At 40.8% G+C, this 57,671-nt stretch carries 54 protein-coding genes (2 of these 54 cut by a window edge); 30 read left to right on the top strand and 24 right to left on the bottom strand.

Going from position 1 to position 57,671, the window contains the following annotated elements; genetic code table 11:
• From lepA to ACVRZ8_RS00505, 4 genes are all read left to right on the top strand, one after another.
• Window positions 1-45, top strand: partial view of a translation elongation factor 4 gene (gene lepA / locus ACVRZ8_RS00520; protein ID WP_447447547.1) — the end only. 1,788 nt of this gene lie to the left of the window's left edge; 45 of the gene's 1,833 nt are visible here — the last part of the coding sequence; the start codon falls outside the window, past its left edge; it ends in the stop codon at window positions 43-45.
• 105 nt (window positions 46-150) lie between these two features.
• Window positions 151-744 (top strand): avidin/streptavidin family protein, encoded by a 594-nt coding sequence (locus ACVRZ8_RS00515; RefSeq protein WP_447447320.1) that lies wholly within the window; start codon window positions 151-153, stop codon window positions 742-744.
• 138 nt (window positions 745-882) lie between these two features.
• Complete coding sequence (locus ACVRZ8_RS00510; RefSeq protein WP_447447319.1) at window positions 883-1,224, top strand: hypothetical protein; 342 nt, start codon at window positions 883-885, stop codon at window positions 1,222-1,224.
• 138 nt (window positions 1,225-1,362) lie between these two features.
• Window positions 1,363-4,158: a cation-translocating P-type ATPase gene (locus tag ACVRZ8_RS00505; protein ID WP_447447317.1), complete on the top strand. Its 2,796-nt coding sequence runs from the start codon at window positions 1,363-1,365 to the stop codon at window positions 4,156-4,158.
• An 89-nt stretch (window positions 4,159-4,247) separates the two neighbouring features.
• Here the strand turns inward: ACVRZ8_RS00505 and ACVRZ8_RS00500 are convergent, their stop codons facing one another.
• A complete protein-coding gene (locus ACVRZ8_RS00500; protein ID WP_447447316.1) occupies window positions 4,248-4,613 on the bottom strand; it encodes a thioesterase family protein in 366 nt (121 codons plus the stop codon).
• A 138-nt stretch (window positions 4,614-4,751) separates the two neighbouring features.
• Between ACVRZ8_RS00500 and alsS the strand changes: the two genes are divergently transcribed.
• Both alsS and budA read left to right on the top strand, forming a co-directional pair.
• Window positions 4,752-6,431, top strand: coding sequence for an acetolactate synthase AlsS (gene alsS, locus ACVRZ8_RS00495; RefSeq protein WP_447447314.1), 1,680 nt, complete (start codon window positions 4,752-4,754; stop codon window positions 6,429-6,431).
• 14 nt (window positions 6,432-6,445) lie between these two features.
• A complete protein-coding gene (budA, locus tag ACVRZ8_RS00490) occupies window positions 6,446-7,165 on the top strand; it encodes an acetolactate decarboxylase (RefSeq protein ID WP_447447312.1) in 720 nt (239 codons plus the stop codon).
• Window positions 7,166-7,270: 105 nt separating this feature from the next.
• Here budA and ACVRZ8_RS00485 read toward each other — a convergent pair whose 3' ends face one another.
• Entirely contained in the window at window positions 7,271-8,926 is a 1,656-nt protein-coding gene (locus ACVRZ8_RS00485; RefSeq protein ID WP_447447311.1) for an Rqc2 family fibronectin-binding protein, read from the bottom strand.
• A 164-nt stretch (window positions 8,927-9,090) separates the two neighbouring features.
• On the opposite strand from ACVRZ8_RS00485, the gene ACVRZ8_RS00480 reads away from it, so the two are divergent.
• The 21 genes from ACVRZ8_RS00480 (at window position 9,091) to ACVRZ8_RS00380 (ending at window position 32,202) form a co-directional block, all read left to right on the top strand.
• Window positions 9,091-9,891 (top strand): dihydroorotate dehydrogenase electron transfer subunit, encoded by an 801-nt coding sequence (locus ACVRZ8_RS00480; RefSeq protein WP_447447309.1) that lies wholly within the window; start codon window positions 9,091-9,093, stop codon window positions 9,889-9,891.
• Window positions 9,892-9,902: 11 nt separating this feature from the next.
• A complete protein-coding gene (locus tag ACVRZ8_RS00475) occupies window positions 9,903-10,844 on the top strand; it encodes a dihydroorotate dehydrogenase (protein ID WP_447447307.1) in 942 nt (313 codons plus the stop codon).
• A complete protein-coding gene (locus ACVRZ8_RS00470) occupies window positions 10,834-11,289 on the top strand; it encodes a YbaK/EbsC family protein (protein ID WP_447447306.1) in 456 nt (151 codons plus the stop codon). The genes ACVRZ8_RS00475 and ACVRZ8_RS00470 overlap by 11 nt, the downstream gene beginning before the upstream one ends.
• 235 nt (window positions 11,290-11,524) lie before the next feature.
• The gene (pyrF, locus tag ACVRZ8_RS00465; RefSeq protein WP_447447546.1) at window positions 11,525-12,217 is read left to right on the top strand and encodes an orotidine-5'-phosphate decarboxylase; all 693 of its coding nucleotides are present in this window, start codon (window positions 11,525-11,527) and stop codon (window positions 12,215-12,217) included.
• A gap of 75 nt (window positions 12,218-12,292) precedes the next feature.
• The gene (pyrE, locus tag ACVRZ8_RS00460; protein WP_447447304.1) at window positions 12,293-12,922 is read left to right on the top strand and encodes an orotate phosphoribosyltransferase; all 630 of its coding nucleotides are present in this window, start codon (window positions 12,293-12,295) and stop codon (window positions 12,920-12,922) included.
• A 95-nt stretch (window positions 12,923-13,017) separates the two neighbouring features.
• Window positions 13,018-14,487, top strand: coding sequence for an amidase (locus ACVRZ8_RS00455; RefSeq protein ID WP_447447302.1), 1,470 nt, complete (start codon window positions 13,018-13,020; stop codon window positions 14,485-14,487).
• A gap of 87 nt (window positions 14,488-14,574) precedes the next feature.
• Window positions 14,575-15,414 carry a transporter substrate-binding domain-containing protein gene (locus ACVRZ8_RS00450; protein WP_447447301.1) on the top strand — a complete coding sequence of 280 codons (840 nt, stop codon included), beginning with the start codon at window positions 14,575-14,577 and terminating at the stop codon, window positions 15,412-15,414.
• Between the two features lie 17 nt (window positions 15,415-15,431).
• A complete protein-coding gene (locus ACVRZ8_RS00445; protein ID WP_447447299.1) occupies window positions 15,432-16,085 on the top strand; it encodes an amino acid ABC transporter permease in 654 nt (217 codons plus the stop codon).
• Between the two features lie 116 nt (window positions 16,086-16,201).
• Window positions 16,202-16,702: a YbhB/YbcL family Raf kinase inhibitor-like protein gene (locus ACVRZ8_RS00440; RefSeq protein ID WP_447447298.1), complete on the top strand. Its 501-nt coding sequence runs from the start codon at window positions 16,202-16,204 to the stop codon at window positions 16,700-16,702.
• A 103-nt stretch (window positions 16,703-16,805) separates the two neighbouring features.
• The gene (locus ACVRZ8_RS00435; RefSeq protein WP_447447545.1) at window positions 16,806-17,045 is read left to right on the top strand and encodes an MmcQ/YjbR family DNA-binding protein; all 240 of its coding nucleotides are present in this window, start codon (window positions 16,806-16,808) and stop codon (window positions 17,043-17,045) included.
• A 22-nt stretch (window positions 17,046-17,067) separates the two neighbouring features.
• Window positions 17,068-17,721, top strand: coding sequence for a uracil-DNA glycosylase (locus tag ACVRZ8_RS00430; protein WP_447447297.1), 654 nt, complete (start codon window positions 17,068-17,070; stop codon window positions 17,719-17,721).
• Between the two features lie 8 nt (window positions 17,722-17,729).
• On the top strand, window positions 17,730-18,998 hold the full coding sequence (locus ACVRZ8_RS00425; RefSeq protein WP_447447295.1) for a dihydroorotase: 1,269 nt from the start codon (window positions 17,730-17,732) through the stop codon (window positions 18,996-18,998).
• 177 nt (window positions 18,999-19,175) lie between these two features.
• Window positions 19,176-20,147, top strand: a complete 972-nt coding sequence (locus ACVRZ8_RS00420; protein ID WP_447447294.1) for a thiamine pyrophosphate-dependent dehydrogenase E1 component subunit alpha — start codon at window positions 19,176-19,178, stop codon at window positions 20,145-20,147.
• 78 nt (window positions 20,148-20,225) lie between these two features.
• Complete coding sequence (locus tag ACVRZ8_RS00415) at window positions 20,226-21,230, top strand: alpha-ketoacid dehydrogenase subunit beta (RefSeq protein ID WP_447447292.1); 1,005 nt, start codon at window positions 20,226-20,228, stop codon at window positions 21,228-21,230.
• 14 nt (window positions 21,231-21,244) lie between these two features.
• Window positions 21,245-22,627 carry a dihydrolipoamide acetyltransferase gene (locus tag ACVRZ8_RS00410; protein ID WP_447447290.1) on the top strand — a complete coding sequence of 461 codons (1,383 nt, stop codon included), beginning with the start codon at window positions 21,245-21,247 and terminating at the stop codon, window positions 22,625-22,627.
• Between the two features lie 54 nt (window positions 22,628-22,681).
• Window positions 22,682-24,412 carry a dihydrolipoyl dehydrogenase gene (gene lpdA, locus ACVRZ8_RS00405; RefSeq protein ID WP_447447288.1) on the top strand — a complete coding sequence of 577 codons (1,731 nt, stop codon included), beginning with the start codon at window positions 22,682-22,684 and terminating at the stop codon, window positions 24,410-24,412.
• A 138-nt stretch (window positions 24,413-24,550) separates the two neighbouring features.
• Window positions 24,551-27,106 (top strand): ATP-dependent Clp protease ATP-binding subunit, encoded by a 2,556-nt coding sequence (locus ACVRZ8_RS00400; RefSeq protein ID WP_447447287.1) that lies wholly within the window; start codon window positions 24,551-24,553, stop codon window positions 27,104-27,106.
• Window positions 27,107-27,464: 358 nt separating this feature from the next.
• Window positions 27,465-28,808: a dihydrolipoyl dehydrogenase gene (lpdA, locus tag ACVRZ8_RS00395; RefSeq protein ID WP_447447285.1), complete on the top strand. Its 1,344-nt coding sequence runs from the start codon at window positions 27,465-27,467 to the stop codon at window positions 28,806-28,808.
• Between the two features lie 15 nt (window positions 28,809-28,823).
• Window positions 28,824-29,897, top strand: coding sequence for a thiamine pyrophosphate-dependent dehydrogenase E1 component subunit alpha (locus ACVRZ8_RS00390; RefSeq protein ID WP_447447284.1), 1,074 nt, complete (start codon window positions 28,824-28,826; stop codon window positions 29,895-29,897).
• A gap of 15 nt (window positions 29,898-29,912) precedes the next feature.
• Complete coding sequence (locus ACVRZ8_RS00385; protein ID WP_447447282.1) at window positions 29,913-30,944, top strand: alpha-ketoacid dehydrogenase subunit beta; 1,032 nt, start codon at window positions 29,913-29,915, stop codon at window positions 30,942-30,944.
• Window positions 30,945-30,957: 13 nt separating this feature from the next.
• Window positions 30,958-32,202 carry a dihydrolipoamide acetyltransferase family protein gene (locus ACVRZ8_RS00380; RefSeq protein WP_447447281.1) on the top strand — a complete coding sequence of 415 codons (1,245 nt, stop codon included), beginning with the start codon at window positions 30,958-30,960 and terminating at the stop codon, window positions 32,200-32,202.
• Window positions 32,203-32,284: 82 nt separating this feature from the next.
• On the opposite strand, the gene ACVRZ8_RS00375 is transcribed toward ACVRZ8_RS00380, so the two are convergent.
• A complete protein-coding gene (locus ACVRZ8_RS00375; protein ID WP_447447279.1) occupies window positions 32,285-32,851 on the bottom strand; it encodes an NAD(P)H-dependent oxidoreductase in 567 nt (188 codons plus the stop codon).
• Entirely contained in the window at window positions 32,848-33,444 is a 597-nt protein-coding gene (locus ACVRZ8_RS00370) for a TetR/AcrR family transcriptional regulator (RefSeq protein ID WP_447447277.1), read from the bottom strand. The genes ACVRZ8_RS00375 and ACVRZ8_RS00370 overlap by 4 nt, the downstream gene beginning before the upstream one ends.
• 297 nt (window positions 33,445-33,741) lie before the next feature.
• Here ACVRZ8_RS00370 and lplA point away from each other — a divergent pair, with 297 nt between their 5' ends.
• Complete coding sequence (gene lplA / locus ACVRZ8_RS00365; RefSeq protein ID WP_447447275.1) at window positions 33,742-34,737, top strand: lipoate--protein ligase; 996 nt, start codon at window positions 33,742-33,744, stop codon at window positions 34,735-34,737.
• A gap of 161 nt (window positions 34,738-34,898) precedes the next feature.
• Window positions 34,899-35,969: a tyrosine recombinase XerS gene (gene xerS / locus ACVRZ8_RS00360; RefSeq protein ID WP_447447274.1), complete on the top strand. Its 1,071-nt coding sequence runs from the start codon at window positions 34,899-34,901 to the stop codon at window positions 35,967-35,969.
• Window positions 35,970-36,039: 70 nt separating this feature from the next.
• Here the strand turns inward: xerS and ACVRZ8_RS00355 are convergent, their stop codons facing one another.
• Genes ACVRZ8_RS00355 through ACVRZ8_RS00340 form a run of 4 tightly spaced genes read right to left on the bottom strand, consistent with a single transcriptional unit; the run spans window position 36,040 to window position 42,122 of the window.
• Window positions 36,040-36,789: a ChbG/HpnK family deacetylase gene (locus tag ACVRZ8_RS00355; RefSeq protein WP_447447273.1), complete on the bottom strand. Its 750-nt coding sequence runs from the start codon at window positions 36,787-36,789 to the stop codon at window positions 36,040-36,042.
• A 3-nt stretch (window positions 36,790-36,792) separates the two neighbouring features.
• Entirely contained in the window at window positions 36,793-39,435 is a 2,643-nt protein-coding gene (locus tag ACVRZ8_RS00350) for a glycosyl hydrolase (protein ID WP_447447271.1), read from the bottom strand.
• A gap of 22 nt (window positions 39,436-39,457) precedes the next feature.
• Window positions 39,458-40,825: a PTS transporter subunit EIIC gene (locus ACVRZ8_RS00345; protein ID WP_447447269.1), complete on the bottom strand. Its 1,368-nt coding sequence runs from the start codon at window positions 40,823-40,825 to the stop codon at window positions 39,458-39,460.
• 10 nt (window positions 40,826-40,835) lie between these two features.
• Window positions 40,836-42,122 (bottom strand): glycoside hydrolase family 140 protein, encoded by a 1,287-nt coding sequence (locus tag ACVRZ8_RS00340; RefSeq protein WP_447447267.1) that lies wholly within the window; start codon window positions 42,120-42,122, stop codon window positions 40,836-40,838.
• A gap of 140 nt (window positions 42,123-42,262) precedes the next feature.
• Here ACVRZ8_RS00340 and ACVRZ8_RS00335 point away from each other — a divergent pair, with 140 nt between their 5' ends.
• Window positions 42,263-43,255 (top strand): AraC family transcriptional regulator, encoded by a 993-nt coding sequence (locus tag ACVRZ8_RS00335; protein WP_447447266.1) that lies wholly within the window; start codon window positions 42,263-42,265, stop codon window positions 43,253-43,255.
• Window positions 43,256-43,509: 254 nt separating this feature from the next.
• Here the strand turns inward: ACVRZ8_RS00335 and ACVRZ8_RS00330 are convergent, their stop codons facing one another.
• The 16 genes from ACVRZ8_RS00330 to ACVRZ8_RS00255 form a co-directional block, all read right to left on the bottom strand.
• Window positions 43,510-44,415, bottom strand: a complete 906-nt coding sequence (locus ACVRZ8_RS00330) for an alpha/beta hydrolase (RefSeq protein WP_447447264.1) — start codon at window positions 44,413-44,415, stop codon at window positions 43,510-43,512.
• Between the two features lie 172 nt (window positions 44,416-44,587).
• Window positions 44,588-47,131 (bottom strand): M1 family metallopeptidase, encoded by a 2,544-nt coding sequence (locus tag ACVRZ8_RS00325; RefSeq protein ID WP_447447262.1) that lies wholly within the window; start codon window positions 47,129-47,131, stop codon window positions 44,588-44,590.
• A gap of 94 nt (window positions 47,132-47,225) precedes the next feature.
• Complete coding sequence (gene phoU / locus ACVRZ8_RS00320; protein WP_447447260.1) at window positions 47,226-47,879, bottom strand: phosphate signaling complex protein PhoU; 654 nt, start codon at window positions 47,877-47,879, stop codon at window positions 47,226-47,228.
• Between the two features lie 14 nt (window positions 47,880-47,893).
• Window positions 47,894-48,652, bottom strand: coding sequence for a phosphate ABC transporter ATP-binding protein PstB (gene pstB / locus ACVRZ8_RS00315; protein WP_447447258.1), 759 nt, complete (start codon window positions 48,650-48,652; stop codon window positions 47,894-47,896).
• A 15-nt stretch (window positions 48,653-48,667) separates the two neighbouring features.
• Window positions 48,668-49,471 (bottom strand): phosphate ABC transporter ATP-binding protein PstB, encoded by an 804-nt coding sequence (gene pstB / locus ACVRZ8_RS00310; RefSeq protein ID WP_447447256.1) that lies wholly within the window; start codon window positions 49,469-49,471, stop codon window positions 48,668-48,670.
• Window positions 49,472-49,481: 10 nt separating this feature from the next.
• Entirely contained in the window at window positions 49,482-50,369 is an 888-nt protein-coding gene (gene pstA, locus ACVRZ8_RS00305; RefSeq protein ID WP_447447255.1) for a phosphate ABC transporter permease PstA, read from the bottom strand.
• A complete protein-coding gene (gene pstC / locus ACVRZ8_RS00300) occupies window positions 50,359-51,273 on the bottom strand; it encodes a phosphate ABC transporter permease subunit PstC (RefSeq protein ID WP_447447254.1) in 915 nt (304 codons plus the stop codon). The genes pstA and pstC overlap by 11 nt, the downstream gene beginning before the upstream one ends.
• An 8-nt stretch (window positions 51,274-51,281) precedes the next feature.
• Window positions 51,282-52,148 (bottom strand): phosphate ABC transporter substrate-binding protein PstS family protein, encoded by an 867-nt coding sequence (locus tag ACVRZ8_RS00295; RefSeq protein WP_447447252.1) that lies wholly within the window; start codon window positions 52,146-52,148, stop codon window positions 51,282-51,284.
• A gap of 148 nt (window positions 52,149-52,296) precedes the next feature.
• Window positions 52,297-53,610 (bottom strand): RsmF rRNA methyltransferase first C-terminal domain-containing protein, encoded by a 1,314-nt coding sequence (locus tag ACVRZ8_RS00290; RefSeq protein ID WP_447447250.1) that lies wholly within the window; start codon window positions 53,608-53,610, stop codon window positions 52,297-52,299.
• Window positions 53,611-53,638: 28 nt separating this feature from the next.
• Entirely contained in the window at window positions 53,639-54,406 is a 768-nt protein-coding gene (locus ACVRZ8_RS00285) for an inositol monophosphatase family protein (RefSeq protein WP_447447249.1), read from the bottom strand.
• Complete coding sequence (locus ACVRZ8_RS00280) at window positions 54,396-54,677, bottom strand: UPF0223 family protein (RefSeq protein ID WP_447447248.1); 282 nt, start codon at window positions 54,675-54,677, stop codon at window positions 54,396-54,398. The genes ACVRZ8_RS00285 and ACVRZ8_RS00280 overlap by 11 nt, the downstream gene beginning before the upstream one ends.
• Window positions 54,670-55,083: a Spx/MgsR family RNA polymerase-binding regulatory protein gene (locus tag ACVRZ8_RS00275; protein ID WP_447447246.1), complete on the bottom strand. Its 414-nt coding sequence runs from the start codon at window positions 55,081-55,083 to the stop codon at window positions 54,670-54,672. The genes ACVRZ8_RS00280 and ACVRZ8_RS00275 overlap by 8 nt, the downstream gene beginning before the upstream one ends.
• An 83-nt stretch (window positions 55,084-55,166) precedes the next feature.
• Window positions 55,167-56,087, bottom strand: a complete 921-nt coding sequence (locus tag ACVRZ8_RS00270; protein WP_447447245.1) for a bifunctional riboflavin kinase/FAD synthetase — start codon at window positions 56,085-56,087, stop codon at window positions 55,167-55,169.
• Between the two features lies 1 nt (window position 56,088).
• On the bottom strand, window positions 56,089-56,970 hold the full coding sequence (gene truB, locus ACVRZ8_RS00265; protein ID WP_447447243.1) for a tRNA pseudouridine(55) synthase TruB: 882 nt from the start codon (window positions 56,968-56,970) through the stop codon (window positions 56,089-56,091).
• Between the two features lie 50 nt (window positions 56,971-57,020).
• Window positions 57,021-57,248 carry a GlsB/YeaQ/YmgE family stress response membrane protein gene (locus ACVRZ8_RS00260; protein ID WP_447447241.1) on the bottom strand — a complete coding sequence of 76 codons (228 nt, stop codon included), beginning with the start codon at window positions 57,246-57,248 and terminating at the stop codon, window positions 57,021-57,023.
• An 85-nt stretch (window positions 57,249-57,333) separates the two neighbouring features.
• Window positions 57,334-57,671: the 3' end of a DUF438 domain-containing protein gene (locus tag ACVRZ8_RS00255; protein WP_447447240.1), read on the bottom strand. The gene runs 1,024 nt beyond the window's last position; 338 of the gene's 1,362 nt are visible here — the last part of the coding sequence; its start codon lies beyond the right edge, outside the window — the gene reads right to left on this strand; the stop codon is at window positions 57,334-57,336.

Raw genomic sequence — 57,671 nt, 5'->3', positions numbered from 1 at the left:
GAAGCCTTTCTCAGCGTGCTTAGCATGGATGATGATGAGAAATAGCGCACACACTTTAGATTAGCTAGTTGGAAAATGCTTAATCACTGATATAACAGTAATAAATTTTAGGTTGTATTTTTAAATTTTATTTGGAAAGGTGGGGTTCATATGACACACATGAAGAAAAACAGGAAGTTTTTGATACTTATGATTGGGGTTGTTTCGCTATTTTCTCTTTTTTTGACCGGATGCCAATCTTCTAAGAATAAGACGCAGACTTCTTCAACTTCCAGCAAGCTATCTTCTGCTAAATCACAAACCTCTTCTAGCCAATCAAGCTCTTCAAGTACTCAAGCAAGTACAGAAAGCTCATCTGATCAAGCAAGCAGTACGGGAAACTATGAAGAATTGATGGCTGGAAACTATAGTTCGCTGGCAGGTACTTGGCAAAATGAACTAGGAGATACTCTTGTTTTTGATGCCAATGGTGCAATCAGCGGAACTACTGGCAGTTATACAGTGACTGGTATTTCCCCCGAACCTCAAGAAAACATTAGCAATGCTGTAGGTCTAGTGACAACTAACCAGCCCGACTATACGATTGGTTTCTTCTATGCTAGAAGTGGTGAAGTATTTAGTCAAACCATTTTTGCAGAAGGCTCCAGCGATGTTTCAGATGCTAATCGTGAACGGATTTTGTTGACGAATTACCCTATTAGTGGCAGTAATTATCTTTCGGCTCTATTTTACAAGGTGGCATAACGAAAAAGCGGCCGTGCTGCTGGCTTGATTGAATCAAGTTTGAGTCTAGTTGTCTCTCTTAGAAATTCCTCTTAAGTTTTTTTGAGAAATTTAGGGTATAATAAAGGGAAAGAAGCTATTTAGAAAGTGGGGTAGCTTATGGATATCAGAGATTTTATTCCCAGCCAGCGGCAGATTATCTTAGAGCGCTTTCAACAGATACCTGGTTTATCTGCTCGTTCTATTCGCATTGAGAAAAAGGTAGCTAATCCTGTTGGGATTATTTATAATTGTGCTATTTTGAACAATGAAAATTATTTTTCTGACAGAATGCTTGTAGGCTTTCGTATTTTGTATGAAAATGATATTCAACGGATTTCACTGGACGCGACAGATGTCCCGCCTAGACAGTCGCTAAATGATTATTTGAGTTTAATTTCTTGTTTTGAAGGCTTACAAAATTACCTTAATCATGAATTTACTCGAGTCAAAAACAAATAAAATACTCATCTTTTGATGGGTATTTTTTTGATATCACTTTCTGAAAATAGGAGTATAATGTAGATATAAAAAGAAAGTGGCTGACTGCACAAATAAACCTGTCAACCTCCTATAATTAGAATCGAGGAAAATAATCTTATGAGTACTGAAAAAAAGATTTCGGTAGGCCTTGAAAAACTAATAGCAGATGATGTCTATCAAGCTGTCGGTACTTCTAGTTCGGGTTTGAAACATCGTGAAGTTAGACAAGCCCAGCAACAATATGGCGCCAATGTTTTGCGTGAGAGTAAGAAAGAATCTATAGTCATTACCTTTTTGAGGAATTTTACCAGCCTGATGGCTATTCTTTTATGGGTTGGCGGGGCAGTAGCTATTGTCTCTCACAGTTTAGAATTAGGTGTGGCTATCTGGTTAGTTAATATTGTTAATGGACTTTTTAGCTTTATTCAGGAACACCGAGCGTCTCAGGCAACAGAAGCACTTAAGAAAATGCTGCCTTCTTACGCTCGAGTTGTCCGCGACGGCCGAGAAGAGAAAATTCTAGCAGAAGAGTTGGTACCAGGAGATCTCGTTTTAATTGAAGAAGGAGATCGTATCTCAGCAGATGGCCGCTTAGTGTTTGTAACGGATTTGCAAGTGAATCAGTCAGCACTTACCGGTGAGTCAAATCCCATCTATAAAACCGCTGAACCTGACAATGTTCCCGACAAATCAGCGCTTGAATTTGATAATATGGTTTTTGCTGGAACAACAGTATCGTCTGGATCGGGCAAAATGATTGTCTCAGCAATAGGTATGGCAACTCAATTTGGTCAGATTGCCGATTTGACACAAAATCTAGCAGAAGAAAAGAGCCCTTTACAAAAGGAATTGGATCTCTTGACGAAGCAAATTTCTATGATTGCTGTTTCTGTCGGTCTGTTTTTTATGATTGCTTCGGTACTGTTTGTTCATCAACCTCTGGCAGAAGCATTCATTTTTGCTCTCGGTATGATTGTAGCTTTCATCCCAGAAGGGCTTTTGCCTACGGTTACCCTATCTTTGGCAATGGCTGTGCAGCGTATGGCAAAAGATCATGCTCTCGTAAAAAAACTGTCCTCAGTCGAGACCTTAGGAGCAACCTCTGTCATTTGTTCAGATAAAACAGGAACCTTGACACAAAATGAAATGACGGTAAATCATCTTTGGACAGTTGGCGGGCAGTATGATGTTACCGGTCTAGGTTACGCCAGTCAGGGACAAGTAAAAAAAAGACACGGTTCTGCGGTAGCTATTAATCAAAATCAAACAGTCAACCGTCTTGTTCGTTTTGCACATCTTTGCAGTAATGCTCAAGTTCTTCCGCCAGATAAGGAGCATTCAAATTACACTGTTTTAGGCGATCCAACAGAAGCCTGTTTGAATGTTTTAGCTGAAAAAGCGGGAGTCAATCTGGATGCCAACCGTTTCTGGGCTAAACGAGTCAAGGAACTTCCTTTTGACTCTGTCCGTAAACGAATGACAACTGTCCATTCACTAAGTCAAGAGTTGGATGGAAATGAGCATATTTCCATTACAAAAGGAGCTCCGAAAGAAATTATGGAACTCAGCTCGCATTATTATGGTGAGGCTGGTTTGGCTGAAATGACAGAAACAGAACGTCAAGCGATTTTAGCGGCCAATGATCATTTCGCAGAAGAAGGGCTTCGTGTGCTTGCTGTTGCCTATCGTTCATTGGACAATGAGCAAATTGATAAAGATAATTGGGATATTGAAGATTTAGAAGAAAATCTAATCTTTCTTGGCTTGATTGCTATGAGTGATCCTCCTCGTGAAGGTGTTCACGAAGCTATTGAAAAATGCCATCAAGCAAGTATTCGCATCATTATGGTAACCGGAGATTATGGTTTGACAGCGCTCAGCATCGCTAAAAAAATCGGTATTGTAACTGGTGATGATGCTCGTGTCATTACAGGACTGGAACTCAGTGAAATGAGCGAGGAAATGCTAAAAGAAGCTTTGACAGGAGAAGTCGTTTTTGCCCGTGTAGCACCTGAGCAAAAGTATCGTGTTGTTAATGCGCTTCAAGAAATGGGAGAAGTTGTAGCAGTTACAGGCGATGGCGTCAATGATGCTCCTGCTCTGAAGAAGGCTAATATCGGGGTAGCTATGGGAATTACAGGAACTGATGTTGCCAAAGAGTCAGCCGATATGATTTTGACTGATGATAATTTTGCTTCCATTGTTCATGCTGTTGAAGAAGGCCGTGCTGTTTACCATAATATCCAAAAATTCTTAACCTATATTTTTAATTCTAATACACCAGAAGCGGTGCCTTCAGCATTCTTCTTGTTTTCAAGAGGTTTTATTCCTCTGCCTTTGACTGTCATGCAGATTTTAGCCATTGATTTGGGAACAGATATGCTGCCAGCCCTTGGACTTGGTATTGAACCGCCTGAGCAAGGAGTGATGAATCATCCGCCGCGTAAGTTAACCGATCGATTACTCAATAAGCAATTACTACTTAAAGCTTTTCTATGGTATGGTCTAATTGAATCTGTTTTAGCTATGGGAGCATTTTTTGTCACTTATTTGATTAATCAAGGCCATCTGACAAGTCTAGCTGGAAGTGGTTCTCTTTACCGCGAAGCCACAACAATGACCTTGGGGGCTATCATTTTTGGACAGATTGGTATGGTTATGAATAGTCGTAAGGGCAAGAATAATTCAATTTCAAGCATTAAACCATTTAGCAACCGAATGGTTAATCTTGGTATTTTCATTGAGATTCTTCTGCTTATTGCTTTGAGTTATCTTCCATTTTTGCATGGTCTTTTTAACACAGCACCATTAGGTATTTGGCATTGGCTTTATTTAATTGCTTGTCCATTTATTATTATTGGTTTAGAAGAATTGAGATACCAACTCTTTAAAAATAAAAAAGCTCTCGCCTAATAAAAATGGCAAGGTTTAAACTTTATTTGAACTTTTGTTATTGTAAAAAATAAAGGCTGGACAATAAAACTTGTCTAGCCTTTCGCAATTTACTTCATTAGTTTTGAAAGAAATCTCTGACTATCCACTCGAACACGTGTATGGTTAGCCTTGGCGATAAGGGAATCATCAGAATAAGCTTCCAATCTAAAATCGTATCGATGTCCCTCTTCAAGCAGAGCAGTGATGACGATAGTAACATCTTGTCCAATAGAAGAAGCAACTAAATGCTGCACGGCAATCTCCGATCCGACAGTTGTTTGATTTTTATCCAGTTTCTTTTGAATAAATTCGTAGGCAGCATTTTCCATAAAAGCAACTAAGGCAGGAGTAGCCAAAACGTCTAAAGAGCCGGAACCCAATGATCTAGCAGAATGGTCAGAGTTCGTTGTGTAAGTTTTATTAAAGACACTCATAAAAATACCTCCTTTTTCACTATTATACACCTTTTAAGATAGTAGAAATTAATTAATTTTTTCACAAGATAAAATTTCACAATCTCTTGTCCAAACTATGCTATAATTGATTTATCATTTGTGAATAGAGGTCAAATCATGACAGATAATTTTAATAATCAATATGGAGCAGACTTGGTGGTTGACAGTCTCATTAACCACAATGTCAAATATGTTTTTGGAATTCCAGGTGCAAAAATTGACCGTGTTTTTGATACACTTGAAGATAAAGGACCGCAGCTTATTGTTGCACGGCATGAGCAAAATGCAGCTTTTATGGCGCAAGGAATCGGACGTATCACAGGCGAACCTGGAGTTGTCTTAGTAACAAGCGGGCCAGGGGTCTCCAATTTGGCAACAGGCTTGGTTACAGCAACTGATGAAGGTGATCCCGTTCTTGCTATTGGTGGGCAAGTTAAGCGTGCAGATTTACTCAAACGTGCCCATCAATCCATGAACAATGTAGCTATGTTAACTCCTATTACCAAGTATGCTGCTGAGATTCATGATGCCAATACCATCTCAGAAACTTTAGCAAATGCCTATCGTTATGCTAAATCTGGAAAACCAGGCGCTAGCTTTATTTCCATTCCTCAGGATGTGGTAGACAGCACTGTGTCTCTAAAAGCTATCAAACCTTTGACCGATCCTCAGCTTGGTTCAGCCTCAGTAGATGATATCAACTACTTAGCGCAGGCGATTAAAAATGCAGTTCTCCCTGTTCTTTTGCTGGGAAATGGAGCTTCAACGAGTCAAGTGACGGGTGCTTTGCGTCATCTTTTGGAATCTGTTAAATTACCAGTCGTTGAGACCTTTCAAGGTGCTGGAATTGTTTCTCGCGATTTAGAAGAGGATACTTTCTTTGGCCGTGTTGGACTTTTTCGCAACCAGCCAGGCGATATGCTTTTAAAAAAATCGGATTTAATTATTGCCATTGGTTATGATCCAATTGAGTATGAAGCCCGTAACTGGAATGCTGAAATCTCAGCTCGTATCATCGTTATTGATGTTGAACCAGCAGAAATAGACTCTTACTTCCAGCCGGAACGTGAGCTCATTGGGAATATGGAGGAAACACTGGAATTATTACTTCCGGCTGTTAAAGGATATGAATTATCAGCAGATTCACGTGAGTACCTCAAAGGCCTTAGAAATGCTGTTGCTGAAGATGTTAAATTTGACCTAGACGATCAAAACGGCCTTGTTCATCCCCTTGATGTGATTGAGGTTCTGCAAGAGCAGGCTTCTGATGACATGACTGTTACAGTTGATGTTGGCAGTCACTATATTTGGATGGCTCGCTATTTCAAATCTTATGAACCGCGTCATTTGCTTTTTTCAAATGGTATGCAGACATTAGGAGTTGCGCTGCCATGGGCTATTTCAGCGGCTCTGGTACGTCCCAATACTAAGGTTATCTCCATTTCAGGCGATGGTGGTTTTCTCTTCTCAGCACAGGAATTGGAAACGGCTGTTCGTCTTAAGCTGCCGATTGTCCATATTATTTGGAATGACGGACGTTATAACATGGTAGAATTTCAGGAAGAAATGAAATATGGCCGTTCGTCAGGAGTAGATTTTGGACCTGTGGATTTTGTAAAATATGCAGAAAGTTTTGGAGCTAAAGGTTACCGAGCAGACAGTAAAGAACGCTTCCAAGAGATTTTACAAAAAGCTCTGCAGGAAAGTGGAGATGGCCCCGTTCTTATTGATGTACCAATTGATTACAAAGATAATGTTAAACTGGGTGAAACCATCCTACCGGATGAATTTTATTAGGAAAGAGGAAGATCATGTCAGAAGCAATCAAGCTTTTTCAATACAATACTTTAGGGGCTCTGATGGCGGGGCTCTATGGGGGTTCTTTGACCATTGGTGAGCTTCTTGAACACGGCGATCTGGGTATTGGTACCTTAGACTCCATTGACGGAGAACTCATTGTTTTAGATGGCAAAGCTTATCAAGCTAAGGGGTCTGGTGGTCAGCCAGAAGTTGTAGAAGTGTCTCCAGATGTTAAAGTGCCTTATGCGGCTGTTGTTCCTCATCAAGCTGAAGTTATTTTTCGTCAGCGTTTTGAAATGACAGACAAGGAATTAGAAGAACGTATTGAATCTTATTATGATGGAGTCAATCTTTTTCGCTCCATCAAGATTAAAGGGCATTTTAAAAACATGCACGTTCGTATGATTCCACGTTCAACCTCAGATACTAAATTCGCCGAAGTTGCTACCCGTCAGCCGGAATACACTATGGAAGAAGTATCAGGAACTATTGTCGGGATTTGGACACCTGAGATGTTTCACGGTGTCAGTGTAGCGGGCTATCATTTGCATTTTATCAGTGATGATCATACCTTCGGCGGACATGTCATGGATTTCATCATTGAAAACGGCCTTGTAGAAGTTGGCCCAGTTGATCAATTGGACCAGCGCTTTCCTGTTCAAGACCGCCAGTACCTATTTGCGAAACTTAATGTTGATGAAATGAAAGAAGATATCACCAAATCTGAATAGATAAAAATAGAGTGGGACTACAAAATCGATTTTGTAGTCCCACTCTATTTTTCTGCCATTTGTCAAGTTTATCAACCAACGGTTTTGAGAATTATTTTTGCCGATTCAATGAATTTTCATCGTTAAAATTTTATTTTCATCTGGGGTAACACGCAGAGTTTTTTGCCCTGTATAGGTGACAAAACCTGGTTTTGCCCCGCTTGGTTTATGAAGCTTTTTGTTATCAATCATATCTACCTGAACTAAGTTAGACAGACGCGATTTGGAATAGTAGGCTGCGAGCTCAGCCGCATCTGTTTTCACTTGGTCAGATGGTTCAAGGTTATCTTTAATGATGACATGACTGCCAGGGATATCTTTGGCATGAAACCAGAGTTCCCCCTTTTTAGCCATTTTAAAAGTGAGTTCTTCATTTTGGAGATTATTGCGGCCAACCATGATTATAGTTTTGCCATCACTAGCCAAATACTGTTCAGGTTTTTTGCGTTTATGGCGTTTATTAACCGAGCGGCGTTTGATAAACCCAGCTTCCACAAGTTCTTCACGAATGTCTTCAATTTCGTCCATATTCGCTTGCGAGAGATTGTAATCAACACTTTCCAGATAGGCAATCGTTTGCCTAGTCTCTTCAAGCAATCCTGTCAGGTGCTTAACGGCTTCCTTTAACTTCTGGTATTTTTTAAAATATCGTTGAGCATTTTGATTAGGCGTTAAGGCTAAATCAAGTGCGATGCTTATTTTTTCTCCGGTATAGTAATTATCTAACTCGACGCTTTCTTTATTGTTAGGTACCCTGTTTAGGTAGGTGGTAAGCAACTCCCCTTTTTGGCGAAAAATTTCAGCATTCTCGGTTGCTGTCAATTCCGCCTGCTGCTTAATCAATTTTTTCTTGTTTTTTTCAAGTTCATTTTGGACACGGTGAATCAGATCGCCAGCCTGTTGGGAAATACGATCACGCTCTGCTTTTTCCAAATAGAAAAAGTCCATCAGTTCTGACAGGGTCTCAAAACTTTGAATCTTGTTGCTAAATGGCACAGCGGCAAAACTTTTTTCTGTCAAAGTAGGCTGAGTGGGCCTGCTAAAGAAATGACGAAACTGTTTAAGCCTGTCATTTTCTACTAGCTGAACAGCCAATTCAGTGGCTGTATCGCATCCCAATCCTTGAAAAAGTCTTTGGAGATTTCTGGCTGATAAATCCTGTGTTTGCAAAATTTCAAAGAGCTTTTCATCGGAAATTGTAAAAGGATTTTGAGCATCCGTTTGAGGCGGAAAAAGATAAGCTGAGCCCGGTAAGATAGTACGATAGCTATTCTGAGAGAAGCCAACGTGTTTAATAGACTCAATGATTTTTCCCTCATTTTTATCTAAAAGAATGATGTTGGAATGTTTGCCCATGATTTCGACAACCAATGTCACTTTGATTTGATCGCCGATTTCATTTTTGTTAGAAACCGATATTTCAAGAATACGGTCATTTTCCAACTGTTGGATATCTTCAATAACAGCGCCTTGTAAGTACTTGCGCATAATCATGGTATAAGTATTAGGATTTTGCGGGTTAGGCAGCTCGGTCTTGGTTGTCTGTACACGTCCAAAAACAGGGTGAGCAGACAGCAGCAATTTATAATTTTGGCGATTATTGCGCACAGTTATGATCAGTTCACGTTCAAAGGGCTGATTGACCTTCTGAATCCGTCCGTATAAAATTTGCTGGCGCAGCTCATTGGTTACATGGTGTAAGAAAAAACCATCAAACGACATCTTTTTCTCCTTTGCTTGATTTCAGTTAGTTTATTATACCACATAAAAATGCTAGGATTGACAAGAAAGACTGAAAAAGCTATACTACTAGGCGTTTACAAGTCTTTTTCTGCTTGCTGTTTGAATCATAGCAAAGCATTTTTACAACAAACGAAAGGATAAGTATGAATCCAAATTGTGAAAAGAAACCTGCAGTTTTGGTAGAAGATCTGACTATTGTCAGTCAAAGAGAAATCGCTCCGCGTATTTTTGAAATGGTCTTAAGCGGCTCTATGGTTCAGGAAATGTCTGTTGGCCAATTTCTGCATCTGCGTGTACCGGATCCCAGCAAACTTTTACGACGCCCCATTTCCATTGCTGCCATTGATAAAAGAGGAGAAGAGGCGACTATTATTTACCGCGTAGAACGCGAGGGAACTGCAATTTTATCACGTTTGAAAGCAGGTGATAAGGTCGACACTATGGGACCGCAAGGCAATGGTTTTGATTTATCCGTGATTAGCTCTGGACAAAAAGCCCTATTAATCGGCGGAGGGATTGGAGTGCCGCCGCTCTATGCAACTGCAAAAGCCTTGCATGACAAGGGAATCCAGGTTTCAGCAGTTTTGGGATTTGCTAATAAAGATGCTGTCATTTTAGAAAATGAATTCAGCAAATACGCCGATGTAGTGGTAACCACAGATGATGGTTCCTACGGTATTAAGGGTTATGTATCAACTGTTGTTGATAATATGTCCGAAGACTTTGCGGCTGTTTATGCCTGTGGGGCTCCTGGTATGCTCAAATATGTTGATAAAAAATTTGAACAGCATCCCCATGCTTATATTTCGATGGAATCGCGTATGGCTTGCGGCATGGGTGCCTGCTATGCCTGCGTTGTGCATTTACGCGATAAAAGTGAGGCTGCCAATAAGCGTGTTTGCGAAGATGGACCAGTATTTGAAACTGGCAGTATTGTTTTATAAGGAGGTTTTCAATGTCAAAAAAACGTTTAGCGATTAAACTTCCTGGTCTTGATTTGAAAAATCCTATCATTCCAGCATCTGGCTGTTTTGGGTTTGGACAAGAATATGCTAAATACTACGATTTGAATCGACTTGGCTCTATCATGATTAAAGCGACTACACGTGAACCGCGTTTTGGCAATCCCACTCCTCGTGTAGCAGAGACACCATCTGGTATGCTTAATGCTATCGGTTTGCAAAATCCTGGGGTTGAAGCGGTTATGTCTGAAAAGCTGCCTTGGTTGGCTCAACAATTTCCCGAGCTCCCCATCATTGCTAATGTTGCAGGCTTTTCTAATGATGAATATGCTTATGTTGCAGGGCGGATTTCCACGGCTCCAAATGTAACAGCTATCGAGCTCAACATTTCCTGTCCCAATGTAGATCATGGCAATGCGGGGCTTTTAATCGGGCAAGTTCCGGAATTAGCCTACGCAGCTGTCAGAGCGGCTGTTCAGACATCTGAAGTTCCCGTTTATGTCAAATTAACACCAAGCATTGCGGATATTACAACGGTTGCTAAGGCTGTTGAAGAAGCAGGAGCGACTGGTTTCACCATGATTAATACTCTGGTGGGAACACGATATGATTTGGCGACGCGTCAGCCTATCATCGCTAACGGTCAGGGAGGCATGTCTGGCCCAGCAGTCTTTCCAGTTGCTCTAAAGCTTATTCGTCAAGTAGCGCAACAGACACAACTTCCTATTATAGGTATGGGCGGTGTTGATTCGGCTGAAGCAGCTCTGGAAATGATGATAGCTGGAGCATCAGCCGTTGCTGTTGGAACGGCTAATTTTACGAATCCTTATGCTTGTCCAAATATCATTGAAGACTTGCCTAAGGTTATGGACAAATATGGCATTGAAGACCTAGAATCTCTTAGAATGGAGGTTCGAGAGGGACTTGGAGGGTAGCGAAAAAGAACTATACCGTTTGTTAAATGCCAAAGGAATAGATTTTGAACTTGTCAGACATAAACCCATTTGGCATGTCCTAGATGCTGACTTTGAACTTAAAGGGCAGGCTTTAAAGTCACTTTTGCTTAAAAACCGCTCGGCCAGTAGATTTTACTTAGTAGTAGCACCAGCAGAAATTAAACTGGATTTGAAGCAATTAGCAAAAGATTTGGATGATACACGTCTAAGTTTTGCTAGTGAGGAAGAGTTAGCCGAGCTTTTAAAAGTAAAACCAGGTGCAGTTACTCCTTTTGCCTGTCTTTTTCACAATCCTAAAAAACTTAGGCTTTACTTAGACTCAAGAATTGTGCAATCAGGTCTTGTTGGGTGCCCTCCTTTTAGAAATGACAAAACGTTATGGATAAGAGCAGAGGATTTTAGGTATTTGTTGAGCAGGGTTTGACAATAGTGCTTAAAAAAGATATACTGGTAAACAATTAAAGAGCCTTTAATCATGTCCAGAGAGGCGAGAAAGGTTGAGTATCTGCGGATGCTTTTGTTACAGGAAAAAGGAGATTTTCTCCGTTGATAATCGGAAATGCTGTTCCGTAATTTCGTGTAACCTCGTCTCTGGCGAGGTTTTTATTTGTCTGTTTAAGGTAGCTATGTAAGAGCTATCAGCTATGAAAGGAAAGATAATGAGAGAAGAACGTCCGATTGTTGCTCTTGATTTCCCGTCATTTGAAGATGTGAAATCATTTTTAAGCCAATTTCCCAAAGAAGAAAAGCTCTACGTCAAAATCGGAATGGAGCTCTATTATGCTGTTGGACCAGAGATTGTCCGCTACGTTAAATCGCTCGGGCACTCAGTATTTTTGGACTTGAAGCTGCACGACATCCCAAATACAGTTAAATCAGCAATGGCTGTTTTAGCAGACCTAGGTGTAGATATGACCAATGTTCACGCAGCTGGTGGTGTCGAAATGATGAAAGCTGCCAGAGAAGGGTTAGGTCAAGGTTCTAAATTGATTGCAGTAACACAGCTGACATCAACTTCAGAGGAGCAGATGAAAGAAGATCAAAACATTCAAAGCAGTTTAGTCGAATCTGTTGTTCATTATGCCAAAAAAGCTGCAGAAGCTGAACTTGACGGTGTAGTTTGTTCAGCGCATGAGGTTGAAGCCATTAAGACAGCTACTTCAGAACGCTTTATCTGCCTGACACCAGGTATTCGACCAGCAGGTTCTGCTGCTAGCGACCAAAAACGGGTTATGACACCAGCGCAGGCTCGTCAAATCGGCTCAGATTATATCGTGGTTGGACGACCAATAACACAGGCGGAAGATCCAGTTGAGGCTTATCAAACTATCAGGGCGGAGTGGAATGCCTAGAAGTAGGATATGAAAAGGTTACAATATTTTATTGATAGAACTGAAAAAAATAAAGAAGAATAAAAGGAGACTATTATGACTTTAGCGACACAAATTGCATCAGATTTGCTTGATATCAAGGCGGTCTATTTACAGCCAGAAAATCCATTTACATGGGCATCAGGTATTAAATCACCGATTTATACAGATAATCGTATCACACTGTCTTATCCTGAAACACGTACATTAATTGAGGATGGTTTTGTTGAAAAAATCAAGGAAGAATTTCCTGAGGCAGAAGTTATCGCCGGGACAGCGACAGCCGGGATTCCCCATGGAGCTATTATTGCAGACAAGATGAATCTGCCGTTTGCTTACATTCGCAGCAAACCAAAAGATCACGGTGCAGGCAATCAGATTGAAGGTCGTGTAATCAAAGGACAAAAAATGGTTGTAATTGAAGATCTTATTTCAACAGGAGGCTCTGTTCTTGAAGCTGTTGCAGCTGCAGAACGTGAAGGTGCCGATGTCCTTGGTGTGGTGGCCATTTTCACCTATGAATTGCCAAAAGCAGCTGAAAATTTTAAAAAAGCAGGAGTTAAGCTTGTGACGCTTTCAAACTATTCAGAATTGATCAAAGTGGCTAAAGTACAAGGTTATATTGATGCAGACGGTTTAACCCTTCTTAAAAACTTTAAAGAAGACCAAAAAAATTGGCAAAACTAAATTTATCAGTAGAGTCCTAAGGGAAATTCTTATACAATAAGTGTAAGAATCCCTAGGGCTTTTTTTGAGAATAAAATGAGATTAAAGGAGAGATCATGTTAGATAAAGATGCTAGCGGGCTGGCAAAAGCTGTCAGAAAAAAGGAAATCTCAGCAGCTGAGTTAGTACAAGCGGTTATCGAAAAAGCAGAGACTGTCAATCCTCAGATAAACGCTATTACCAGTCGGCGTTATGACAAGGCAATTAAAGAGGCACAAGAAGGAGACTTTTCTAGCAAGCCCTTTGCAGGTGTCCCGATTTTTCTAAAAGACTTGGGGCAGGAACAAGAAGGCGAAATCTCAACGGCTGGCTCACCCTTACTTCAACATGTAGTGGCCAGTCAGTCAGATAATTATGTGAAAGCTTTGCAAAAGCTGGGTTTTATCATACTGGGACGCACCAATACGCCTGAGTTTGGATTTAAAAATATTTCAGACAGTCAGTTACATGGCTCTGTCTGTTTGCCGGATGACCTCAGCCGCAATGCAGGCGGTTCATCTGGAGGGGCAGCTGCTCTCCTAGCTGCAAATGCGGTTAGTCTATCTCCTGCCAGTGATGGAGGCGGTTCAATTCGTATTCCAGCATCTTTTAATGGACTTATCGGTCTGAAACCAACACGTGGCCGTATTCCAGTAGGGCCATCTTCCTTTAGAGGCTGGCAGGGAGCAGCTGTTAATTTCGCCCTGACAAAAAGCGTTCGTGACACGCGCAATCTCCTTTTCCATCTTCAGACTTGCCAGATGGAAAGCCCGTTCGTTCTTCCCAAGCTGACCTACCAGGAACTTTTTGAAGGGCAGCGTAAGCCTTTGACAATAGCTGTGCTGACCAAATCTCCAGTGGGAGGAGAGGTTTCAAGAGATGCTCTCCAAGCAGTCAAAGAAGCAGCGCTGTTTTTAGAAGAAGAAGGGCATAGCATCACTTATCTGGAACAAGAACCGCTTGATGGTATTGAAGCCATGCAATCGTATTATCTGATGAATTCGGTAGAGACGGCCGCCATGTTTGATCAGATTGAGACTGGATTGGGACGTCAGTTAACTTTGAATGATATGGAACTGATGACTTGGGCGCTCTTTCAAAGCGGGCAAAAGCTGCTCGCTAAAGATTATTCGGCTGTTTTATCACGTTGGGATTATTACAGCCATCAGATGGATCTCTTTCATAAAAAATATGATTTGCTTTTGATGCCAACGACTGCTCAGGTTGCTCCCAAGCATGGACAATTTTCTTTAAGCGAACATCTTCGGAGTGAGTTAGTAAGGATTTCTGAGTTTTCAACAGCTAAACAGCAGGCGCTGATTTGGGAAATGTTTGCAGACAGTTTAAACTGGACTCCGTTTACTCAGCAAGCTAATTTAACGGGTCAACCTTCTATCAGTCTGCCAACTTACCGTCGATCGTCAGATGGTTTGTCGCTTGGTATTCAGTTGACGGCTGCTAAGGGAAGAGAAGATTTGCTTTTGAATATCGCCCAGCAATTTGAAGAAGCAGGACGTTTCAGTCTTATGAAAGAAATCACAAGCTAATAGATTGCAAGTCTTTTAGAAATACGTTATCTTATTCTTGTAAGCGTTTTAAAAAACTTATAAAAAGAAATAAAGGAGGGTAACAAAATGAAGAAATTTTTATCGCTCTTAGCACTGTTTGTTGCTTTATTTTTCTTAGCTGCATGTTTGAGATCATCAGATAACTGGGATACTATTAAAGATAAAGGGACTTTAACAGTTGCCACCTCCGGAACACTTTACCCTCAGTCTTATCACGATGATGACAATAAGCTGACAGGGTATGATGTTGAAATTATTAAAGAAATTGCTAAACGGCTTGATTTAAAAGTTAAATTTACCGAAATGGGAGTTGACGGTATGCTGTCGGCTCTGGATAGTGGTCAGGTTGATGTTGCGGGTTATTCTATTGAAAAAGACAGCAAAAATGCTGAAAAATTTTTATATACTGATGCTCACAAATATTCTTTTGGTTCTATGATTGTTCGTCAGTCAGATGATTCGGGCATTAAATCGCTGGACGATTTAAAAGGGAAAAAAGCAGCTGGTGCCTCAACTACTTCATACATGAAGGTTGCTAAAAAATTTGGTGCGGAGCTTGTGATTTATGATAATGTCACAAATGATGTCTACCTTCAAGATGTTGCTAACGGCCGAACAGATGTTATTTTAAATGATTATTACCTTCAAACTATGGCTACTAAGGCTTTACCTGATATTCCTGTCAAGGTCTTAGAAGGTGTTTACTACAATCCTTCACAAGCCAATTTTGCCATCAAATTAGGCAATAAAAAACTTCAGGAAAAAATGAATCAGGCTCTCAAAGATATGAGAAAAGACGGAACGTTGACAAAGTTATCTAAGAAATTTTTTGCCGGTCAGGATGTGTCAAAGGAAAAAGATTATGATTTCCAAAAGATTGATGTCTCTGATGTCGTTATTGAGTAAATAAGCGAGGCTAAAGCATGAAGTTTATTGATTTGAACTTAATTTTTGAAAGTCTGGGCTATGTTTTGACAGGCCTTCCTTATACCTTAGGAATTGCTGGACTCAGTTTTCTAACTGGTATTAGTTTGGGTTTTTTACTGGCTCTTATGGAAGGTTCAAAAAGCCTCTTTTTGAGAAAATTGAGGCGTGTTTATGTTTCAATTATGCGGGGCGTTCCAATGATTGTGGTACTCTTTATGCTTTACTTTGGCCTGCCTTATTTTGGTTTGCAGCTGCCGGCTCTTTTGTGTGCTTATATCGGATTTAGTCTGGTGTCTGCTGCCTATATTTCAGAAATTTTTCGCTCAGCTATTGCTGCTGTGGATTTGGGACAATGGGAAGCAGCTCGTGCTCTGGGACTTTCGCAAAGGACAATTATTAAACGTGTAATCTTGCCGCAGGCTTTGCGAATTGCCGTACCGCCACTTGGAAATGTAGTGATTGATATGATCAAATCCAGTTCTTTAGCAGCTATGATAACCGTTCCGGACATTTTTCAAAACGCTAAAATTGTCGGAGGCCGTGAGTGGGATTACATGTCTATGTACGTTCTGGTGGCTTTGATTTATTGGAGTTTGTGTTTTTTCTTTGAGCGCTTTCAGGCCTATCTTGAAAAGCGGCTAGCTTATTAACTATTAAAGAGTGGTTCTATCACTCTTTTTTGATTAACTGATTCAGGCTCTCATTTTACTCAAATTTATGATAAAATGGTTATTAGTGAAAGTGTAACATTTCAAGGAGGTAAGCTATGAAAATCTCAGTTGCTTTCAAGGATAATATTATCCCTGATAAATATGCCAAAAAGGCAGAGCAGGTTGTTCAAGGTTTAGCGACGATATCTTTTCCCTTTCAATTGACTGGCCTTCCAAAAGAAACAAAATCTCTGGCTTGGACTCTGGTAGATTACGACTCTATCCCAGTTTGCGGCTTTGCTTATATTCATTGGATAGTGGCAAATGTCTCTCCTGATAAAACAGATATTGAGGAGAATTTCTCGCAGACTGATGAACATCATCTTAGGGGAGTCAATAGTTTAGTCAGCCGTTTTCTTTCGGAAGATTACAGCCAGATTGACCATTATTATATCGGTCCAAAACCGCCAGATAAAGACCATGTTTACACTTTGGAGGTCTATGCTTTAGATAGCCTGCTTGACTTAGAGGAAGGCTATTACCTAAACGAATTGCAAAAAGCTATCAAGCCGCATTTGCTGGACACTGCAAGGATTGAACTGATTGGAAAGTATTGATTGCATATGAATTTCACCAAGAAGGATTTGATGGAGTTTACTGTTTCACCAATACTTATAAAAATTATTCTTTAAGAAGTGCAAGGGAAAAGATTAGGCAGCTATTCGCCATCACCGCAACAATAAAATTCTAGCTATTATTTATGAGCAAGATAGCCGGTTATTGGTTAATTTAAAATTGCAACCACAGCAAATTGAAGAACTTTTGTCTTGCAAGGGTGTTGTGGCAGGAATTGGTCTTAATAAGAAGCACTGGATCAGTATTTTTGTAAATGAAGCTGAAATTAATCAGTCTGAACTGGAACAGATGATTTTGATATCCAGTCAGCTGACAATAAAATAAGCAAAAAGGGGATAAGTACTATATGGAGCACTCAAAATGGCATGACTTAATAAAAAAAGAACTTCCAGAAGGTTATTTTGCCCAAATTAATAACTTTATGAATGAGGTTTACAGCCAAGGAACTGTTTATCCGCCACGCGAGAAGGTATTCAATGCTATTCAAACGACCGATTTGGATGAGGTTAAAGTTGTTATTATTGGGCAGGATCCTTATCATGGTCCTAATCAGGCTCAAGGATTGTCTTTTTCAGTTCCTAACGCTGTTCCTGCTCCGCCTTCTTTACAAAACATCTTAAAGGAACTGGCCGATGACATTGGTGAAAAGAAAGAGCATGATCTTCTGCCTTGGGCTCAGCAAGGTGTTCTTTTGCTCAATGCTTGTTTAACTGTCCCTGCTGGTAAAGCTAATGGGCATGCTGGACAAATTTGGGAACCGTTTACAGATGCTATTATCAAGGTGGTTAATCAAAAGGAGAGTCCGGTTGTCTTCATTCTTTGGGGCGGTTTTGCTCGTAAGAAGAAGTCCTTAGTGACTAATCCTATGCATCATATTATTGAGTCGCCCCATCCAAGTCCTCTGTCTGCCCATCGAGGTTTCTTTGGATCTAAACCTTTTTCCAAAGCAAATCATTATTTGGTACAAGATGGCTTGAAGACTATTGATTGGCTAAAATAAGGAGTATTATGTTATTAATTAAAAATGGTCGTGTAATAGACCCAAAATCTCAATTGGACAGAGTCTGTGATGTTTTAGTAGAGGGCAGCAAGATTGTCAAAATCGCTGAGCATATCCAAGAAGAGACAGCTGATGTTATTGATGCGACTGGAAAAATTGTCGCTCCTGGTTTGATAGATATTCATGTGCATTTTAGAGAGCCGGGACAAACACATAAGGAAGATATTCATACAGGTGCTTTGGCTGCAGCAACCGGTGGATTCACCACAGTTGTCATGATGGCAAATACTAATCCAACTATTTCTGATACGGAAACATTGAAAGAGGTACTTGCTTCGGCGGCCAAGGAAAATATTCATATCAAGTCGGTAGCTACCATTACGGAAAATTTTGATGGGCAGCATCTGACAGATTTTCCTGGTCTTTTACAGGCGGGAGCAGTAGGCTTTTCAGATGATGGTATTCCCTTACAGTCCTCGAAGACAGTCAAAGAAGCTTTAGATTTGGCTAAGGCTAATAATACATTTATCAGTCTTCACGAAGAAGACCCTGAACTTAATGGTATTCTTGGTTTTAACGAAAAGATTGCTAAGGAAAAATTCCATATTTGCGGAGCAACAGGAGTGGCTGAGTACAGCATGATTGCACGTGATGTTATGATTGCTTATGATCGACAAGCTCATGTTCATATCCAGCACTTGTCAAAGGCAGAATCAGTGGAGGTCGTTGCTTTTGCTCAGCGTTTAGGAGCTTTAGTAACAGCAGAAGTAGCACCGCAGCATTTTTCTAAAACGGAACAGTTGCTTTTAGAAAAAGGTGCCAATGCCAAAATGAATCCACCGCTTCGTCTGGAATCTGACCGACGAGCTGTCATTGATGGCCTAAAATCTGGTGTGATTTCAATTATCGCCACCGATCATGCGCCTCATCATGCTGATGAAAAAAATGTTGAAGATGTAACCCAAGCTCCATCAGGTATGACAGGACTTGAAACGTCCTTATCATTAGGTCTGACTTATCTGGTAGAAACTGGTGAGCTAAACTTGTCAGAACTTCTAGCTAAGATGACCTGCAATCCAGCTGACTTGTATGGTTTTAACGCTGGTTATTTAGCTGAAAATGGCCCTGCTGATATTGTGATTTTCGATGAGAAAGCTGACCGTGTCGTATCAGAACATTTTGCGTCAAAAGCTGCTAATTCACCATTTATAGGGGAATGTCTAAAAGGACAGATTGCTTACACTATCTGTGATGGGCAAATTGTTTATCAGGCTTAAAAATACAAAGAAGTCGTAAGAGCGGCTTCTTTTTTGGCCTTTAATTTCTTAAAAAAGCAATAATTCACAAGAAAGTAAGCTGTTTCAAAAAACAAGCAAATTAGTTGCACTTTGTGAAAAATTAACATATTCTATAAGTATCATTAAATATTTTCTAACATTGGATTGGAGATTGGTATGGTCACACTTTCAAAAGAAACGCATCTTGAGATGCTTACAAAGATGGAACGTATTCGCGAGTTTGACTCGCGTATCAATAAATTAGTTCGTCGCGGATTTGTTCAAGGAATGACACACTTTTCGGTCGGTGAAGAAGCGGCAAATGTGGGAGCTGTTCAGCACCTGAGCTATGATGATAAATTTTTCTCAAATCACCGCGGTCACGGACAGTCAATCGCACAAAATATGGATTTGAATAAAATGATGGCCGAACTTGCAGGAAAAGCGACAGGAATTTCTAAAGGGCGGGGAGGCTCTATGCATTTAGCTGATTTTGAAAAGGGAAACTATGGTACTAATGGTATTGTAGGCGGCGGCTTTGCTCTTGCGGTCGGCGCAGCTCTCACTCAGCAATACAATGAAACTGGCAATATCGTTGTTGCCTTCTCGGGCGATGGGGCAACCAATGAGGGATCTTTTCATGAATCGGTTAATATGGCTGCTGCTTGGAAATTACCTGTAATTTTCTTTATCATCAACAATCGCTATGGTATTTCCATGGATATTCAAAAAGCGACCAACATCCCTCATCTCTATACACGCGCTGAAGCTTACGGCCTTCCGGGATTCTACTGTCAAGATGGCAATGATGTTCTTGCCGTTTATGAAACAATGGGCAAAGCTGTTGATCATGTTCGCGCCGGTAACGGTCCAGCAATCGTTGAAGTTGAATCTTACCGTTGGTTTGGGCACTCGACAGCTGATGCTGGTGTTTACCGCACCAAAGAAGAAGTTGATGAATGGAAAAATAACAATGATCCCATTATAAAATATCGAACATATTTGGTTGATGAAAAAATTGCCACAGAAGAAGAGCTGGATGCCATTCATAATCAAGTCAAAAAAGAAATAGATGCAGCTTATGAATTTGCTAAAAACAGTCCAGATCCGGAATTGTCTGTAGCTTTTGAAGATGTCTGGGTTGATTGATTATTTCGTTAATGCAAATGATCAAAAATTGTTTAGAAACAAAAAGAAAAATTCTTTATTTCGTGGAGAAAATACATTATGACTGAAACAAAATTAATGGCTTTACGTGAAGCCGTAAATCTCGCTATGAGTGAGGAAATGCGTAAAGATGAGACTATTTTTCTAATGGGAGAAGACGTCGGCATCTACGGTGGAGACTTTGGAACTTCTGTCGGTATGCTGGCTGAATTTGGCGAAAAGCGTGTCAGGGATACCCCTATTTCGGAGGCTGCTATCGCAGGAGCTGCAGTGGGCTCAGCTATTACTGGTTTGCGTCCAATTGTTGATTTGACCTTCATGGACTTTCTGACTATTGCCCTTGATGCTATTGTAAATCAGGGTGCCAAAAATAACTACATGCTTGGTGGTGGCTTGAAAACGCCGGTAACTTTGCGAGTAGCTTCAGGCTCAGGGATTGGTTCAGCTGCGCAGCATTCGCAATCCTTAGAAGCATGGCTGACACATATTCCAGGCATAAAGGTAGTTGCACCTGGAAATGCTAACGATGCCAAAGGTTTGCTGAAATCTTCTATTCAAGACAATAACCTTGTTGTTTTCATGGAACCCAAAGCACTTTATGGTAAGAAAGAGGAAGTTAATCAAGATCCTGATTTCTACATTCCTCTTGGTAAAGGGGAAATTAAGCGTGAAGGAAGCGACCTTACTATTGTGACATACGGCCGTATGCTGGAACGTGTTTTGCAAGCGGCTGAGGAAGCAGCGGCTGAAGGCATCAGCGTTGAAGTCGTGGATCTGCGGACTTTGATTCCGCTGGACAAAGATATTATCATCAACTCTGTCAAGAAAACAGGCCGTTTGATTTTGGTCAACGATGCTTATAAGACTGGCGGTTTCATCGGTGAGATTGCTTCAATGGTAGCTGAAAGCGAAGCCTTTGATTATCTTGATCATCCTATCGTACGTTTAGCTTCAGAAGATGTTCCTGTTCCTTATGCCCGTGTATTAGAGCAGGCAATCTTACCAGATGTTAATAAAATCAAAGCTGCTATCTATAAAGTAGCAAGCAATGGCCGTGAAGCTTAAAGGGGGGCATTATCGTGGCGATTGAAATTATTATGCCAAAGCTCGGTGTTGATATGCAGGAAGGCGAAATCATTGAGTGGAAAAAACAAGAGGGCGACGAGGTCAAGGAAGGCGACATCCTGCTTGAAATCATGTCCGACAAGACCAATATGGAACTGGAAGCAGAAGACTCAGGCGTACTGCTTAAAATCGTGCACGGCGCTGGTGAGACGGTACCCGTAACAGAAGTTATTGGTTATCTAGGTGAAGCTGGCGAACAGGTTGAAGTCACTAGTTCCGTTGCGGAGCAGGTTTCTCCCGTGGTTCCAACAGCCGTAGTCAATCTGCAAACTGACGCACAACCACAAGCTGCTAGTACACCTCAAGGTTCAGATGAGCCTGTTCGTGCAACTCCAGCAGCTCGCAAATTGGCCAGAGAACTTAATATTGACCTCGGTCAAGTACTAGGAACAGGAGCTAAAGGTCGTGTTCACAAAGAAGATGTCGAAAACTTCAAAGCTGCTCAGCCTAAGGCTTCGCCCTTGGCTCGTAAAATCGCTGAGGATCGAGGAATTGACCTGTCAGCAGTTGCTGGCACCGGTTTTGGCGGTAAGATTGTCAAAGAGGATATCTTAGCAGCTATTGCCGCCGCCCAACCAGCAGAAGCAGCGGCACCGGCTGTCCCTGCAGAAAAAGTAGCGCCTGAGCTGCCTGAAGGCGTTGAAGTGATTAAGATGAGCGCCATGCGTAAGGCCATCTCAAAAGGAATGACCCATTCCTACCTGACGGCTCCGACCTTTACGCTTAATTACGACATTGACATGACCAACCTCATGGCTCTGCGTAAGCAGCTTCTTGAGCCTATCATGAATAAGACCGGACTCAAGGTTACTTTTACGGATTTGATTGGCTTGGCGGTTGTTAGGACTCTGATGAAGCCTGAGCATGAGTACCTCAATGCTTCTTTGATTAACGATGCCAGCGAGATTGAGCTGCATCGCTTTGTCAATCTAGGTATCGCAGTAGGTCTTGATGATGGATTGATTGTTCCTGTCGTTCATGGAGCGGATAAGATGAGTCTGTCTGAGTTTGTGGTAGCTTCCAAGGACGTCATCAAAAAGGCTCAGGCCAGCAAACTCAAGTCACGAGAAATGACTGGTTCAACTTTCTCCATCACTAATCTGGGAATGTTTGGCACCAAGACCTTCAATCCGATTATCAATCAGCCCAACTCAGCTATTTTGGGTGTTGCAGCGACGGTTCAGACCCCAGTTGCGGTTGACGGCGAGGTGACAGTCCGTCCGATAATGGCGCTTTGTCTGACCATTGACCACCGGATTGTGGACGGAATGAACGGCGCCAAATTCATGGTTGATTTGAAGAACTTGCTGGAAAATCCGCTAGAATTGCTCATATGACGGGAATAGGACAGAAGCTCAGCTATTTAAAAAATATAAGAAAGAGGAAATCAAATGGCAGTTGAAGTGATTATGCCAAAGCTCGGTGTTGATATGCAGGAAGGCGAAATCATCGAGTGGAAAAAACAAGAAGGCGACGAGGTCAAGGAAGGCGACATCCTGCTTGAAATCATGTCCGACAAGACCAATATGGAACTGGAAGCAGAAGACTCAGGCGTACTGCTTAAAATCGTGCACGGCGCTGGTGAGACGGTACCTGTAACAGAAGTTATCGCCTATATCGGTGCTGCTGGTGAGATTGTCGAAGCAGGTGCAGCGCCAGCGGCCGCCTTGGAAGCAGCCGGTCTGGAAGTGCCCAAAGCGCCAGCAGCTCCTGCAGCGGCTGAGAGAGCTCCGCTGGCTGATGACGAATATGATATCGTCGTTGTTGGCGGTGGTCCTGCCGGTTACTATGCCGCTATCCGCGGTGCCCAGCTGGGCGGTAAGGTAGCTATTGTTGAGAAATCCGAATTTGGCGGAACCTGCCTCAACAAGGGCTGTATCCCAACCAAAACCTACCTTAAGAACGCTGAAATTCTTGACGGACTTAAAATTGCGGCCGGCCGCGGTATTAACCTCGCCTCAACCAACTACACCATCGACATGGACAAGACCGTTGCCTTCAAAAACTCTGTCGTTAAGACCCTGACCGGAGGTGTGCGCGGTCTCCTGAAAGCCAACAAGGTAACTATTCTGGACGGTCTCGGTCAGGTTAATCCGGACAAGACGGTTTCTGTCGGCAGTCAGACTCTTAAGGCTCGCAACGTTATTTTGGCCACAGGTTCCAAGGTTTCCCGTATTAACATTCTGGGGATTGATTCTAAACTGGTCATGACATCAGATGATATTCTTGATTTGCGTGATATGCCTAAATCTCTTGCCGTTATGGGCGGCGGTGTTGTCGGTATCGAGCTGGGGCTTGTCTGGGCTTCGTACGGCGTTGAAGTGACCGTTATTGAAATGGCTGACCGCATTATTCCAGGCATGGACAGGGAAGTTTCTCTTGAACTCCAAAAAATCCTGACTAAAAAAGGCGTGAAGATTAAGACATCAGTTGGTGTTGAAGAAATCGTTGAGGCTAACAATCAGCTGACCCTCAAGCTCAACAATGGCGAAGAAGTCGTGGCTGAAAAAGCCCTGCTTTCTATCGGACGTGTACCTCAGCTTAACGGTCTGGAAAATCTCAATCTTGAAATGGATCGCAATCGCATCAAAGTCAATGAGTACCAGGAAACATCAATTCCGGGTATCTACGCTCCAGGTGATGTCAATGGCACTAAGATGCTGGCTCACGCTGCCTACCGCATGGGCGAGGTTGCTGCCGAAAATGCCATGCGCGGAAACAGCAGAAAGGCCAATCTTAAGTACACACCGGCCGCGGTTTACACTCATCCGGAAGTAGCTATGGTAGGAATTACTGAAGAAGAGGCTCGTAAGCGGTATGATAACATCTTAGTTGGGAAATCAAGCTTCGCGGGGAACGGACGAGCTATCGCTTCAAATGAAGCGCACGGTTTTGTCAAAGTGGTAGCTGATGCTAAATATCACGAAGTTCTTGGTGTTCATATCATTGGACCATCAGCAGCAGAGCTGATTAATGAAGCTTCAACCATCATGGAAAATGAACTCACTGTTGATGAATTGCTGCAATCCATTCACGGACACCCAACCTTCTCAGAAAATATGTATGAAGCCTTCGCAGACGTCCTAGGAGAAGCCATTCACAATCCACCAAAACACAAATAATATAAAAAGCTGTCAAGGACGGCTTTTTATAAAAGAAATAGTGTGAGAGCTTTAAAGTTATAGAGTGAAATTTAAATGTTAGAGTGTTATACTTTAGGTAATACCGATGATTCCTAAATGACAAAAAGGAGTACTATTATGGCAAATGATATGACACAATTAGTGGAAAGCTCCATTGAAGAAGCAAGGAATGTGGCTGTTCAGCATAAAAATTACCAGTTGGATATCCCCCACCTGTGGTATGTTTTAATGCAGCCAGACCATTTTGCGGATCGATTTTATACCGATTTAGGCGTTGATAAAAACGCCTTTAATCAACTCATCGAAAATGAACTAGAGAGACTCTCTGTCTTTGAACAAACTGATCAAAGCCGCTATGGCCGCCAGTACAGCCAGCGCCTTAAAAATCTTCTAGATGACGCCAAACGTGAAGCGCAGGATTTGCACGACGAAGTTTTAACTGTTGAGCATTTGATTTTGGCTCTCTCTAAACAACAGCGCAATCCTTTAACTATTTTTTTGGAAAAGCAGGGCATCAACCAAGAAAAGCTTTACCAAAAGATGAATAAAGTGAGAAAAGGTCAGCAGGCTAGATCGCTCAGCCAAGAAGCAATTTATGAAGCTTTGGAGAAATATGCTCTCAATCTCAATCAGCATGTCATAGATGGAAATGGGAAGAAAATCATCGGATGTCAGGATCAAATTGATGATATTATTCGTATTTTATCTCGCAAAGACAAGAACAATGCGGTGCTGGTAGGTTATCCGGGAACAGGCAGAAGAACAGCTATTGAAGGCTTTGTACAGCGACTAGTCGAAAATGAAGTTCCTGAAAATCTTCAAAATAGACTGGTTTACAGTTTAGATATAGGTGCAATCATTGCTGGAACCAAGTATCGCGGTGAATTTGAAGAACGCTTCAAAGCTCTCTTGAAAGAAATTGCGGCCTCCAAAGGAAGGATTATCCTTTTTATAGACGAAATTCATTCGCTTGTAAGTGCAGGTCAGACCGAAGGTTCAGTTGATGCTGCTAGTCTTTTAAAACCTTTTTTAGCTAGAGGTGAAGTGACGATTCTTGGTTCAACAACACATGCCAGTTACAGGGAAAGCATTGAATACGATAAGACTTTAGAGAGACATTTTCAACGTATTTTAATTCAAGAACCTGATAATCAACAGTCGCTGGCTATCCTCAGCGGTCTCAAATCTGATTACGAAATTTTTCATAATGTCAGTATTGACGATGAGGCTTTAGAAGCCGCTGTCAGTTTATCAAGGCGTTATATTTCCGATAGGTATTTGCCTGACAAGGCATTGGACTTGGTGGACGAAGCCTGCACTTTAAAGCAGATTACTTCTCACTATCACCCAAAAGAAATCGACGATTTAAACCGCCAGATTCTCAGCAAAAAGATTCAATTGCTACGCTGTTCTCAATCGAAAAAAGCCAAGACTTTAAGGGCCGAGGTTCAATCGTTAGAACATAAAAAAGCAGAACTGATTGAGAAATGGCAGGTTCAAAAAGAGCTTTTGGATCAAATCAAACAAGTACGTGTTCAGATTGAAGCACTAAAAGAAAAATCTGAATCCGCTTTAAAGAGCCAAGATTTATCTACTTATCTTGAACTGACCGACAGCAATCTGCCCCAAAGCCGCTCACAGCTTGAGACGCTTATAGAACAAGAACCTGTTGATGCAATCGTCACAAGAGAAGACATTGCAGCTATTGTTGAACGTGTGACGGGAATCAAGGTTCAAGGTGTTGTAGAAAATGAACGTGAAAAGCTTCTGCATTTAGAAGAATTGCTGCAAGAAAAAATCGTTGGGCAGGATCAGGCAGTGCAAAAGGTTGCTCAGGCTATTATCCGTTCACGAGCAGGTATTCAAAATCCCAGACGTCCTATTGGTTCTTTTCTGTTCTTGGGACCGACTGGAGTTGGAAAAACAGCTTTGGCTAAAACACTTGCGGAAATCCTTTTTGGCAGTGAATTGGAAATGATCCGATTGGATATGTCGGAATACATGGAAAAGCATGCAGTGGCTCGTCTAGTTGGTCCGCCTCCGGGCTATGTTGGCTATGAAGAAGGCGGCCAGCTAACCGAAGCGGTGCAACGTAGGCTCTATTCAATTGTTTTACTTGATGAGATAGAAAAGGCTCATCCAGATGTTTTTAATACCTTGTTGCAAGTCTTGGATGAAGGAAGGCTTACCGATTCAAAAGGACGAACGATTGATTTTAAAAATACCATATTGATTATGACCAGCAATATCGGTTCTTCAATGATTTTAGAGGGACTAAATGAGACAGGAAAAATCAATCAAGAAGTCCGCCAATCCGTTTTGGATGAATTGAATCACAGTTTCAGGCCTGAATTCCTTAACCGTATTGATGAAACAATCGTCTTTAATCCTTTATCAGCTGATAAGGTGACCAGCATTGTTAAGATTATGGTTGCTGATTTGCAAAAACGTCTGCTGAGTCAAGATATTCATTTGGAACTTGCCCCAGATGTTTACAGCTGGCTTGCTAAAAAAGGGTTTGATCCAGCTTTTGGTGCCAGACCTCTGCAGCGTACTATTATGCAAGAATTGGAAAATCCCTTGGCAATGTCTATTATTAAGCAAGACAAGAAAGAAAATAGGAAGGTTCAAGTGTCCTGTCAAAATGAGAAACTGTCTTTTTATGATACTTAAAAAGGATATGATTTCACAAACTTTTCTTAAGCGTTTGGAATAATTTCCAATCAATAATCACAAACTTTAAATTCAATACAATGGGGAAAAGCACTGTTTTAGTGCTTTTTTAGCTTTATTTTAATAAGCACAATCTGTTTTCACAAATAAAAAAATTTTCAAAGCTACACTTTTTTCTTGAATTTCACAAACTTTAGTACTACAATGAAGATTAGAAAAGCGCTTTCATTTTTAACCCTATTTTAGTTACTGCAGTGATTCGTTTATGAAAATCATTAGTTTTTAGAATCACGGTAAGAAACAAATCACTGCAGCGTTCATTTTTATTAACTCCATAAAAGGAAGGGAGCGTGATAATATGAAGACTTATGACGTTTTGGTTATCGGAGCTGGTCCAGGTGGTTATGTTGCAGCAGAAGAAGCTGCTAAACAGGGGAAAACAGTTGCGGTAATCGAAAAAAAGGCTATCGGCGGAGCCTGTCTGAACGTTGGCTGTATACCGTCTAAGAGTTACCTTCAGCATAGCCATTGGCTATTAGATATTAAGGAAGCTAATCAATACGGAATCCAGACAAAGGTAGAAGCGATTGACTTTGAGAAATTGGTGAATCGTAAAAATCAAGTAGTGGCAAGTCTGCAGGGAGGAATTCATGCCACCTTTAAGGCTTTAAAAATCGATTATTATGACGGTCAGGCTGTATTTGATAAGGGGACTGTCTTTAAAGTTGACGGTCAATCTATCAAAGGAAAAGATGTTATTCTGGCGACTGGCAGTCATCCTTTTGTTCCTCCGATTGCAGGAACAGAAACTGTTGATTATTTGACAACAGATAGCTTCTTTGATTTAACGGAATTACCAGATAAGTTTGTTATTATCGGAGGCGGTGTTATTGCTATTGAGCTGGCTTTTGCCATGAAGCCTTTAGGTGTTGAAGTGACAGTTATTGAAGTTGCACCCGAAATCCTATTGACAGAAGATCCGCTCGCCCGAGAAGTTATTCGTCAAAAATTGACCCATATGGGGGTTAGGATTTTTGAAAATGTCAATATTCAAGAAGTAACAACAGATAGCGTTATTTTGGAAAAGGAGCAAGTTAAATTTGACAAACTTTTGATTGCTACTGGCCGCAAACCAAATACAGATCTGGCTAAAGACATGGGAATTGAGCTGACAAAGCGAGGTTTTGTTAAGGTTGATGACTATTATGAAACCTCTATAGCTCATGTATACGCCATTGGTGATTTGACAGAGTCTTATATGCTAGCTCATGTTGCCAGTGCAGAAGGAATCAAGGCTGTTAAGGCTATTTGCAGAAAAGCAGAAGAACCACTTGATTCTTTAGGAGTGCCGCGTTCTCTTTACACTATTCCAGAAGTTGCTAGTTTTGGCTATAGCGAAGAAGAAGCAAAGGAGGCAGGATATGATGTGATAACAGAGCAATTGCCTTTTACATATAATGGCCGAGCGTTAGCTGCCAATGAGAGCGAAGGTTTTGTCAAAATTGTTTCTGAGAAAAAATACCATCAAATTTTAGGTGCCCTAATAGTTGGAGCTAACGGGACGGATCTTTTACAGTCATTAATTTTACTGAGACAAGCTGAGGGAACCTTGGAACAAGTCCTAGAAACGGTTTTTGCTCACCCAACCATTTCAGAATTGACCCAAGAAGTCGCCAAACGGATTGTTGAAAGTAATCCTTAGATTGGAGGAAAAAAGATGTCAAACTACAAGAATTTACCACAAGAATTAACACGTACCAAGAGAAAAGCTGCTGTTTCTGAGCTGGTTGACCTCAAGGTTCGGACGGCTGAAGATATAGAAGCACAGCTTATTTCTAAAGAACAGGCCAAGGACATCTACAAGACCATGTGGAATATTCGTAATTTCGAAGAAAATACCAGACGTTTCTTTGCCTCAGGTCAAATCCCAGGTTTTGTTCATCTCTACGCTGGTGAAGAAGCTATAGCAACAGGTGTCTGTGCTAATTTAACCGATAAAGATTATATTACCAGTACGCACCGCGGTCATGGACATTGTGTGGCTAAGGGCGGTGACCTAAAGGGTATGATGGCTGAAATCTTCGGAAGAAGCACGGGGCTTGGCAGAGGTAAAGGCGGTTCCATGCATATTGCCGATTTAGATAAGGGTATTCTAGGAGCCAACGGTATGGTTGGCGGAGGCTTTGGCCTAGCGACAGGTGCTGCTCTAAGAAATAAATACCTCAAAACTGATAACGTTGCTGTTTGTTTCTTTGGAGATGGCGCTGCTAATGAAGGGCTTTTCCATGAATGTCTGAATATGGCTTCTATCTGGGATCTGCCAGTTATCTTTGTTAATGAAAACAACCTATTTGCCGAATCTACTCCTCAATGGTATTCGTCAGCTTCGCCTACCATTGCTGAAAGAGCAGCAGCCTACAATATGCCAGGTATCCGAGTAAATGGTAAAGATTTATTCGCTGTTTATCAAGTGACCAAAGAAGCCGTTGAACGTGCTCGAAATGGTGAGGGCCCTACATTGATTGAGGCTGTCACTTACCGTGACCACGGTCATTTTGAAGGAGACGAAGAAAAATATAAAGCTCCTGATGGTGAAGAAAAAGATTGGGCAGATGTTGATCCGCTTGAAGTTTTTCGGGATTTCGTAATAGAACATAATCTGCTTAGCGAAGAAGAACTTGATGACCTTTTAGAAGAATCCAAGAAGGCTGTTGAGGAGGCTATTGCATTTGCTCAAGAAAGCCCAATACCTCAGGAAAGCGCCTTACTTGAAGATGTCTTTGCTGATTAACAAGGGAGGATTATCATGGCTAGAGAATTATTATTTATGAAGGCAATTAACGAAGCGCTCGATCAGGCAATGGAAAAGGACGATATGGTCATTTTACTTGGTGAAGACATTGCAGGGGGTGTTAAAGTTAAACACTTAGAAGAACAAAACGAAGAAGCATGGGGGGGTGTTATGGGGGTCACCAAAGGGTTGATGCCCAAATACGGCCGTGAACGTGTCATTGATACCCCTCTTTCAGAACATGGTTACATGTCAGCTTCTGTAGGGATGGCCTTGACAGGTTTGCATCCTGTACCAGAATTGATGTTCAATGATTTTATCGGTTTTTGTTTTGATGCCCTGCTAGGTCAAGGTTCAAAGATGCGCTATATGTTTGGCGGTAAGGCAAAAGTGCCTATGACTGTTAGAACCATGCATGGTGCAGGCGCTTCAGCAGCTGCACAGCACTCAGGATCTTACTATGGCATTTTTGGTTCCATTCCAGGAATTAAAGTAGTTGTTCCAGCAACGCCTTATGATGCCAAAGGTCTGCTTCTTTCATCTATTGAAGATAACAATATTGTTATCTTTTCAGAAGACAAGACTCTTTATGGCATAAAAGGAGAAGTTCCTGAAGATTACTATACTGTTCCGATCGGTAAGGCAGCTGTTCGCCGCGAAGGGGATGACCTCACTATTGTGACTATTGGTAAGATGCTCTATGTGGCCTATGAAGTAGCTGAACGTTTGGAAAAAGAGGGTGTTTCTGTTGAAGTTATTGACCTTAGAACGGTTGCGCCTTGGGATCAAGAAACCGTTATTGATTCTGTTAAAAAGACAGGCCGCTTAATTGTCATTGACGAATCAAATCCGCATAATAATACAGCAACAGACATTGCTTCAGTTGTAACTGATAAAGCATTCGATTATTTAGATGGACCAATCAAATGTGTCTGCGCTCCAAATGTTCCAGTTCCATTTGCCCAAAATCTTGAACAACTCTATATCCCTAATGCTGACCGCGTCATCGAAACAGCATCTGAGTTGATTGACGATCTAAAGGCGTAGAAAGGGGGATATTATGGCAACAGAAATTGTGATGCCTAAATTAGGCTTAACGATGACAGAAGGATTAATCAACAAATGGTTGGTCAAAGAAGGCGACACCGTCACAGCTGGTCAAGCCCTTCTTGAAATAAGCTCTGAAAAATTAAGCAGCGAAGTTGAAGCTCCCGAAGCCGGTGTTGTTCTAAAGATAGTCAAAGGAGAAGGTGAAACGGTTCCATGTAAGCAGGTGATTGCTTGGGTTGGTCAAGAAGGTGAAAACATTCCTGACGGAGATACAGCAGCAGCAGCTTCAGAGCCGGAAAATGAAACTTCAAATAACGCTGCCCCAGCAGAACAAGAACAGGCCGCTCCAACAGCTTCGGTAGCAACAAAACACGAGGGCGGAAGAATTTTCATCACACCGCTTGCTCGTAAAATTGCTAAAGAAAAAGGCATTGATTACACATATATCAAAGGAACAGGCGGAAATGGACGTATCACACGTCGTGATGTCGAAGCCTTTAATCCTGCAGATATTTCAGTAACTGAAACAGCAAGCAGTCTTCCGGTTACACCAACAACTGTCAACTATGGTGCTGGTTTAACAGGTATACGCAAAGTCATTGCCGAACATATGATGAATAGTCTTCATTCCGGTGCGCAATTAACCCTTCATCGTAAAGCTGATGTGACAGCTTTAATGGCTTTCAGGCAAGATATGAAAGTTAAGGTTAATGCACCGCTTGAAAATGGCGAAATTGGCATTACAACCCTTTTAACCAAAGCGGTAACGAAGGCTTTGAAAGATTATCCTGAAGCCAATGCTTGGTATGCAGGCGGTCAATATGAAGAAAAAGAAGCTATTCATATTGGTATGGCAACTGCCTTAAGCGAAGGTTTGGTCGTTCCTGTTATTCGTAATGCTGACAAGTTGACCTTATCAGATTTGGGTCGAGCAATTAAAGATTTAGCTGCACAAGCGCGTAAGGGAACTCTGGATCCATCCTTGTATTCAGGTTCCACATTCTCTATCACTAATCTAGGAGCTCAGGGTATTGAATACTTTACGCCAATTCTAAATACGCCTGAAGTGGCTATTTTAGGTGTTGGAGCTATTCAGAAATCTTTAGCTTTTGACGACGATGGTCAAGTTGTTGAAAGACATTATTTGCCACTGAGTTTGACCTTTGATCATCAAGTCTTAGATGGCGCACCAGCAGCCGAATTTTTAGCAGCTGTCGTCTCCTACTTAGAAGATGCTTATGGTTTGGTATTTTAAATAAGCAAAAATAAAATTGACAGTAGCTGAAATCAAAACCACCAGTTCATATTGGACTGGTGATTTTGATTCCTATGCATTTTCAAATTTTACTGGCTATTTGAGCTACTTTTTCAAGCAATTGCCGACGTTTTTCATCAGTTATTCTTTCAACACCACTTAATTCAGTCAACTTAACCGGTGCAACAGCACAGGGTTTTAGAATTTGTTTTTTCAAGACTTTACCATAATCTTGAGCAAAAGGAGTTACAAAAGATGGTGTATTATGGCTGGTGATAACCCAAGCAGATTTTCCTTGTAAGTGCCCCTCAAGACCAACCTTTTTATAAGAATAAGCAAAGCCAGCTACAAAAACTCGGTCAATAAAGCCCTTAAGCATAGCTGGCATGCCACTCCACCAAATCGGAAAGATGAAGATCATATGATCTGCCCAAGTAACTAAATCGCGATATTTTGCCATTTCAAAGCTTTTAGCTAAATGACGGCGTTTATGATTTTCATCAAATCGTAGAGCAGGATCAAAATGTTCAGCATATAAATCTAATGTTTTAACAGTGTGCGTATTAGAAAGATTGTTTTGAACCTGCTTGAGAATGGCAGCGTTAAAGCTTTGATGATTTGGATGTGTGTAAATAATTAAAATCTTCATGATTGTTCTCCTTTGATATAAATGTCAAGCATGTGATTAATAGTTGTTTGAATGGCTTGATTATTAAGGTCACGCCCAATGGGACTATTGGCTAGGACAGCAAGACCTGAAATAAAACTCCAAAAGTGAAAAAGTGTTTCAGCTTCGCTGTTAGTGAAGTGTTCCTCTTTACGGAGTTCTAAAACGATACGCTTAAATTCACTAAACCCCGGTAAATCAGAATCTACCAAAATGGTTTCCTGAATGACTTTCATATACTTAAAAGGAAATTTGATAAAGAGGGCTTCAAAGAAATAAGGATAGCTCTTAGCAAAAGCAATAAAATTAAATCCCATTTGAGCCAGCTGCTCTCGAGCAGAAGCTTCCAAATCAATTTCCCGTCCAATTTCCTGATTGAGAAAAGCGGACAGATGTGTCAAAACGACTCTAAGATAATTTTCTTTACTTTCAAAATGGCGATAGGGGCTACCATGAGTGACGCCGCAGGCTTTGGCGATGGTTCTAAGAGAGAGTTGATCGATGCCATGGTTTTTAATTGCTTCAATTCCTGTTTGAATGAGTTTTTCTTTTAGCTGAGCGGTATTGCGCTTCATATTTTCCTCCAAAAGTAGACACTGTCTACCAGACTTCACTTTAAGTATACACTGTCTACTTTTTCATGTCAACTGTTTACTGTAAAAGTCATAATCAACTGTAATACAGCGATATTAGACTGTTGATAACCCTAACCCTATTTTTTAAGCTCTTCTTTTTGTTTAAAATACCGTATAGATGAGACATCTGGTCTCAAAAAGCCCACAAAATATGACAATGTGGGCTTTTCTTATGTTCGTTAGGACTTTCTTTGGTATAATATTAGTAAGAATTTTAACAAAGGAGACAAGCATCTTATGAAATATATCGTCAATAAATCAAATAATCCGGCCTATAATGTAGCTTTGGAAGCCTATGCCTTTCGCGAATTACTGGACGAAGATGAAATTTTCATTCTATGGATAAACGAACCAGCTATTATTATTGGAAAACATCAAAATGCCATTCAAGAGATTAACAAAGAGTATACAGATAAACACAATATACATGTTGTGCGCCGCTTGTCTGGCGGAGGCGCTGTTTATCACGATCTCAATAACCTTAACTACACCATTATTTCCAATAAGGCTGATGAAGGTGCTTTTGATTTTAAAACCTTTTCGCAGCCTGTTATTGCTACCTTAGCTGATCTTGGCGTCAAAGCCGAATTTACTGGACGCAATGACCTTGAAATTGACGGTAAGAAATTCTGTGGCAATGCGCAAGCATATTATAAAGGACGCATGATGCACCATGGCTGTCTTATGTTTAATGTTGACACATCTGTCTTGGCGGATGCGCTCAAAGTCAGCAAAGACAAGATTGAATCAAAAGGTATTAAGTCTGTTCGTGCACGTGTTACCAATATCCTTGATGAACTGCCTGAAGATCATAAAATATCTGTTAATGAGTTTTCAGATTTATTGCTCCAAAAAATGATTGATACCCATCCTGATATGACCGAATACGTTTTGTCAGAAGATGAGCTCAGCCACATTCAAAAATCTGCAGACGAGCAGTTTGGTACTTGGGAGTGGACCTATGGTAAATCACCAGAATATACGATTGAGCGCAATGTCCGTTATCCTGCAGGAAAAATCACAACCTTCGCAAATGTTGAAAATTCTATTATCAAGGGAATTAAAATCTATGGTGATTTCTTTGGTATTGGCGATGTCTTTGATATTGAAAACCTTTTGATTGGCCAGCGTTACGAATATACCGATGTCCTTGCCAAACTTCAGACAATTGATACAACACATTATTTTTCACGCATGACAACCGAGGAAATTGCCAAAGCGATTGTTGCTTGAGAGAGCTGATATATCTCTATTTGATTGAATCTACAACGAGTTGCTTGTTAGTAGCTTGTTGTTTTTGTGCTCTAACATCTTTCCGAAAAACTGTAATTTTCTTGAAAAACACTTAGGGATGTGTTATACTTCTTTTATAGAAAATTGAGGAAATTTATTTTATGAAACGCGAACGTTTACTTGAAAAAATTGACAACTATAAAGCTATAATGCCTTGGTATGTGCTTGAGTATTATCAGTCCAAGCTGTCTGTTCCTTACTCATTGACAACGCTGTATGAGTATCTCAAGGAATACAAACGCTTTTTTGATTGGTTAATTGAGTCTGATATCACAGATGCTGCCAAAATTGCTGATATTGATATTTCTGTTTTAGAACATATGAGCAAAAAAGATATGGAAGCATTTATTCTTTATTTGCGCGAGAGACCTTCCCTTAATACCTATTCAACCAAGCGAGGGGTTTCGCAGACAACTATTAACCGTACCTTATCAGCTCTATCCAGTCTCTATAACTATTTAACCGAGGAAGTTGAGGGAGCTGATGGAGAGCCTTATTTTTATCGTAATGTTATGAAAAAGGTGACCACTAAAAAAAAGAAAGAAACTCTTGCTTCTAGGGCAGAAAATATTAAGCAAAAGCTCTTTCTTGGTGATGAAACCATGGAATTTTTGGAATATATTAACTCCGAATATGAACTTAAGCTGTCCAATCGTGCTAAGTCTTCCTTTTATAAAAATAAAGAACGTGATTTAGCTATCATTGCACTTCTTCTGGCTTCTGGTGTCCGTCTTTCCGAGGCGGTGAATCTTGATTTAAAAGATCTCAATCTCAAGGTAATGGTTATTGATGTAACGCGAAAAGGCGGAAAACGCGATTCTGTTAATGTAGCTGGTTTTGCTAAACCTTATTTAGAAGCTTATTTAGATATTCGTCAAAAACGTTATAAAGCCCAAAAACAAGATACAGCTCTTTTTTTAACGGAATATCGCGGAGCTCCAAATCGTATTGATGCATCAAGTATTGAAAAAATGGTCGGGAAATACTCCCAAGATTTTAAGATCCGCGTGACACCTCATAAACTTCGCCACACACTTGCTACAAGATTATACGACGCGACCAAATCTCAAGTTTTAGTCAGCCATCAGCTAGGACACGCCTCAACACAGGTAACTGATCTCTACACTCACATTGTCAATGATGAGCAAAAAAATGCTTTGGATAATTTATAAAAAGTTACATAATTTTATTTATGTAACTTTTTATAATGCAATCTGAAGTTGATGACAAATCATTATAAATTTACAAATTTCTATAATCAATCAGATCCACTTCTTGATTTGACAGCCACTTTTTGATCTTGTTATCAGTAAGCATTGCGACTTCTTTCGTTCGTGGGAAGGTTAGGCTTGAATGTGTTAGGAGATAATCATCTAAATAACCAGGATGAAAAATGCCTAGCTGGACAATTTTCTCGTCTGCTCCTTCTACCATTTGTCTTAGCATTCTTTCGGGATTATAATTGTCATTCATGCTTTCCATATGAAAAGTTACCAAAGAATTTCCAATCGTTATGGGGTCTCCGCCAAATGAATAGCCCGAATACTTCAAATCATACATTTTAGCGACAGCTTTCAATGCTTCGAAGAAAGTATTTGATGTAACAGCATGCCCTTCAAAATAGTCAGGTTTTCTTTGAAATAGTTCTATAAAACGTTGGTATTGTGCCTTTATTTCAAGAACTGCTTCATCGAAATTTACAAAGTCAGTGACCGCATTTCGATAAATGGCTGAAGATTTAAAATAACCATGACAATCTACTAAACTAGGGATGTGGTCGGGATTGGTCAAAGGTTTTCCGGCACAGATGTTGGTGTGTAAACCAAAAGCAATAGTATACTTTTTCAAAAGGTCAACGCCATGCTTGGTCGCAGGCATATTGACCATTACCCCGACGCTTTTTATCAAGCCGTCTCTTACTGATTTTTCAATACCGTAATTGACTGCTTCAGAATAGCCTAAATCATCTGCACGTAAAAGTATTTTTACCATTTTTCAATCCTTCTTTTTCAATAGTTTTATCTCTTCTGTCAATCCAAACGGTTCTACCAGTAAATATTGATTTAAACCGCCTCTGAACTCGGTTCCCAAGGTATTGGTCACTTCAATTCTGAGTTCATTTTTCCCCTCAGTGAAACCATTTGCTGTCTCAAAAATGTAGGGAGGCGCAATCTTTATACCAAGCGACAGTCCGTTTATAAATACTTCTGCTGTTTCATAGGCAGCCCCGAGATCAATGCCGACAACTGAGCCAGGCTCTTTGATATCAATAACTGCACTATAGCTTGCTGTGCCTGCCTTCCGGTCAAAATCCGGCAGGGAATTGATTGGACGAATCTCTTTACTGATGGCAATTGGTGTGAAGTCTGGGTAAGCCAAGGCGCTGGCATAAGAAATGGTCCACTCCGCTTGAATTCGTTCCTTACCATCATAACACAAACCGCTTTGACAAGGTGATACTCTTTGAAAATCAAAACTATACGTCGTTGATTTCAGCTTGCCGTACGCCAGTACAGCCTGAGCCTGCGCTTTGCCGCCTAGTCTGTTTTTAATTTTCTTTGAGTATAAGCCATCATCCGAAAAGACCCAAACGATTGTTTCATAAGGCGCTAACTGCAACTGGCTATCCGTCACGTTTAGGCAGGTATCTTCGTAAGCATCGTAGGCATAAATATGCGGCGGCATACCGGTAAAGGTTAGTTTGGCAGATATTGTTTCACTAATGCTTTCATTGAAAAACAGCCAGTAATCCTTATGGTCCTTGCGATAATGATAGTAAACAAGGTCTGGTGAGGCAGTTTCTGCTTTTACTTCAGCAGAGCTAGCCAGTTCGTTGGGAAGCTCTTCAAGCGAAACAACCGATAACGACTGCTTTAAAGCTGCTTTATTTATGGGAAGTTGATTGATAAACAGGACTTTTCCCCCCGCATCAATAATGGCATTGATGACCTTCAGCAGAGCCTTAGGAATATACTCTGCGTAGGGAATGACTAAGGCTTCAAAGCAGTGATTGTTAATCAAAAGCTTACCATCTTCCATTTCTGCGGTTTTTAAAAGATCATTGCTTACAATATCGAAGTCAATTTGTGCCCGTGTCAACACCCTAGCCGGAATCTCAACAGGCATATAATCACCTGTCCATTCAAATTCTGCTGGATAAAAAAGAGCGATTGGGGCAATATGTCTGCCACCTGAAAAAATGCTCAGCAGCCGGTTAAGATAAAGGTTTAGTTTGTCCATATATCTGAACTGCGGATTATTGCCCCTAGCGTAAAAATGAGGCGGGCAGTCAAAATCAGGAAATGGTTTCGGACTAAAAGCATGAGGTACAAGGGTATTGATTCCCCTGACAATCAGATGGTCAGCAATCCACTTCATTGTCTTCAGCCCCTCATTCCAGCCATAGGCTCCAAAGGCTTCACACATAGCACGGCCCTTTTTATGAGGATACAAATCAGCTGCCGATGCTCCTAGCTTCGCAAGAGCATAATGGTAAAACTGTCCGTCGCTTCCGCCTGTCTGATAAGCATCATGATGGTAAGGCATTCCAGGAACAATTTGGCCGCCTATAACATCTATGCCTGAATAATGCTGCGCCTCCTGCCCTCTAAAATAGTGTCCTGCGCCATATCCAAGTCTGGCATGTGAGCCGTTATCTTCAATATTGTGCCCTAAATAATCAACCCCATGCGCCTCGCACCAATCCGCTAATACCTTCACAAAATTGCGGTTATACTCCCTTGTGATAACATCCATGTAATCATAACGCACCTCCCTGTGTTCCTCCTTATCAGAAGGGACCCAAAGTAAGGGAAGAAAGGACTTATCGAAATGACAGTCTTTTTCCAGGCTTGACCGCCAAGGCAGCACCATGTCAGGTTTGCCAATACTGGATTGTGTTCCTTTTTCGTTGCCAAACCGAGGTTCGTCCGAGAAGAAGGCTGTGATTGTACTGCCAAAATACTCGCCCAGCTGACTAAAATGCTTCTCATAGACTTCATCAACTAAAACTTGAGTAGCTTTTGAATCTAAGGGATTCAAGTAATCTTCGGTAGCTTCTTCTCCGCCGTCGTGTGTTGAAAAAATAACAAATACTGACCAATTCCCCTTGGGAATATCCAGAAAAACTGTATCATGTTTAAACTGACTTGTGATGTCAATGATGGACTGAGCTTTTATAGGGTCTCCGGGCTGATTGCAGTCTGAAGCTCTTTGGGCCAAATAGACACCAACCAGATCTATTATCTCAGCCTGCTTGGTTTCCCATGGCCTTCCTTTCAGCAGAGACGCATCTATTCTGGCTCCCTTAAAAGGACCTGCAGCATCATAGCGCCTCATTGCGAGGTATTGTTTCCTCAGTTCGGGAAAAACCTCTTTAATTTTTCCATTGGCAAAGCCTGTTGGAAAATGGGAATCATCCAAAATCCAAACTGTCATTTCACGTTTCCGGCATTCTCTGATGATTATTTTCAAATCATGCCACCATCTATCACCTGCAAAGTCTGGGTGTGGCCTGGATTCGATACAAACACCCTCTATACCCGATTGATAAATTTTGTCTATATAATCTATCAGCACTTCTTCTTCTTCACCATGCTGCCAGAAAAATGGGAATAAGTGGTTTTCAGCTGCAATCATCTTTTTCCTCCCAATCCCTTTATTAGTCAGTTTCTGCCTTTTCATCCGTACCAAAAACCAAGGTCAGGATAACTGGAACAAAGAAGGCAACTGCCGCTGCGATAATAAATGAATACATGCTGCCCATATTGCCTTTAGGTGAGATAAACAGCGGAAAAGCAAAGAGACCACCATTACCAAACCCATAAATCAAAGCATTGTTAAACGCTTGAATAGCTCCAGCAAGACCACCGCCTATAAAAGCATAGATAAACTGACGGCGAACCGGAAGAGCAATACTGTAGATAATCGGCTCGGTAATTCCCATCAAACCGGTCACACCAACCGAATAACCCAGCGATTTTTGTTTAGCACTTTTGGTCTTAATAGCATAGCCGATTGCTGCACCCGCAAGCGCAAATACGGTCACTTGGAAAACTGCGTTAATGGGATCCTGACCGAGATTAGTGATATTATTCATCAGAACTGGGATAAAGGCGTAATGCAGACCAAAAATGACAATGACTTGCCAGAAGGCGCCGCCGATAATTCCAAACGCAATTGGACTCAAGCCATAAATCCACATGACTGCAGAAGCTAACGCATCAGATACCCAAGTCATTATTGGACCAAGAACCAAGAAAGCAAGGGGAGCTGTGATAGAAACCGTAATTAAAGGAGCAATCATTAAGCGGATTGACTCGTGAAGCTTAGGTTTTATAAAGTTTTCAATTTTAGCCGCAATAAACGAGGTAATCATTGCCGGAAAAAGAGACTGGGTATAAGAAGCCATAATGACCGGAAGACCAAAGAAGGTAATGTGCGCGCCATCATTATACAAACTAATGATATTGGGATAAATTAAAGCTGCTGCCAATGCACCGCCTATAAACTGGCTGCCTCCAAATACCTTGCTGGCATTGATACCGACCCAGATTGGCAAGAAATAAAAGAATCCATCTGCCACAGCGTACCAAATTTGATAGGCGCCATCTTTATCTGTCATCCAGCCTAATGCGACCGCAAGAGCAAGCAGCCCTTTCAGAATACCCGCAGCCCCCATGATACCAAATGTAGGCGTCATGATACCGACAATCGCCTTGAAGAAACGATTAAATAACGATCCTTTTGTTTTTTCTGTATCCGTCTCCTTATCAGCTGCCGGTACTCCAATTTCCTTCATGAAAGCTTCATAGACTTCCGGCACACTTAAACCGATGATGATTTGGTATTGTCCTCCTGAAAAAACACTGCCTGCAACTTTGTCAGCAGACTCAACTTTTTCTTTATCAACCTTTGATTCGTCTTTTAAAACTAATCTTAAACGCGTTGCACAGTGAGTGGCACGGTCAATGTTTTCTTTACCGCCCACTGCCTTTAACAGCTCTCTTGACAGTTGTTCGTAAGCCATACTATTTCTCCTATAAATTAATAATTAGCAATGCATCTTTTACAAAACGGTGCATTTGAATTTGCGTTTGATTTTTTTGCGCCAGATAATGCGCGGCTGCCTCCATTCTTTCTTTATTTTCCAAATCCAGATAAGTCATCTTCTTATCTGATAAATTCCCAGAAAGCTTGATGTTAATGTTTGACGGGATATAAATCAAAATGACATCCTTATTTTTTGAAACCCGAATGTCCTCCGTATCATTTTCCAAGAGATATTGGGTCGGCTCCAGATCAAACAGGTCATTGCGTTCAATAAAATCCTTCAGAAAAGCGTAATCCCAAGCCCCCTTAAAATGTAAGGCATCATGCCAATCATAGGGACTTTCAAAAGCCTCGCCGACACTGGAATCAAAGGCCAGCTGACCATTATGCCAAGACCAAATCCCGTGAGCACCATAAGTTACTCCGCTGCCCGCCCCGGAAAGAACACTTTGCCAGGCTGCCTTTCTGACATCTTCTCTCGAAAAGCGGCCGTACACTCTGCGGCTGTAGCCCATCATTTCGTAGCAGGGTTCCGAATTCAGCAAAGGCCGTTTAGGTGTCATATTGTAAAAGGTCTCAGCCAATTTATAAGTCATCGTTTGAAATTCACTATTATGGCCTGACTGATACATATAAAAATCCAGATTAGGATTTTCCTTTAAAGTCTTAGGCAAATCTGCTTCCCGTCCTCTGATATGCAAGGCTGTAAGAGCGTTTGGATTCTTTTGTTTCACCCGATTTAAGGCTAGATTGTAATAGTCATTAACGACTTCCTCTGTCTGAAAATCAGTATCTCCGCTGATGATGTAGATGGGGTCAAACTTATCATAAAGCTCCACCACTTTGTCAACATAATCAGCAACCTTGTCCTTAGGAAATATCCCAAATTGCTTTAAGGGCATCTGACTGGCCCATGTATCCGGCAAATAATTTGACCACAGGAGCACCAGCGCAATGGTTAGTCCTTTTTGACTGGCTTGTTCAAACATCCTGTAAGCACGTTCAAAATACGCCTCATTGTACACCTGATAATTAAAACTGCCATCGTCATTAACTTCAAAGGGTTTATAATTCAGTTTTGTCTGACTGGCGTCCCACTGCTGCAGCATATTGACCTGAATAACATTAAAGCCCTGTGATTTGCGATAGTCTAAATAATACTCCCAATCTTCCTCGCTAATATTTGTAAAAGCCGACCAGCAAGTATCTGCCAAGTAGAAAATCTTTGTTCCGTTTTTTTCAAAACAGCGATTATTATTGCTAACTTTAAACATCAGTCCTCCTAAATAACTATCTGTACAGCATATTTTTAACTTAACTGTAAATACCTTTGCAATAGTAATTATAGCGCTTTCATGGTATGATATAAATATCTCTTTTTATTTAAATCCATATCACTTTTTTAGAGGCCTGTATGAATTTTAAAACATTAGACAACCTTCTTCTTGAGCTAACCGAAAGCGAAAAACGCTACTTACACGGAGATTATTTCAACTACGGCAAAAGCATGGAAAAAGTCCTCCACAATGAAGAAAAAATACTCCAGTTTTCCTTGAAAAACATTGCCAACGCCGAAAAGGGAGCTCCTTTTTTCATCAGAAAGCAAAGCAGATTTGCACCAGTTCCCAGGCATATCACTGATGTGGTTGAACTGAATTACATCTACAAAGGAAGGAGTGAGCAGTACGTTAATGGAAAGCAAATCGTGTTAGAGCAGGGAGATCTTATCATTATTGACACCTCTTCCTCGCATGAGGTTATCAGTTCTGGTTATCATGATATCGTTATTAGCATCAATATCAGCCAAGATTTTTTTAAAAAGAATTTTTCCAGCTACTTATCTCATCAATACGTGTTATCCCAATTCATATTTCAGGCAATCTCGGACAGTCAAAACCATAATCAATACCTGCTTTTCAGGAGTCAGAACAGTGACAGTCTGCACCTGCTCTTCCAGCAGCTCCTTTGCGAGGTTTATGAACCTTCAATACTGGATGAAAGCGTCAAAAACTTATACCTTCAGCTGATATTGCTTGAACTCATCAGATCCTTCAACGTTGAAGGAAACGGAACCGGAAGCGATTCGCGTAAGCAACAGCTGATGCTGGATATCCTCTCTTATATCGAAAAAAATTACGCTACTGCTACTTTGCAGAAATGCGCTAACCATTTTGGCTACAACACCAGCTATTTTAGCAGTCTGGTAAAACAAAGCACTGGTCAAAGTTTTAAATACCTGCTCCAAAGCAAACGCATTGAAGCAAGCCTGCCGTTGTTGCTGTACAGCAAGGAATCCATCAGAGAAATAGCATTGGATGTTGGCTTTACAAATCTGAACCATTACTATGATTTATTTAAAAGTAAGTATCATATGACACCAGCAGAATATCGAAACCTAAAAAAATGAGCCGCACTGGACTCATTTTTAGAACCTGTATTCACAAAATTCATCTGAATGATATAGGTAGAAAAAAGCGACCGAAAGGTCGCTAAGACGACAGTTGCCGCCGTGGTGATGAGATTGTTGCCCGAAACGGGCAACAATCGTGGGGATTTTCGAGACCTTAGGCTCGAAAATTAGGCATGGAACGACGTAGTCGGTCGCTGCTGTCCCCACCACTTAAGGCAGACTATCACAAAAATTCTTATGAATACAAGTTCTTAGTTATCTGTCGGTTCGTAGAAACCTGATCTCATTGTTTTAATAGGCGCAAGCCATTCCAGAAACAAATCTACCCACTTGTAAACCTGTGCATTCTGGTTACTACCTTTTACACCTGTACGTAAATCCCCCAAAACCAATCCGTGCTTGCCTTTACTAAATAAATGAAGCTCATAAGGTATGCGGACTTTTTCTAGTTCCGCACAGAAAGCGAGTGCATTTGCTGACGGAACTAACACATCTTCACGAGTATGCCAGACGAAGCTCGGAGGCGTCTGTTCGCTGACATGTTTGATTGGGTTCAGTTTATCCAGTTCTTCCTGAGTTGGATGAGGTTTTCCTGTTGCTGCAAATGGAACCTTGTTTAGCTCAGGAAGGTCCCCGTTGGGGGTGATAGCATATGCCGCGTAAGCTAACAGCAGGTGAGTTGGCCGATATAATTCTTTTTCTTTGCCAACTAATTTCTCAAGCCAGTCTTCATGCCACATGGTTCCTAGTTGACCTGCGACATTCCCGCCTGCCGAAAATCCGCCTGCAACAACAAAATTCAGGTTAACATGAAACTCTTCAGCATGTTCTTTTAAATAAGCAATCGCTGCCGCCAAACTAACTACCGGATTAGGGAAGGCACTGACGGGTTTTTGAGAGAAATCATCAGGCGCTTTTCCAGTCATATTTTCAAGCCCCTCCGTTGCATAATGAACAACAACTACATGGAAGCCCTCAGCTAAAAATCTTAAAGCGACCGCTTCATCTTCACGAAAGGATGTCCAAAAATAAGCACCGCCCGGACAAATAACAATCGTAGGATACAGCCGCTTTTCATCTATTTCTTCTGATGGCTCTTGCAGATAGTATTTGGCGTAGGCTCCATTAGTACCGATTTTTTGCTCAAAATATATCATAAAAACAACTCCTGTTTATCATTTTTTACTATCTATTATATTATTTTTGCCAATGAATGAAATAGCAATTATTTAGTTAAAGTAATATCAATTTATAAGAATTTGTTTACATAATTTTATTTATGTAAATAAATACACATTAATAAAAAGAGGAAACTCCTCTTTTTATTATCTAATCTTTCAAAGCACTTTCAACAGCTGCTTTTTCAGTTGCAATTAATTCAACACGTGCTGAAATTGTTTTTATTCCCATGAGAATATTACGTTCTAAAGCCTTATCTTCTAACTGAGGTTCAAAGAATTCCTTATATTCTGATAGTCGTTGACTAGTCTTGAAAATATTCGCTGGAATATTAATGAAACTGTCAAAGGACATATCTCCTCCGAGCGCTGCCTTTATCCAAAGCCAATTTTCCCTAGACCAATCCCAGATTGTTTCTTGTGAAAAATTCTTAGCAAGCAGCTGTGAGTACCAGAAATAAAGATCCTGCGGTTTGATAACATCTTTATTTTTCAACTGGTCAATAATAAAACTAAGAGCATCAGCATTTTTGACATAGGAAACTGCACCTATCAACTGACGGCGGAAGTTGGAGTCATTGGTTGCTACATAAGCAGCAACATAACGCTCTGTAAGTTCTAAACTATTTTCCTGCTTCATTTGATTAATCAAGACGGCCTGACGGACAGCAGCTGGAATATTTTCTATATTTTCTTTATAATCTTGAAAAATAGCAGACGCTGCTTCCATGGCAGGTGCATAATTAGACTGAATCAAAGCGCCAAAAGCAATCTGACGAACCATTTCATCCTGATCAGACTCATCATCAGTTTTAGCCGTTCCCAATCGTTCAAAATCATTTTTAAATTGACGGCGAACCAAAGCAAAATAATGCTCTTCTGCTTCTGTCCCTTCATCAATGAAATAGCGTATGCCAAAGAGAATATGACTTTTAGCTTCAGCAATGAGGTAGCTCTCTTCGCTTTCCACCAAGTTAAGTAATTCAATTAGACTAGCGTAGGAAATAGCTCCGCTTTCAGCCAGCAGCCGACGTTCTTGTAAAATCTGAAGCTTACTTATAGTATCAAGTTTCTTGAAATCGGTCAGTACCGCTTCTAAAAGTTCACCTTGATAATCGGTAAGATAATGAGCTGTATTTTCAGTGTTAAGACGAAGCGCACCATTATTACTGTTTTCCTTAAGTAGCTGACTGTAGTTAGGAATTTCAATTTGTTCGGCTGACAGGGTATCAGGGAGACCTGTCCAATTGCTATTAAGAGGTATTTCCCAAAGTCGGTTTTTAGGAGTGTTTTCACCGATGAAAAATTGTTTTTGGCTTAAGATAAGGGTATCACCAGCAACTTGAGCAGTTACAAGAGGGTAGCCAGGCTGTTCAAGCCAAGTGTCCATAAAAGCAGCAACCTCTTTTCCTGAAGCTTCGGAAAGAGCTCGCCAAAGATCACGACCAACAGTATTTTTATATTGATGCTTTTCAAAATAAATCTTGAGACCTGCCGCAAAATCAGTGTCCCCCAACCAACGTCTAAGCATATGCATGAGACGGCTGCCTTTAGCATAGACAATAGCTCCGTCAAAGAGAGTGTTGATTTCGTCTGGATGATTAACTTCCATGTGAACAGATTGAACGCCATCTGTTGCATCACGCTGTAATGCGCGAGGAATTCCTGATGCTTGGAAATCTTCAAAAATATTCCATGTTGGCTCAATCGCATTTACAGATACATATTCCATCATATTAGCAAAGCTTTCATTGAGCCAAAGATCATCCCACCACTTCATGGTGACCAAGTTGCCAAACCACTGATGAGCAAGCTCGTGAGCAATGACAAGAGCTACTTGCTGACGACTGGCGACTGTTGAATTTTTATCAACTAGCAGGTAAACCTCACGATAAGTAACCAATCCCCAATTTTCCATAGCTCCCGCTGAGAAATCAGGTAAAGCTAGATGGTATGATAATGGGATAGGGTATTTAACTTGGAAATAATCCTCATAAAAATTAATCACACGTACAGCAATATCAAGAGCAAAATTAACAGAATCTTCAGCTTGTGCTACAGTAGAAAAAACACCCACTTCTGTTCCGTTAGCGGTTTTAGCAGTCTTACCTTGTAATGCCCCCAATCCAAAGGCCAAGAGATAAGAAGACATACGAGGAGTTGTGTCAAAAGTCCAAATTCCAGTTTCTTTACGCAGGTCACTGTTGATCTCTGGCATATTTGACAGAGCAATATCTCCTTCTTCTGCATCAAACTTTACAGAAAAATCAAAAGTAGCTTTAGCTTCAGGTTCATCAACTGACGGAAAAGCTTCACGGGCAAAATGTGACTCAAATTGAGTTGATATAATCTCTTTTTTTACCCCATTATGAGTGTAATAAGACGGGTAAATCCCCGTCATGTTGTCCGTGATTCTTCCTGAAAATTCTATGACAAGAGTTAGAACACCGGTCTCTGTCAGTTCAATATGCACCGCTTCTTCTTCATCAACAACTTCAAAGCTCAGCTCTTCATTGTCCAAAAGAACCGAAGTAATCACAAGCCCTTTTTGATGGAGGGAAATGCTGTTATCTAACGCTTCACCAGTAATAGCAACATTACCTGTAAAACGTTTTTCAGAACGATTAATATCTAGGAAAAGATTGTAGTTTTCTGGAACAAATTTATCAATAAAATGTGCAACAGAAGCTGTCATAAATATACTCCTAATCTAACTTTCCAGTTTTTTCGAATAAGTGAAAAAAGCCTGAAATTTTTTCATTACAGACTCTATTATAGCATATCAAAAATTATAATTCGACAATTTTACCAGATTTAAGGTAGACCACCCATTCGCAGAGGTTCCGAGCATAGTCGCCGATACGTTCTAAGTACATAAGAACCTGAAAGTATTCTTTCCCAGCGAAGGCTGTATCCGGATTGTGACGAATCCCATCAACAACTAGATTCTGAATGTCTCTGAAGTAATTATCGACAATCTCATCTGATGCAGCAACCTCATAAGCGCGGTTTTCTTCCCCGTTAAGGTAGACTTCCAGCGCTTCCTCAACCATATTACGGACAATTTTCCCCATGGCCTTGATTTCAGTTTCAACTTCAAGCAGGCGAACTTCACCTTTCATACGGATGGTAGCTTTAGCAATAGCTGACGCGTGATCTCCCATGCGTTCCACATCACTTGAAGCTTTAAGTACAGTAATAACATTACGTAGATCGGCAGATACAGGCTGCTGCAGAGCAATAATTTCCAATGACTTTTGCTCTAATTTAGTTTCATAATTGTTAACTTCTTCATCGTTTTCGATAACCTCTTTAGCCAATTGACGATCATGGCTGACAAAGGCACGAACGGTCTTTGTGATTTGGCCCGCAACCTCCGTTCCCATAGCGTAGAACTGGTTGTGGAGCTTTTCTAATTCTTCTTCAAAAGGTGTACGTAACATAAACTCTCTCTTTCTTATCCAAATTTACCTGTAATATAATCTTCTGTTTCTTTATGAGCGGGATTGAGAAACATCTCTTTGGTAGTTGAATACTCAATTAGTTCACCGCCCAAAAAGAAGCCTGTTCGCTGTGAAATACGGCTTGCCTGTTGCATAGAACGTGTTACCAAAAGTAAAGTATACTGCTCTTTAAGGCCGTAAAGAGTTTCTTCGATTTTACCTGCTGAAATAGGATCGAGCGCCGATGTTGGCTCGTCCAGCAGAATAACCTTAGGGGAAGTTGCCAATACACGGGCAACACAAACCCGCTGCTGCTGACCGCCTGATAGCCCTAAGGCTGAATCGTGCAGGCGATCATTAACCTCATCCCAGATAGAAGCTCCCTTAAGAGACTCCTCTACTGCTTGGTCTAATACCGTCTTATCCTTAATTCCTTTGATACGCAGTCCATAGACAACATTTTCATAAATGGACATAGGAAAAGGATTAGGTTGCTGAAAGACCATACCAATCTCTTTGCGCAGCTCAACGGTATCAGTTCGAGGTCCGTAAACATTATGTCCATTGTAAGAAACTGCTCCAGTTAAAGTGCATTCAGGATTGAGATCGCCCATTCGATTGATAGAACGAAGCAAAGTTGATTTCCCTGAACCCGATGGCCCTATAAGTGCTGTAATCTCGTTAGGATAAAAATCCATAGATACATTATTAAGAGCCTTTTTTTGGTTAAAATACACAGAAAGATCATTAACGGAAATAATTGGTTCTGTCATCTCTAAAGCTCCTTTCTATCCAAAACGTCCTGAGACATAGTCACTAGTTGATTCTAGGGCAGCATTTTGAAAAATCTTCTTCGTTTTATCGTATTCAATAAGATCGCCCAAGTAGAAGAAAGCAGTATAATCACTAGCACGAGCGGCCTGTTGCATGTTATGAGTCACAATAATGATTGAATAATTCTCTTTAAGTTCAAACATTGTTTCTTCTAGCTGAACAGTTGCAACCGGATCAAGAGCTGATGCTGGCTCATCCATTAATAAAATATCAGGTTTGACAGCAATTGCACGAGCAATGCAAAGTCTCTGTTGCTGACCGCCTGATAAAGTGAAGGCTGACTTATGTAAATCATCTTTCACTTGTTCCCAGAGCGCAGCTTGTTTTAGCGAAGTTTCCACAACTTCGTCTAAAATTTTCTTGTCTCTGACTCCTGCACGTTCATGGGCAAAGGTGATATTTTTATAGATAGATTTAGCAAAAGGATTTGGACGCTGGAAAACCATCCCAATATGCTTACGCATTTCATAAACATTAATATTATCTCCATTAATATCAATGCCTTCATAGACAATTTGTCCGGTTACTTTAGCAATATCAATGGTATCATTCATGCGGTTAAGACTGCGTAAAAAAGTTGATTTGCCACAGCCAGAAGGCCCGATAAGAGCTGTAATTTTATTTTTTTCGAACTGCATATCAATGCCCTTGATAGCTTCTTTTTGTCCGTAATAGACATGAAGATTCTTTGTCTCAAGTGCCAATTCTTTCTCTGGAAAGGTAATGATATGACGCTCATCCCAGTTGTATTTTGACATGATTACTCCTTTATGCAGCTGAAGTTAATTTTTTATGGAGAAAAGCACCTAATTGACGTGCCCCAAAATTGAAAATCAAAATGAAAACTAAAAGCACAGCTGCCGAACCGGCAGATACTGCTGTCGCATCAGGAATGGTTCCTTCTGAATTGACTTTCCAAATGTGTACGGCTAAAGTTTCAGACTGACGGAAAATTGAAACAGGACTAGTGATGCTGAGCGGATTCCAATTTGACCAGTCTAAGGCAGGAGCCGATTGGCCCGCTGTATAAATCAATGCCGCTGCCTCTCCAAAGATACGTCCCGAAGCAAGAACAACACCTGTCACAATTCCCGGCAAAGCTTCTGGAACAACCACATGGCAAACAGTTTCCCAACGTGAAAGTCCAAGAGCCAAACCAGCTTCACGCTGTGTATGGTGAACTGTACGCAAACTATCTTCTACAGTACGGGTCATCTGAGGGAGATTAAATACTGTTAACGCTAAAGCTCCAGATAAAATAGAGAAGCCATATTGAAATTGTACAACGAAAATCAGGTAACCAAAGAGCCCGACAACGACAGATGGCAAAGAAGACAAAATTTCAATACAAGTTCGTACAAAGCTTGTCAAACGTCCTTTTTTAGCATATTCAGACAGATAAATTCCTGCTCCCAATGATAAAGGAACCGATATAATAAGCGTAATAACTAGGAGGAAAAAGGAATTATAAAGCTGAATTCCAATTCCGCCGCCAGCTTGATACGAAGAAGACTTGCCAGTCAGGAAAGACCAGCTAATGTGCGGTAAACCGCGTACCAAAATATAGAGAATTAAAGAGGCTAAGATAGCCACGATTATACCTGCGATGGTATATAAAGTACCAGTTGCCAGCTTGTCAGTTTTTTTAGCGTTCATAATTTCTCTTTCTCTCGCGGGTGATATATTTAACCAACATATTGAAACCAAGACTCATAAGAAGCAGGACTAAAGCCAATGACCAGAGGACATTATTAGAAACAGTTCCCATGACCGTATTTCCTATTCCCATTGTCAATACAGAGGTTAAAGTGGCTGCCGGTGTGGTTAATGATGTAGGGACAACGGCAGAATTTCCAACAACCATCTGAATGGCCAGAGCTTCACCAAAAGCGCGAGCCATTCCAAAAATAACTGCTGTAAAAATACCAGGTTTAGCAGCGGTTAAAATAACACGCCAAATTGTTTGCCATCGTGTGGCTCCCATAGCTAAACTAGCTTCACGGTAATGGCGAGGAACCGCACGCAAGGTATCTGTTGTCATAAAAGTTACCGTTGGCAAAATCATAACAAATAATACGAAAACCCCTGAAAGAATACCAAAGCCGGTTCCGCCAAAAATAGAGCGTACAAAAGGGACAACAACCTGTAATCCAATAAATCCATAAACAACAGAAGGAATCCCTACCAACAATTCAATGGCCGGCTGCAAAATTTTAGAACCTTTTGGGGATACCTCAGTCATAAACACTGCTGCTCCAATTGCAAATGGTGTCGCTACCAAAGCAGATAAAATTGTTACAACAAATGAGCCCAGAATCATTGGTAATGCACCAAATTCACCTTCAGATGGCGACCAATTACTGCTAAATAAAAATTCAAAAACATTAACACCATTAATAAAAAAGGTAGACAACCCTTTCTGGGCAACAAAAATTAGAATCATTGCAACGATGAAGACAATTAGTGCCAAGCACAGAAAGGTAATCGTTTTTCCGAAATGCTCTAAACGGGAATTTTTAGAGGGTGATGTTAAACGTTTAGCTAATTCTTTTTGTTCCATTTCCTCTCCTACTTAGTAGTGATATTGCCATCAGCATCTTTAGTAACCTGCATAGCGTTAATTGAGATATAGCCCATTTTAGCAACAACGTCGTTTTGAACCTTATCGCTCATCATGTAATCTAAAAATTCCTTAGTGATACCTTTAGCTTCACCTTTAGTATACATGTGTTCGTATGACCAGATTGGCCAAGCATTAGTGGCTACATTTTCAGCTGTTGGTGCGTAACCGTTGAGCTTTAAAGTCTTGACAGAATTATCAAGATAAGCAAATGACAGGTATGATATAGCTCCTGGTGTCTGCGATACGATAGACTTAACCATACCGTTTGAATCCTGTTCTTGGGTTTGAATAGCCGATTGACCATCCATGATAGTTGAATCAAAGGTTGCACGCGATCCAGAGCTGGCTGCCCGGTTAATAATGGAAATCTCTTGATCTTCGCCGCCCAATTCCTTCCAGTTGGTAATTTTACCTGTAAAAATTTGGCGGAGCTGCTCAGTTGTTAGGTTTTTCACAGAAACTTTAGCATTAACAATAACTGCGATCCCAGCAACAGCGACTTGATAGTCAACTAGCTGAGAAGCATCAATACCTGATTTTTCTTCGGCAAAAAGATCGCTATTTCCAATTTGTACTGCACCTGATTGGACCTGTGAGAGCCCAGTACCAGATCCTCCTCCTTGTACATTGACAGTTTTATCAGGATTCTCTTCGGAAAATCCATCTGCCGCTGCTTCTACCAAAGGTTGAAGAGCTGTAGAGCCTACAGCTGTAATGGACTGACCCTTATCAATCCAAGATGCACAGCCTGATAAAATCAGACTTGCCATTGCCAGTGACAGTATCACTGCAAGGACTTTTGATTTTTTCATTTCTGTCCTCCGAAGACTTAATTAACACCGAAAAATTGCTGTCTCTTTCTAAAATGAGACACACAAAAAAACTAGGTTAAAAAACCTAGTCCTATTATACCAATTTTTATATGTTTAAGCTATACTAAATTTTTATGACAGATAGCTGTCATTCTGCTTGAAAGCGCAGCCCCTTAGGATAATAGTTTTTCACTGTATTGGCAACAACTTTAGCAAAACCTAAGCCGTTTCCTTGAACTAATATCTGATACCAGCCATTAGAAAGGGCATAATCTAAAACAACAATGTTTCCTGCAGCATAATCTTTGAACTGCTTTTCCGTCAAAGTGATGCTTTGGGTAACCTCTTCAGGTTTTAAAGCAACTCCTAAAGCAAAACTTGGTTCAAAACGATTCTTTTTGAAAGTCCCGAGATGCAAGCCATTTCGGGCAATTTTAAGATTCTTTAAATCAGGCAAACCAAGAGGAAGCAGGTAAAGTTGGTCTCCAAATACTTGAAGGAGTCCAGAAAGCTTAATTTTTAGGTGTTTTTTTGAAAATTCCTGCCACAAATCAGATTGGTTTCTCGTTAGATTGTATTTTCCTTCTTTAAAACGCAAGGTTCTGACAGGTCTAGTATCGCAAAATTTGACTACAAATTGTCCTTCTCCTTTAAAATAATGCGGATACATTCGTGCTGCTTCGGGCATACCAATCCCTTCAGTCATGCCATTTTGTTTTGGAATAGGAAGTAATTCTAAAAAATCATAAGTTTCTAGAAGCCAGTTAGCTATAGCTTCATTTTCCTCCGGTGCCCAAGTGCAGGTGGAATAAATAAGTGTCCCTCCGCAAGCCAGCATATCAATAGCATCTGTCAAAATAGATTTTTGCAGCTCAGCCAACTCGTCCGAATAATTTTCATGCCAATATTGCACAGCTGCAGGGTCTTTGCGAAACATACCTTCACCAGAACAAGGACCGTCAAAAACAATCAAATCAAAATAATTTTTAAAAACTTTTGCCAAATTAGCTGCCGATTCCTGAGTCACAACAACATTTCTGGCACCAAAACGCTCCACGTTTTCAACTAAAATTTTGCTGCGTTTGCTGTTGATTTCATTGGAAACTAAAATCCCTGTATTTTCCAAATAACTGAGCAAATGAGTTGTTTTTCCGCCGGGGGCTGCTGCGAGGTCAAGCACTCGTGCTCCTTTTTGAGGCGCTGCTATTTGAGCAACCATTTGTGCAGCAGGTTCTTGAGAATAAACTAAACCAGTTGCGTGCGCTGCTGATTTTCCAGAAATCTTGCCATAATGCCCCCACAAAGTATAGGGAATAGGATCTGCAAAATCCTGCTGAGCTGCTTTTAAGGGATTGGTACGAAATGCCGACACAGCTTCCTGATTAAAGGACGTTAAAAAAGCCGGCGCTTCTTTTCCAAGCAGGTCGCTGTATTTGTCAATAAAAGCTTGTGGTAAAGTCATGAATCCTCCCAAGAAAAAAGCCTAATGATTAGGCTTTGAAATGTATAATCTGTAATACTTCATCTAGTTTAACTTCTGGTGCAAACATAACGATTTGCCTGCTGCGATAATCCAGTTCCTGTCCATCTAAAGAAACCAGTTTATAGCCCAGCTTTTTCCCTAAAATGGAGGCCGCAGCATAATCCCAAGGATAAATGTGAGAAAAATAAGCCATAACCTGCCCTTTTAGCACCTTGGACATGCTAAGGCCTGCTCCGCCATAGACACGCACCCCAAGAGTTTTTTGAGCTAAATCAGCAATGCCAAAAGCGTTTTTGGCATACATGGCTGCATTGCTGGAAATGAGGCTGCGCTGTAACTCTTTAGGTTGATAAGAAGGTAAAAGAGTCTCATTGCAATAAACCTCAAAAGAGCCACCCCCATAATAAAGCTGATCAGCTACAACATCATAAATTAATCCAAATTGACCGATGCCATTTTCATAATAAGCCATCATAACACAGAAATTTTCCTGCTGTACGATAAAATTAACCGTTCCATCAATGGGATCAAGCACCCAGACGTTGCCATCTGTGATGTCATGAACAAGGTCGTTTTCTTCTGCAAAAATATTATCATCTGGATAGGCTTCTCTAATACAGGCTACCATCAAATCCTGTGTAGCTTTATCAATATTGGTAACAAGGTCATCATGAGCTGTTTTTTCCTCAATAGAAAGTTCTTTTGTCAAACTGTCTTTGATAAACTGCCCTGCTTTTTTAATGACCTTTCGGGCAAATGCTAATTTACTTTCCAAGTGACACAAATCCTTTATCTATTGCTTGCACAGCTTTGAGTGCACGGTAAGCGGAATAACCACTGGCAGTTTCAAAATCACGATTAATCTGCTTTTCTTCCGCCTTACTTTTGACAACATTTTTAAAATTTTTGTAGGCCTCCAAAAATTCTTGATGTTCAACCTTACTCTCATATGCTTTTTCGACCTGACTTAAAAAATGGAGCACCGCGGTAATTTCCTCAGTATTCCAAGTAGGGTTGAGCGGATAGGAATAATTTGCTCTACTCATTTTTCTCCTCAATTTCAGCACGAATGGTTGCTTGACGTAATTCCTGTTTACGGTAATCGCGAGGCAGGAAAGCACGAATTTCATCTTCGTTAAAACCAATTTGCATACGCTTTTTGTCCATAATAATAGGGCGGCGTAGGAGATTAGGGTATTTTGAAATCAACTGAATCAGCTCCATAACAGTCAATTCATCAACATCGATGTCTAATTTTTGAAATACTTTCGATCGGGTTGAAATAATGTCTTCTGTCCCATTTTCAGTAAAAGACAAAATCTTAACGAGTTCATCCTGAGTCAAGGGACTAGTGATAATATTATGTTCACTGAAAACGACCTCGTGTTTTGTTAACCAAGCACGTGCTTTTCGGCAGCTTGTACAGCTAGGTGACAGAAACAAAGTTACCATAGATTAACTCCCTTTCTTCAGTAGTGTAAAATCTAGTATAGAGATACATTTCTCTCCATTATACAATATTTAGGATAGCTTGACTATGATTTCTTAAAATTTTCTGCTGCCAGTTGGTCACTTTTTAGTTGCTTAACGAGGTCGTCAATACCATTAAATTTAACCATATCACGGATTTTATTTAACCAAAAAATTTCAATTTTTTGTCCATAAATATCACTGTCGAAATCAAAAATATTAACTTCCAAGCGCAGCTCTTTCCCTCCGAAAGTGACATTTTTACCAATGCTGGTCATGGAACGATAGCAGCGATCATCTACTTTGACATCTGTCACATAAACACCATCAGGAGGCAGATACGTCCGGTCAATCGGAGCTAAATTTGCAGTTGGAAAGCCAATAGTACGTCCGCGGGCGTCTCCGTGAACAACAATTCCGCGAGTTGAAAATGTATCTCCCAAAAGACGATTTGCTGCCGCAATTTCTCCCTTAGTTATCAATTTTCGGATACGGGTTGATGAAATCTTTTGACCATCCATTTGCACTTCTTTTACTGTGTGGACTTGACCCGAAAAATTACGGGTCAAATAGTCACTATCTGTCCGATTATGGCCAAATTGATAATCAAAACCAACAACTACGTGCTTAGCCAATAGGCGCTCAATATAATTTTTGATAAAATCGTCAGAACTGATTTGAGAAAACTTTGATGTAAAATCGGTCAGATAGATTTTGTCTACACCGCAAGATTCAAACTTGCTATAGCGTTTTTCAGGAGAGGTAAGATGCAGCAAAAGTTCTGGTGAGAAACGAGCAAATATCAGTTTTGGTGACTCATGAAAGGTCAAAACGATTATTTCTAAATTTTCTTTCTCTGCAATTTCTTTTGCTTTGTCAAAAAGAGCCTTATGTCCCAAATGAAGGCCGTCAAAATAACCCAATACTAAAACCGAGGGCTTTTCCTGCTGAATATCATCAGCCTTGTCAATGTGAATTATTTGCATACTAAATCAATACTTTTCTAGGTTTATATAAATGCTCGCGCTTCTCCATTACGGCCAATACCTTGTCATTCAAAAAAGCCGTTATAAGTGCTTCTGAACTGTCCAATTCAACAAAGCGGCCAAAAGAAATATCCTGAGCAATTTCCTCAGAGACTTGAATTTTAGGTAGACCAGAAAGACCGTACTCTACAGGAAGCAAGAAGTCCCAATCTCCCCTAGCTGCTTTTTCTGCAATTTGATTGAGTGACAAAGAAGAACTAAGCTCAAGTCCAGATGAAGCAGTGCGGCACAGAGCAGACATATGGCTCGCATAGCCCAATTTGCCACCAAGATCAACCGATAGAGTACGAACGTAAGTTCCTTTACTGCAGGCCACTTTAAAAGTGAAAACAGCTCTGCTATTTTCATATCTAATTGGTGAGGTGCGGACAAATTCTGAAATCGTCACCTGCCGTTTAGGGCGCTTGACCTCTTCACCAGCGCGAGCATATTCGTAAAGTTTACGTCCTCTGACCTTAACGGCCGAATACATTGGAGGGACTTGAGTTATATCTCCCACAAATTCTGACATGGCTTGATCGATTTGTTCGGCTGTCAAACTGCTGTCAACAGGGGTTACCTCTACTACATCACCACTTGCATCCTCGGTTGTTGTTGAAAAACCAATGGTGATTTCTCCTTCATAAACTTTGCCGGCTTCTGTCATGTATTCGATGACACGGGTTGCCTTGCCAACGGCAATGGGCAAAACGCCTGTCACATCTGGATCAAGTGTTCCGCCATGCCCAATCTTTTTTTCATGGAGAATTCGGCGGAGCTTAAAAACTGCATCATGCGAAGTCATGCCTGCTTCTTTTTTTAAATTAATAATACCATTAATCATAAAATTTATTATAACATATCCTTTATTTTGCCAGAAAAAGACCGGCTTTATTATTTATCTAAAAAGTAGGATGCCACTGCTACAACAATAACGGCACCAAGTATGGCAGGAATTACTGACATACCAGCCAGTGTCGGCCCCCAATAACCAAAGAGAGCTTGACCAACAGAGGCTCCTAGAAGACCAGCAATGATATTCCAAATACAGCCCAGTTTCTTTTTTGTAATAGCGCCAGCAATCATTCCAATTAGAGCGCCGCAAATCAGTGACCAAATCATATCATTTTCCTCCTCAATAGCTATTCACTCCATCATAACATAAAAAAGCTAAGAATACATCTCAGCTCTTTGATGTCCTATGAATTTATATCTCGCGGTTCATGTCGCTATCCAGTTCTAAAAATGGTTTGATGTCTTGCACGTATTCGAGAACACCTTGAAAGTCACCATTGTCATCACGTACAGCAGCATAGGTAACATAGACAAATTTGCCTAAGCGTTCCGATTGGAACCACATCTCCACTTTGTCGCGTTGCCCCGAACGCAGCAGCTGGAAGACTTTTTTGACTTTATCTAAAACCTTGGGCGGATGGCAGAGCTCCACATGACGCCCAATCTGGCTTGGTGTACGTTTAAAGACCATTTCCTTAGCTGGTACACTATCGTTGTAATATTGGAAAATATCGTCCTTATTGACAAAAG

The sequence above is a fragment of the Streptococcus dentiloxodontae genome (assembly GCF_053206925.1).
Note: the sequence above shows the minus strand (reverse complement) of the source record. Positions and strands in the feature narration are given on the sequence as shown.

Excerpts from the sequence above, each read along its gene's own strand:
- ACVRZ8_RS00515 (WP_447447320.1), top strand. The coding sequence starts at position 151 with ATGACACACATGAAGAAAAACAGGAAGTTTTTGATACTTATGATTGGG.
- ACVRZ8_RS00510 (WP_447447319.1), top strand. The coding sequence starts at position 883 with ATGGATATCAGAGATTTTATTCCCAGCCAGCGGCAGATTATCTTAGAG.
- ACVRZ8_RS00505 (WP_447447317.1), top strand. The coding sequence starts at position 1,363 with ATGAGTACTGAAAAAAAGATTTCGGTAGGCCTTGAAAAACTAATAGCA.
- ACVRZ8_RS00500 (WP_447447316.1), bottom strand. The coding sequence starts at position 4,613 with ATGAGTGTCTTTAATAAAACTTACACAACGAACTCTGACCATTCTGCT.
- alsS (WP_447447314.1), top strand. The coding sequence starts at position 4,752 with ATGACAGATAATTTTAATAATCAATATGGAGCAGACTTGGTGGTTGAC.
- budA (WP_447447312.1), top strand. The coding sequence starts at position 6,446 with ATGTCAGAAGCAATCAAGCTTTTTCAATACAATACTTTAGGGGCTCTG.
- ACVRZ8_RS00485 (WP_447447311.1), bottom strand. The coding sequence starts at position 8,926 with ATGTCGTTTGATGGTTTTTTCTTACACCATGTAACCAATGAGCTGCGC.
- ACVRZ8_RS00480 (WP_447447309.1), top strand. The coding sequence starts at position 9,091 with ATGAATCCAAATTGTGAAAAGAAACCTGCAGTTTTGGTAGAAGATCTG.
- ACVRZ8_RS00475 (WP_447447307.1), top strand. The coding sequence starts at position 9,903 with ATGTCAAAAAAACGTTTAGCGATTAAACTTCCTGGTCTTGATTTGAAA.
- pyrF (WP_447447546.1), top strand. The coding sequence starts at position 11,525 with ATGAGAGAAGAACGTCCGATTGTTGCTCTTGATTTCCCGTCATTTGAA.
- pyrE (WP_447447304.1), top strand. The coding sequence starts at position 12,293 with ATGACTTTAGCGACACAAATTGCATCAGATTTGCTTGATATCAAGGCG.
- ACVRZ8_RS00455 (WP_447447302.1), top strand. The coding sequence starts at position 13,018 with ATGTTAGATAAAGATGCTAGCGGGCTGGCAAAAGCTGTCAGAAAAAAG.
- ACVRZ8_RS00450 (WP_447447301.1), top strand. The coding sequence starts at position 14,575 with ATGAAGAAATTTTTATCGCTCTTAGCACTGTTTGTTGCTTTATTTTTC.
- ACVRZ8_RS00445 (WP_447447299.1), top strand. The coding sequence starts at position 15,432 with ATGAAGTTTATTGATTTGAACTTAATTTTTGAAAGTCTGGGCTATGTT.
- ACVRZ8_RS00440 (WP_447447298.1), top strand. The coding sequence starts at position 16,202 with ATGAAAATCTCAGTTGCTTTCAAGGATAATATTATCCCTGATAAATAT.
- ACVRZ8_RS00430 (WP_447447297.1), top strand. The coding sequence starts at position 17,068 with ATGGAGCACTCAAAATGGCATGACTTAATAAAAAAAGAACTTCCAGAA.
- ACVRZ8_RS00425 (WP_447447295.1), top strand. The coding sequence starts at position 17,730 with ATGTTATTAATTAAAAATGGTCGTGTAATAGACCCAAAATCTCAATTG.
- ACVRZ8_RS00420 (WP_447447294.1), top strand. The coding sequence starts at position 19,176 with ATGGTCACACTTTCAAAAGAAACGCATCTTGAGATGCTTACAAAGATG.
- ACVRZ8_RS00415 (WP_447447292.1), top strand. The coding sequence starts at position 20,226 with ATGACTGAAACAAAATTAATGGCTTTACGTGAAGCCGTAAATCTCGCT.
- lpdA (WP_447447288.1), top strand. The coding sequence starts at position 22,682 with ATGGCAGTTGAAGTGATTATGCCAAAGCTCGGTGTTGATATGCAGGAA.
- ACVRZ8_RS00400 (WP_447447287.1), top strand. The coding sequence starts at position 24,551 with ATGGCAAATGATATGACACAATTAGTGGAAAGCTCCATTGAAGAAGCA.
- lpdA (WP_447447285.1), top strand. The coding sequence starts at position 27,465 with ATGAAGACTTATGACGTTTTGGTTATCGGAGCTGGTCCAGGTGGTTAT.
- ACVRZ8_RS00390 (WP_447447284.1), top strand. The coding sequence starts at position 28,824 with ATGTCAAACTACAAGAATTTACCACAAGAATTAACACGTACCAAGAGA.
- ACVRZ8_RS00385 (WP_447447282.1), top strand. The coding sequence starts at position 29,913 with ATGGCTAGAGAATTATTATTTATGAAGGCAATTAACGAAGCGCTCGAT.
- ACVRZ8_RS00380 (WP_447447281.1), top strand. The coding sequence starts at position 30,958 with ATGGCAACAGAAATTGTGATGCCTAAATTAGGCTTAACGATGACAGAA.
- ACVRZ8_RS00375 (WP_447447279.1), bottom strand. The coding sequence starts at position 32,851 with ATGAAGATTTTAATTATTTACACACATCCAAATCATCAAAGCTTTAAC.
- ACVRZ8_RS00370 (WP_447447277.1), bottom strand. The coding sequence starts at position 33,444 with ATGAAGCGCAATACCGCTCAGCTAAAAGAAAAACTCATTCAAACAGGA.
- lplA (WP_447447275.1), top strand. The coding sequence starts at position 33,742 with ATGAAATATATCGTCAATAAATCAAATAATCCGGCCTATAATGTAGCT.
- xerS (WP_447447274.1), top strand. The coding sequence starts at position 34,899 with ATGAAACGCGAACGTTTACTTGAAAAAATTGACAACTATAAAGCTATA.
- ACVRZ8_RS00355 (WP_447447273.1), bottom strand. The coding sequence starts at position 36,789 with ATGGTAAAAATACTTTTACGTGCAGATGATTTAGGCTATTCTGAAGCA.
- ACVRZ8_RS00350 (WP_447447271.1), bottom strand. The coding sequence starts at position 39,435 with ATGATTGCAGCTGAAAACCACTTATTCCCATTTTTCTGGCAGCATGGT.
- ACVRZ8_RS00345 (WP_447447269.1), bottom strand. The coding sequence starts at position 40,825 with ATGGCTTACGAACAACTGTCAAGAGAGCTGTTAAAGGCAGTGGGCGGT.
- ACVRZ8_RS00340 (WP_447447267.1), bottom strand. The coding sequence starts at position 42,122 with ATGTTTAAAGTTAGCAATAATAATCGCTGTTTTGAAAAAAACGGAACA.
- ACVRZ8_RS00335 (WP_447447266.1), top strand. The coding sequence starts at position 42,263 with ATGAATTTTAAAACATTAGACAACCTTCTTCTTGAGCTAACCGAAAGC.
- ACVRZ8_RS00330 (WP_447447264.1), bottom strand. The coding sequence starts at position 44,415 with ATGATATATTTTGAGCAAAAAATCGGTACTAATGGAGCCTACGCCAAA.
- ACVRZ8_RS00325 (WP_447447262.1), bottom strand. The coding sequence starts at position 47,131 with ATGACAGCTTCTGTTGCACATTTTATTGATAAATTTGTTCCAGAAAAC.
- phoU (WP_447447260.1), bottom strand. The coding sequence starts at position 47,879 with ATGTTACGTACACCTTTTGAAGAAGAATTAGAAAAGCTCCACAACCAG.
- pstB (WP_447447258.1), bottom strand. The coding sequence starts at position 48,652 with ATGACAGAACCAATTATTTCCGTTAATGATCTTTCTGTGTATTTTAAC.
- pstB (WP_447447256.1), bottom strand. The coding sequence starts at position 49,471 with ATGTCAAAATACAACTGGGATGAGCGTCATATCATTACCTTTCCAGAG.
- pstA (WP_447447255.1), bottom strand. The coding sequence starts at position 50,369 with ATGAACGCTAAAAAAACTGACAAGCTGGCAACTGGTACTTTATATACC.
- pstC (WP_447447254.1), bottom strand. The coding sequence starts at position 51,273 with ATGGAACAAAAAGAATTAGCTAAACGTTTAACATCACCCTCTAAAAAT.
- ACVRZ8_RS00295 (WP_447447252.1), bottom strand. The coding sequence starts at position 52,148 with ATGAAAAAATCAAAAGTCCTTGCAGTGATACTGTCACTGGCAATGGCA.
- ACVRZ8_RS00290 (WP_447447250.1), bottom strand. The coding sequence starts at position 53,610 with ATGACTTTACCACAAGCTTTTATTGACAAATACAGCGACCTGCTTGGA.
- ACVRZ8_RS00280 (WP_447447248.1), bottom strand. The coding sequence starts at position 54,677 with ATGAGTAGAGCAAATTATTCCTATCCGCTCAACCCTACTTGGAATACT.
- ACVRZ8_RS00275 (WP_447447246.1), bottom strand. The coding sequence starts at position 55,083 with ATGGTAACTTTGTTTCTGTCACCTAGCTGTACAAGCTGCCGAAAAGCA.
- ACVRZ8_RS00270 (WP_447447245.1), bottom strand. The coding sequence starts at position 56,087 with ATGCAAATAATTCACATTGACAAGGCTGATGATATTCAGCAGGAAAAG.
- truB (WP_447447243.1), bottom strand. The coding sequence starts at position 56,970 with ATGATTAATGGTATTATTAATTTAAAAAAAGAAGCAGGCATGACTTCG.
- ACVRZ8_RS00260 (WP_447447241.1), bottom strand. The coding sequence starts at position 57,248 with ATGATTTGGTCACTGATTTGCGGCGCTCTAATTGGAATGATTGCTGGC.